Annotated in this window: 74 protein-coding genes (1 of these 74 cut by a window edge); 47 read left to right on the top strand and 27 right to left on the bottom strand. The window is 44.0% G+C overall.

What is annotated here, in order from left to right; all coding sequences use genetic code 11:
• The 28 genes from rplB to HQM15_04385 all read left to right on the top strand — a co-directional run.
• A protein-coding gene (gene rplB, locus HQM15_04520; protein MBF0492026.1) for a 50S ribosomal protein L2 crosses the window boundary here: on the top strand, positions 1–781 show its 3' portion. 50 nt of this gene lie to the left of the window's left edge; the window shows 781 of its 831 coding nt (coding positions 51–831); the start codon falls outside the window, past its left edge; its stop codon occupies positions 779–781.
• 12 nt (positions 782–793) lie between these two features.
• Positions 794–1,081, top strand: coding sequence for a 30S ribosomal protein S19 (rpsS, locus tag HQM15_04515; GenBank protein ID MBF0492025.1), 288 nt, complete (start codon positions 794–796; stop codon positions 1,079–1,081).
• 15 nt (positions 1,082–1,096) lie between these two features.
• On the top strand, positions 1,097–1,435 hold the full coding sequence (rplV, locus tag HQM15_04510) for a 50S ribosomal protein L22 (GenBank protein ID MBF0492024.1): 339 nt from the start codon (positions 1,097–1,099) through the stop codon (positions 1,433–1,435).
• 2 nt (positions 1,436–1,437) lie between these two features.
• On the top strand, positions 1,438–2,082 hold the full coding sequence (gene rpsC, locus HQM15_04505) for a 30S ribosomal protein S3 (protein ID MBF0492023.1): 645 nt from the start codon (positions 1,438–1,440) through the stop codon (positions 2,080–2,082).
• Between the two features lie 12 nt (positions 2,083–2,094).
• The gene (rplP, locus tag HQM15_04500) at positions 2,095–2,517 is read left to right on the top strand and encodes a 50S ribosomal protein L16 (protein ID MBF0492022.1); all 423 of its coding nucleotides are present in this window, start codon (positions 2,095–2,097) and stop codon (positions 2,515–2,517) included.
• Positions 2,507–2,692, top strand: a complete 186-nt coding sequence (gene rpmC / locus HQM15_04495) for a 50S ribosomal protein L29 (GenBank protein MBF0492021.1) — start codon at positions 2,507–2,509, stop codon at positions 2,690–2,692. Before rplP ends, rpmC begins: the two co-directional genes overlap by 11 nt.
• Before the next feature lie 14 nt (positions 2,693–2,706).
• Complete coding sequence (gene rpsQ, locus HQM15_04490) at positions 2,707–2,970, top strand: 30S ribosomal protein S17 (protein ID MBF0492020.1); 264 nt, start codon at positions 2,707–2,709, stop codon at positions 2,968–2,970.
• Between the two features lie 2 nt (positions 2,971–2,972).
• Entirely contained in the window at positions 2,973–3,341 is a 369-nt protein-coding gene (rplN, locus tag HQM15_04485; protein MBF0492019.1) for a 50S ribosomal protein L14, read from the top strand.
• 1 nt (position 3,342) lies between these two features.
• The gene (locus tag HQM15_04480; GenBank protein MBF0492018.1) at positions 3,343–3,675 is read left to right on the top strand and encodes a 50S ribosomal protein L24; all 333 of its coding nucleotides are present in this window, start codon (positions 3,343–3,345) and stop codon (positions 3,673–3,675) included.
• Positions 3,676–3,688: 13 nt separating this feature from the next.
• Entirely contained in the window at positions 3,689–4,234 is a 546-nt protein-coding gene (rplE, locus tag HQM15_04475) for a 50S ribosomal protein L5 (protein ID MBF0492017.1), read from the top strand.
• Between the two features lie 77 nt (positions 4,235–4,311).
• Entirely contained in the window at positions 4,312–4,497 is a 186-nt protein-coding gene (locus tag HQM15_04470; protein ID MBF0492016.1) for a type Z 30S ribosomal protein S14, read from the top strand.
• A gap of 16 nt (positions 4,498–4,513) precedes the next feature.
• Positions 4,514–4,909, top strand: coding sequence for a 30S ribosomal protein S8 (gene rpsH, locus HQM15_04465; GenBank protein ID MBF0492015.1), 396 nt, complete (start codon positions 4,514–4,516; stop codon positions 4,907–4,909).
• Between the two features lie 5 nt (positions 4,910–4,914).
• Positions 4,915–5,469, top strand: a complete 555-nt coding sequence (gene rplF / locus HQM15_04460; GenBank protein ID MBF0492014.1) for a 50S ribosomal protein L6 — start codon at positions 4,915–4,917, stop codon at positions 5,467–5,469.
• A 3-nt stretch (positions 5,470–5,472) separates the two neighbouring features.
• Positions 5,473–5,826 (top strand): 50S ribosomal protein L18, encoded by a 354-nt coding sequence (locus tag HQM15_04455; GenBank protein MBF0492013.1) that lies wholly within the window; start codon positions 5,473–5,475, stop codon positions 5,824–5,826.
• A gap of 5 nt (positions 5,827–5,831) precedes the next feature.
• The gene (rpsE, locus tag HQM15_04450) at positions 5,832–6,317 is read left to right on the top strand and encodes a 30S ribosomal protein S5 (protein MBF0492012.1); all 486 of its coding nucleotides are present in this window, start codon (positions 5,832–5,834) and stop codon (positions 6,315–6,317) included.
• Position 6,318: 1 nt separating this feature from the next.
• Positions 6,319–6,612, top strand: a complete 294-nt coding sequence (rpmD, locus tag HQM15_04445) for a 50S ribosomal protein L30 (protein MBF0492011.1) — start codon at positions 6,319–6,321, stop codon at positions 6,610–6,612.
• Positions 6,609–7,067: a 50S ribosomal protein L15 gene (gene rplO, locus HQM15_04440; GenBank protein MBF0492010.1), complete on the top strand. Its 459-nt coding sequence runs from the start codon at positions 6,609–6,611 to the stop codon at positions 7,065–7,067. The genes rpmD and rplO overlap by 4 nt, the downstream gene beginning before the upstream one ends.
• A 3-nt stretch (positions 7,068–7,070) precedes the next feature.
• The gene (gene secY, locus HQM15_04435) at positions 7,071–8,363 is read left to right on the top strand and encodes a preprotein translocase subunit SecY (GenBank protein ID MBF0492009.1); all 1,293 of its coding nucleotides are present in this window, start codon (positions 7,071–7,073) and stop codon (positions 8,361–8,363) included.
• Between the two features lies 1 nt (position 8,364).
• Entirely contained in the window at positions 8,365–9,027 is a 663-nt protein-coding gene (locus HQM15_04430) for an adenylate kinase (protein MBF0492008.1), read from the top strand.
• 2 nt (positions 9,028–9,029) lie between these two features.
• Positions 9,030–9,779 carry a type I methionyl aminopeptidase gene (map, locus tag HQM15_04425; GenBank protein ID MBF0492007.1) on the top strand — a complete coding sequence of 250 codons (750 nt, stop codon included), beginning with the start codon at positions 9,030–9,032 and terminating at the stop codon, positions 9,777–9,779.
• 40 nt (positions 9,780–9,819) lie between these two features.
• A complete protein-coding gene (gene infA, locus HQM15_04420) occupies positions 9,820–10,038 on the top strand; it encodes a translation initiation factor IF-1 (protein ID MBF0492006.1) in 219 nt (72 codons plus the stop codon).
• A 30-nt stretch (positions 10,039–10,068) separates the two neighbouring features.
• Positions 10,069–10,182 (top strand): 50S ribosomal protein L36, encoded by a 114-nt coding sequence (gene rpmJ / locus HQM15_04415; protein ID MBF0492005.1) that lies wholly within the window; start codon positions 10,069–10,071, stop codon positions 10,180–10,182.
• 32 nt (positions 10,183–10,214) lie between these two features.
• Positions 10,215–10,598 carry a 30S ribosomal protein S13 gene (gene rpsM / locus HQM15_04410; protein MBF0492004.1) on the top strand — a complete coding sequence of 128 codons (384 nt, stop codon included), beginning with the start codon at positions 10,215–10,217 and terminating at the stop codon, positions 10,596–10,598.
• A 28-nt stretch (positions 10,599–10,626) separates the two neighbouring features.
• On the top strand, positions 10,627–11,067 hold the full coding sequence (gene rpsK, locus HQM15_04405; GenBank protein MBF0492003.1) for a 30S ribosomal protein S11: 441 nt from the start codon (positions 10,627–10,629) through the stop codon (positions 11,065–11,067).
• Positions 11,067–11,693 carry a 30S ribosomal protein S4 gene (gene rpsD, locus HQM15_04400; GenBank protein ID MBF0492002.1) on the top strand — a complete coding sequence of 209 codons (627 nt, stop codon included), beginning with the start codon at positions 11,067–11,069 and terminating at the stop codon, positions 11,691–11,693. The genes rpsK and rpsD overlap by 1 nt, the downstream gene beginning before the upstream one ends.
• 30 nt (positions 11,694–11,723) lie before the next feature.
• Entirely contained in the window at positions 11,724–12,740 is a 1,017-nt protein-coding gene (locus HQM15_04395) for a DNA-directed RNA polymerase subunit alpha (protein MBF0492001.1), read from the top strand.
• 3 nt (positions 12,741–12,743) lie between these two features.
• Positions 12,744–13,316, top strand: a complete 573-nt coding sequence (gene rplQ, locus HQM15_04390; protein ID MBF0492000.1) for a 50S ribosomal protein L17 — start codon at positions 12,744–12,746, stop codon at positions 13,314–13,316.
• Between the two features lie 81 nt (positions 13,317–13,397).
• On the top strand, positions 13,398–13,931 hold the full coding sequence (locus HQM15_04385; GenBank protein ID MBF0491999.1) for a TlpA family protein disulfide reductase: 534 nt from the start codon (positions 13,398–13,400) through the stop codon (positions 13,929–13,931).
• A gap of 6 nt (positions 13,932–13,937) precedes the next feature.
• Here HQM15_04385 and apbC read toward each other — a convergent pair whose 3' ends face one another.
• From apbC to HQM15_04330, 11 genes are all read right to left on the bottom strand, one after another.
• Positions 13,938–15,008: an iron-sulfur cluster carrier protein ApbC gene (gene apbC / locus HQM15_04380; protein MBF0491998.1), complete on the bottom strand. Its 1,071-nt coding sequence runs from the start codon at positions 15,006–15,008 to the stop codon at positions 13,938–13,940.
• Positions 15,005–15,235, bottom strand: a complete 231-nt coding sequence (locus HQM15_04375; protein MBF0491997.1) for a hypothetical protein — start codon at positions 15,233–15,235, stop codon at positions 15,005–15,007. The genes apbC and HQM15_04375 overlap by 4 nt, the downstream gene beginning before the upstream one ends.
• Positions 15,222–15,500 carry a BrnT family toxin gene (locus HQM15_04370; protein MBF0491996.1) on the bottom strand — a complete coding sequence of 93 codons (279 nt, stop codon included), beginning with the start codon at positions 15,498–15,500 and terminating at the stop codon, positions 15,222–15,224. Before HQM15_04370 ends, HQM15_04375 begins: the two co-directional genes overlap by 14 nt.
• A 12-nt stretch (positions 15,501–15,512) precedes the next feature.
• Complete coding sequence (locus HQM15_04365; protein MBF0491995.1) at positions 15,513–15,839, bottom strand: DUF59 domain-containing protein; 327 nt, start codon at positions 15,837–15,839, stop codon at positions 15,513–15,515.
• A gap of 22 nt (positions 15,840–15,861) precedes the next feature.
• Positions 15,862–16,332 carry an SUF system NifU family Fe-S cluster assembly protein gene (locus HQM15_04360; protein ID MBF0491994.1) on the bottom strand — a complete coding sequence of 157 codons (471 nt, stop codon included), beginning with the start codon at positions 16,330–16,332 and terminating at the stop codon, positions 15,862–15,864.
• A 99-nt stretch (positions 16,333–16,431) separates the two neighbouring features.
• A complete protein-coding gene (locus HQM15_04355) occupies positions 16,432–17,652 on the bottom strand; it encodes a cysteine desulfurase (GenBank protein MBF0491993.1) in 1,221 nt (406 codons plus the stop codon).
• 37 nt (positions 17,653–17,689) lie between these two features.
• Positions 17,690–18,958, bottom strand: coding sequence for a Fe-S cluster assembly protein SufD (sufD, locus tag HQM15_04350; protein MBF0491992.1), 1,269 nt, complete (start codon positions 18,956–18,958; stop codon positions 17,690–17,692).
• Between the two features lie 21 nt (positions 18,959–18,979).
• Positions 18,980–19,738 (bottom strand): Fe-S cluster assembly ATPase SufC, encoded by a 759-nt coding sequence (gene sufC, locus HQM15_04345; protein ID MBF0491991.1) that lies wholly within the window; start codon positions 19,736–19,738, stop codon positions 18,980–18,982.
• 128 nt (positions 19,739–19,866) lie between these two features.
• On the bottom strand, positions 19,867–21,303 hold the full coding sequence (sufB, locus tag HQM15_04340) for a Fe-S cluster assembly protein SufB (protein MBF0491990.1): 1,437 nt from the start codon (positions 21,301–21,303) through the stop codon (positions 19,867–19,869).
• Entirely contained in the window at positions 21,300–21,740 is a 441-nt protein-coding gene (locus tag HQM15_04335) for an Rrf2 family transcriptional regulator (GenBank protein MBF0491989.1), read from the bottom strand. Before HQM15_04335 ends, sufB begins: the two co-directional genes overlap by 4 nt.
• A gap of 111 nt (positions 21,741–21,851) precedes the next feature.
• On the bottom strand, positions 21,852–22,325 hold the full coding sequence (locus HQM15_04330) for a hypothetical protein (protein ID MBF0491988.1): 474 nt from the start codon (positions 22,323–22,325) through the stop codon (positions 21,852–21,854).
• A 91-nt stretch (positions 22,326–22,416) separates the two neighbouring features.
• Here HQM15_04330 and HQM15_04325 point away from each other — a divergent pair, with 91 nt between their 5' ends.
• From HQM15_04325 to HQM15_04315, 3 genes are all read left to right on the top strand, one after another.
• Positions 22,417–23,607, top strand: a complete 1,191-nt coding sequence (locus tag HQM15_04325) for an aminotransferase class V-fold PLP-dependent enzyme (protein MBF0491987.1) — start codon at positions 22,417–22,419, stop codon at positions 23,605–23,607.
• Entirely contained in the window at positions 23,604–23,927 is a 324-nt protein-coding gene (gene erpA, locus HQM15_04320; protein ID MBF0491986.1) for an iron-sulfur cluster insertion protein ErpA, read from the top strand. Before HQM15_04325 ends, erpA begins: the two co-directional genes overlap by 4 nt.
• Before the next feature lie 150 nt (positions 23,928–24,077).
• Entirely contained in the window at positions 24,078–24,251 is a 174-nt protein-coding gene (locus tag HQM15_04315; protein ID MBF0491985.1) for a hypothetical protein, read from the top strand.
• Here the strand turns inward: HQM15_04315 and HQM15_04310 are convergent.
• Both HQM15_04310 and HQM15_04305 read right to left on the bottom strand, forming a co-directional pair.
• Positions 24,248–25,162 (bottom strand): MBL fold metallo-hydrolase, encoded by a 915-nt coding sequence (locus tag HQM15_04310; GenBank protein MBF0491984.1) that lies wholly within the window; start codon positions 25,160–25,162, stop codon positions 24,248–24,250. The two genes, HQM15_04315 and HQM15_04310, sit on opposite strands and share 4 nt — an antisense overlap.
• Positions 25,163–25,233: 71 nt before the next feature.
• Positions 25,234–25,749 carry a methylated-DNA--[protein]-cysteine S-methyltransferase gene (locus HQM15_04305; GenBank protein ID MBF0491983.1) on the bottom strand — a complete coding sequence of 172 codons (516 nt, stop codon included), beginning with the start codon at positions 25,747–25,749 and terminating at the stop codon, positions 25,234–25,236.
• Positions 25,750–25,761: 12 nt separating this feature from the next.
• Between HQM15_04305 and HQM15_04300 the strand changes: the two genes are divergently transcribed.
• Positions 25,762–26,409, top strand: a complete 648-nt coding sequence (locus tag HQM15_04300) for a hypothetical protein (protein MBF0491982.1) — start codon at positions 25,762–25,764, stop codon at positions 26,407–26,409.
• 65 nt (positions 26,410–26,474) lie between these two features.
• Positions 26,475–29,090 carry a DNA internalization-related competence protein ComEC/Rec2 gene (locus HQM15_04295; protein ID MBF0491981.1) on the top strand — a complete coding sequence of 872 codons (2,616 nt, stop codon included), beginning with the start codon at positions 26,475–26,477 and terminating at the stop codon, positions 29,088–29,090.
• Here the strand turns inward: HQM15_04295 and HQM15_04290 are convergent.
• Positions 28,990–29,340 (bottom strand): hypothetical protein, encoded by a 351-nt coding sequence (locus tag HQM15_04290; GenBank protein MBF0491980.1) that lies wholly within the window; start codon positions 29,338–29,340, stop codon positions 28,990–28,992. The genes HQM15_04295 and HQM15_04290 overlap by 101 nt on opposite strands.
• A 24-nt stretch (positions 29,341–29,364) precedes the next feature.
• Positions 29,365–29,943 (bottom strand): CoA pyrophosphatase, encoded by a 579-nt coding sequence (locus HQM15_04285; GenBank protein ID MBF0491979.1) that lies wholly within the window; start codon positions 29,941–29,943, stop codon positions 29,365–29,367.
• Between the two features lie 46 nt (positions 29,944–29,989).
• Between HQM15_04285 and HQM15_04280 the strand changes: the two genes are divergently transcribed.
• Positions 29,990–31,078, top strand: a complete 1,089-nt coding sequence (locus HQM15_04280; GenBank protein MBF0491978.1) for a glycoside hydrolase family 3 protein — start codon at positions 29,990–29,992, stop codon at positions 31,076–31,078.
• Positions 31,079–31,157: 79 nt separating this feature from the next.
• Positions 31,158–32,705, top strand: coding sequence for a hypothetical protein (locus tag HQM15_04275; GenBank protein MBF0491977.1), 1,548 nt, complete (start codon positions 31,158–31,160; stop codon positions 32,703–32,705).
• Here HQM15_04275 and HQM15_04270 read toward each other — a convergent pair.
• A complete protein-coding gene (locus HQM15_04270) occupies positions 32,702–33,304 on the bottom strand; it encodes an RlmE family RNA methyltransferase (GenBank protein ID MBF0491976.1) in 603 nt (200 codons plus the stop codon). The genes HQM15_04275 and HQM15_04270 overlap by 4 nt on opposite strands.
• Before the next feature lie 221 nt (positions 33,305–33,525).
• Here HQM15_04270 and HQM15_04265 point away from each other — a divergent pair, with 221 nt between their 5' ends.
• The 3 genes from HQM15_04265 (at position 33,526) to HQM15_04255 (ending at position 34,625) form a co-directional block, all read left to right on the top strand.
• Positions 33,526–33,846, top strand: a complete 321-nt coding sequence (locus tag HQM15_04265) for a hypothetical protein (GenBank protein MBF0491975.1) — start codon at positions 33,526–33,528, stop codon at positions 33,844–33,846.
• Positions 33,843–34,118, top strand: a complete 276-nt coding sequence (locus tag HQM15_04260; protein MBF0491974.1) for a hypothetical protein — start codon at positions 33,843–33,845, stop codon at positions 34,116–34,118. The genes HQM15_04265 and HQM15_04260 overlap by 4 nt, the downstream gene beginning before the upstream one ends.
• 93 nt (positions 34,119–34,211) lie before the next feature.
• The gene (locus tag HQM15_04255) at positions 34,212–34,625 is read left to right on the top strand and encodes a hypothetical protein (GenBank protein MBF0491973.1); all 414 of its coding nucleotides are present in this window, start codon (positions 34,212–34,214) and stop codon (positions 34,623–34,625) included.
• Positions 34,626–34,652: 27 nt separating this feature from the next.
• On the opposite strand, the gene HQM15_04250 is transcribed toward HQM15_04255, so the two are convergent.
• The 5 genes from HQM15_04250 to HQM15_04230 form a co-directional block, all read right to left on the bottom strand.
• Entirely contained in the window at positions 34,653–36,209 is a 1,557-nt protein-coding gene (locus HQM15_04250) for a glycerol-3-phosphate dehydrogenase/oxidase (protein MBF0491972.1), read from the bottom strand.
• On the bottom strand, positions 36,209–36,592 hold the full coding sequence (locus HQM15_04245; GenBank protein ID MBF0491971.1) for an acetyl-CoA carboxylase biotin carboxyl carrier protein subunit: 384 nt from the start codon (positions 36,590–36,592) through the stop codon (positions 36,209–36,211). Before HQM15_04245 ends, HQM15_04250 begins: the two co-directional genes overlap by 1 nt.
• Positions 36,592–38,079: an ATP-grasp domain-containing protein gene (locus tag HQM15_04240; protein ID MBF0491970.1), complete on the bottom strand. Its 1,488-nt coding sequence runs from the start codon at positions 38,077–38,079 to the stop codon at positions 36,592–36,594. Before HQM15_04240 ends, HQM15_04245 begins: the two co-directional genes overlap by 1 nt.
• Positions 38,080–38,167: 88 nt before the next feature.
• The gene (locus HQM15_04235; GenBank protein MBF0491969.1) at positions 38,168–38,953 is read right to left on the bottom strand and encodes an enoyl-CoA hydratase/isomerase family protein; all 786 of its coding nucleotides are present in this window, start codon (positions 38,951–38,953) and stop codon (positions 38,168–38,170) included.
• A gap of 4 nt (positions 38,954–38,957) precedes the next feature.
• Positions 38,958–40,571 (bottom strand): methylcrotonoyl-CoA carboxylase, encoded by a 1,614-nt coding sequence (locus HQM15_04230; GenBank protein ID MBF0491968.1) that lies wholly within the window; start codon positions 40,569–40,571, stop codon positions 38,958–38,960.
• 112 nt (positions 40,572–40,683) lie between these two features.
• Between HQM15_04230 and HQM15_04225 the strand changes: the two genes are divergently transcribed.
• The 3 genes from HQM15_04225 (at position 40,684) to HQM15_04215 (ending at position 42,529) form a co-directional block, all read left to right on the top strand.
• Positions 40,684–41,259 carry a DsbA family protein gene (locus HQM15_04225; protein ID MBF0491967.1) on the top strand — a complete coding sequence of 192 codons (576 nt, stop codon included), beginning with the start codon at positions 40,684–40,686 and terminating at the stop codon, positions 41,257–41,259.
• 68 nt (positions 41,260–41,327) lie between these two features.
• A complete protein-coding gene (locus HQM15_04220) occupies positions 41,328–41,657 on the top strand; it encodes a hypothetical protein (protein MBF0491966.1) in 330 nt (109 codons plus the stop codon).
• Positions 41,654–42,529 carry an alpha/beta hydrolase gene (locus HQM15_04215; GenBank protein ID MBF0491965.1) on the top strand — a complete coding sequence of 292 codons (876 nt, stop codon included), beginning with the start codon at positions 41,654–41,656 and terminating at the stop codon, positions 42,527–42,529. The genes HQM15_04220 and HQM15_04215 overlap by 4 nt, the downstream gene beginning before the upstream one ends.
• 63 nt (positions 42,530–42,592) lie before the next feature.
• Here the strand turns inward: HQM15_04215 and HQM15_04210 are convergent, their stop codons facing one another.
• From HQM15_04210 to HQM15_04190, 5 genes are all read right to left on the bottom strand, one after another.
• The gene (locus tag HQM15_04210) at positions 42,593–42,979 is read right to left on the bottom strand and encodes an RNA-binding protein (GenBank protein ID MBF0491964.1); all 387 of its coding nucleotides are present in this window, start codon (positions 42,977–42,979) and stop codon (positions 42,593–42,595) included.
• Positions 42,980–43,123: 144 nt separating this feature from the next.
• Positions 43,124–45,574, bottom strand: coding sequence for an ATP-dependent helicase HrpB (hrpB, locus tag HQM15_04205; protein MBF0491963.1), 2,451 nt, complete (start codon positions 45,572–45,574; stop codon positions 43,124–43,126).
• Between the two features lie 100 nt (positions 45,575–45,674).
• Positions 45,675–46,268 (bottom strand): DUF4442 domain-containing protein, encoded by a 594-nt coding sequence (locus HQM15_04200; GenBank protein ID MBF0491962.1) that lies wholly within the window; start codon positions 46,266–46,268, stop codon positions 45,675–45,677.
• Between the two features lie 38 nt (positions 46,269–46,306).
• Positions 46,307–47,455, bottom strand: coding sequence for an ATP-binding protein (locus HQM15_04195; protein ID MBF0491961.1), 1,149 nt, complete (start codon positions 47,453–47,455; stop codon positions 46,307–46,309).
• Positions 47,456–47,508: 53 nt separating this feature from the next.
• A complete protein-coding gene (locus tag HQM15_04190) occupies positions 47,509–48,324 on the bottom strand; it encodes a serine/threonine protein kinase (protein MBF0491960.1) in 816 nt (271 codons plus the stop codon).
• Here HQM15_04190 and HQM15_04185 point away from each other — a divergent pair.
• The gene (locus tag HQM15_04185) at positions 48,323–49,378 is read left to right on the top strand and encodes a hypothetical protein (GenBank protein ID MBF0491959.1); all 1,056 of its coding nucleotides are present in this window, start codon (positions 48,323–48,325) and stop codon (positions 49,376–49,378) included. The genes HQM15_04190 and HQM15_04185 overlap by 2 nt on opposite strands.
• Here HQM15_04185 and HQM15_04180 read toward each other — a convergent pair.
• Positions 49,368–50,597, bottom strand: a complete 1,230-nt coding sequence (locus HQM15_04180) for a hypothetical protein (protein MBF0491958.1) — start codon at positions 50,595–50,597, stop codon at positions 49,368–49,370. The genes HQM15_04185 and HQM15_04180 overlap by 11 nt on opposite strands.
• Before the next feature lie 326 nt (positions 50,598–50,923).
• Here HQM15_04180 and HQM15_04175 point away from each other — a divergent pair, with 326 nt between their 5' ends.
• The 5 genes from HQM15_04175 to HQM15_04155 form a co-directional block, all read left to right on the top strand.
• Entirely contained in the window at positions 50,924–51,121 is a 198-nt protein-coding gene (locus HQM15_04175) for a helix-turn-helix domain-containing protein (GenBank protein MBF0491957.1), read from the top strand.
• Between the two features lie 94 nt (positions 51,122–51,215).
• On the top strand, positions 51,216–51,587 hold the full coding sequence (locus HQM15_04170; protein ID MBF0491956.1) for a type II toxin-antitoxin system RelE/ParE family toxin: 372 nt from the start codon (positions 51,216–51,218) through the stop codon (positions 51,585–51,587).
• A 4-nt stretch (positions 51,588–51,591) separates the two neighbouring features.
• The gene (locus tag HQM15_04165) at positions 51,592–51,936 is read left to right on the top strand and encodes a helix-turn-helix transcriptional regulator (protein MBF0491955.1); all 345 of its coding nucleotides are present in this window, start codon (positions 51,592–51,594) and stop codon (positions 51,934–51,936) included.
• Between the two features lie 156 nt (positions 51,937–52,092).
• Entirely contained in the window at positions 52,093–52,392 is a 300-nt protein-coding gene (locus HQM15_04160; protein ID MBF0491954.1) for a TrbC/VirB2 family protein, read from the top strand.
• Between the two features lie 3 nt (positions 52,393–52,395).
• Positions 52,396–52,627: VirB3 family type IV secretion system protein (locus tag HQM15_04155; GenBank protein MBF0491953.1), on the top strand; the 232-nt coding region annotated here is incomplete at its 3' end.

Genomic DNA, 52,627 nt, shown 5'->3' with positions numbered 1-52,627 from the left:
TGGGGCAGATTATTCGGGCTTAAGCAAGGTGAAGGCCTCTAAGGCTTTACTCGAAAGCCTCTCTAAAACCGGTGGCCGAAATAATATGGGTCATATCACCACTCGTCATATTGGTGGTGGGCATAAAAGAAAATATCGCTTGATTGATTTTAAGCGGGAGAAGATCGACATTCCGGCAAAGGTAGCGAGTTTGCAGTATGATCCAAATCGAAGTGCTCATATTGCTTTATTGAATTATTCAGATGGTGAGAAGAGTTATGTTTTAGCCGTCAATAATATTAGAGTGGGTTCTCAAATTGTGTCTTCCGAAAAAGCGGATATTCTGCCGGGCAATTCTCTTAAGATCAAAAACATCCCTGTAGGGACGAATATCTGTAATATCGAACTTAAAGTGGGTAAAGGCGGCCAAATGGCCCGTAGTGCGGGGACTTATGCACAGTTGATGGCTAAAGAGGGTGCTTATGCGATGGTGAAGCTTCCTTCGGGACAGGTGAGGAAGGTTCTTTTAGAATGCAGGGCGACTATTGGTGAAATCGGTAATGCGGAGCATGAAAATATAGCGGCGGGCAAGGCCGGTCGTACACGTTGGAAAGGTGTGCGTCCTACTGTAAGAGGTGTGGCGATGAACCCCGTGGATCATCCTCATGGTGGGGGTGAAGGTAAAAGTAAGGGAGGGAATCACCCTCAGAGTCCCTGGGGGCAACCTTCTAAGGGATTTAAAACTCGTAATAACAAACGAACTGACAAATTTATTGTGAAAGACCGTTGGGCAAAATTATAAGCAGGTTTAACTATGGCACGTTCATTAAAAAAAGGTCCTTTTGTAGATGATAGTTTAGCGAAGAAGGTCAATCGAATGGTGGAGGCGAATACCAAGAAGGTGGTAAAAACCTGGTCCAGACGTTCTACCATTGTTCCAGAATTTGTTGGTTTTACCTTTGCTGTGAGCAATGGGAAAAAATTTATTCCGGTTTTTGTAACTGAGAATATGGTGGGGCACAAGTTTGGTGAATTTTCCCCGACACGGACCTTTGTTCAGCATTCAGGAGATCGAAAAGTGAAGGCTGAAGGGGCAAAATAATTTTGGGTTTTCATTATGGCAAATCAAATTAAAGCAAAAATAAGTCATCTGAGGGTATCTCCACGGAAGGTTCGTTTGGTTTGCGATTTAGTTCGTGGAAAAAAAGTTCAGGAAGCAATAGACCTTTTGCGTTTTACCAAACGAGGCTGTTCCAGGGACTTGATGAAATTGATACAGTCTGCTCTCTCTAATGCAAACCACAAGGGAGGCGTGGATGTAGATAAATTGCACGTCAACACTCTTTATGTGGATCAGGGCCCTACTTTAAAAAGGTCACTTCCCCGGGCAAGAGGGTCAGCATCACCAATTCTTAAACGTACTAGTCATATTACTGTCGTTTTAGCGGAGAAATAAAAATGGGACAGAAAGTTCATCCTTACGGATTTCGTGTCGGTATAAGCAAGCCTTGGTTGTCCAAATGGTATAGCCAAAAAAACTACGCGGACCTGGTTCACGAAGATATTAAGTTTAGGAAGATTATTAAGGAAAAGCTTTACACTACTGGTGTTGCGAAGATTGAGATTGAAAGGGCCGCAAGCAAGGTAAAAATTATTATTCATACGGCCAGACCTGGTCTCGTTATCGGGAAAAAAGGGGCTGGAATTGATGCGCTCCGTGCTGATTTGCAAAAATTGACCAAGAATGAAGTTTTTTTGGACATCCAGGAAGTTCGCAAAGTGGAGCTGGATGCTCAATTGGTGTCTGAAAATGTCTCATTACAATTGGAACGACGTGTTGCTTTTCGACGCGCTATGAAAAGAGTGGTCCAATCTGCACTAAAGATGGGTGCGGCTGGTATTAAAGTTCAGGTGGGGGGACGCTTGGGTGGCTCTGAAATTGCTCGCGTAGAATGGTATCGAGAGGGGCGTGTGCCCCTGCATACCTTAAGGGCAGACATCGATTTCGGTTTTGCTGAAGCTCATACCACTTACGGGATTATCGGCGTAAAGGTTTGGATTTTTAAAGGTGAAATTTTTAGTAAAGATAAGGTTGCCGCTTAGGGAGATTTGAATATGTTAATGCCCGCTCGTGTTAAATATAGAAAGCAACAAAAGGGGAAGATGAGAGGTAAGGCTTATCGCGGTTGTAATTTAAGCTTTGGTGACTTTGCTTTACAATCTGTGGAATGTGGAAGGATTACCAGTCGTCAGATTGAAGCTGCCCGTATTGCAATTGCTCGTTTTGTTAAAAGGGGTGGAAAGATTTGGATTCGGATTTTCCCCGACAAACCTGTTACCAAGAAACCTGCAGAAACCCGCATGGGTAAGGGAAAAGGGAATCCTGAAGAGTGGGTGGCCGTCATAAAGCCTGGAAGAATCCTTTATGAGATGGAAGGGGTGACGACTGAGATGGCTAAAGAGGCCCTGACGCTTGCAGCTCATAAATTACCCTTAAAAACCAAATTTGTGGCAAGGGAGAACTACCGTGACGCCTGATGAATTGAGAAATAAATCTGAAAGTGATCTTAAAATATGGGTGGGAGAATCGAAAGAAGAGCTTTTTAAGTTGAAGCTCCAGCATTCGACGGGGCAATTGGAAAAAACCCACCGTTTATCGGAGCTTAAAAAAAATGTTGCGAGAGCAATGACCGTTTTGCGCTCTAAACAATAATGAAGGTGTGGGTAATGGAAAAGAAGAAAGAAAACAAGAAAATCAGAGTGGGTGTAGTGGTTTCAGACAAAATGGATAAGACTCGTGTGGTAGCAGTCGATCGAGTTGTGTTACATCCCGTTTTTAAGAAATACTACAAGAGAACCAAAAATTACAAAATTCACGATCCGCAAAATACTTCTAAAACTGGGGATCAGGTTGAGATTATTGAGAGTCGTCCTTTGTCGAAAACAAAGCGATGGAGATTGAAGGGTGTTCTTAGAAAGGCAGCGGCATAATTATGATCCAGATGTTATCTGTCTTAAATTCAGCAGACAATACCGGTGCAAAGAAATTGATGTGCATCAAGGTTCTGGGTGGTTCGCGTCGTCGATACGCCAGCGTGGGTGATATCATCGTGGTTTCTGTAAAAGAGGCCTTGCCCGAAGGTAAGGTGAAAAAAGGGGATGTGAAAAAAGGTGTGATCGTTCGCACAAAAAAAGAAATTAGGCGCACAGATGGTTCTTATATTTCCTTCGATGAAAATTCCATTGTCTTGGTAGACGCAAACGGAGAGCCATTGGGGACTCGTATTTTTGGTCCCGTGGCACGAGAGCTGAGAGCTAGGAAATTTATGAAGATTATCTCACTTGCTCCGGAGGTCTTATAAAATGCTGGCTGAAAAAACCAATATCCGAAGAAATGACCAGGTTTCCGTTTTGACTGGAAAAGAAAAGGGTAAAACCGGTAAGGTTTTAAAGGTTCTTGTGAGTCAGCAACGGGCGGTAGTGGAAAAATTGAATGTGGTTAAAGTTCATAAAAAACCCAATGCAGCAAATCGCCAGGGGGGGATTGTCCAAAAGGAATTGGGTATTCATTTAACCAATCTACTTTTGGTTTGCCCCAAGTGTAATAGAGGTGTGCGTGTGGGGAGTAAAATTGTGGATGGTAAAAAACAAAGAGTTTGTAAAAAGTGCAGTGGGGTTATTCCCTCAATTAATTAGTTTGGATCTCATTATGTCTACAAGTGTTTTTGAAGAATATTATAAAAAGCAGGTAGTGCCACAGTTGATGAAGGATTTGGGATACAAGAATGTCATGCAGATCCCAAAGCTACTGAAGATTGTAGTGAACACCTCGATTTCCGAAGCGACACAAAATGCAAAGGTTTTAGATTCTGCTGCCGCGGAAATTGCCCAAATAACGGGACAGAAACCCGTTATTACCCGTGCCAAGAAATCAATCGCCGCCTTTAAATTGCGTGAGGGGCAAGCCATAGGGGCTTGTGTCACTTTGAGAAAAAAGAAGATGTTTGAGTTTTTTAATCGTCTCGTCAATGTGGCACTTCCTCGTGTGCGCGATTTCAAGGGCGTGTCTGCAAAGTCTTTTGATGGACGCGGAAATTATACGATGGGCATTACCGAGCAAATCATATTTGCGGAAATTAACTATGATCGAGTTGAAAAAATTCGAGGCTTGAATATTACCTTTTGTACGAATGCAAAAACGGATGATGAGGCCCGTGCTTTGCTCAGGGCTTTAGGAATGCCTTTTCGTAATTAGAACTTTCTGATTGGGCGATCTGCTTCGTTTTGCATCTCATCCCAATCAGAAAGTTCCTGAAAAAGAAAGTAAGAGTTATGGCTAAGACGTCTTTAATGGTGAAAGCAAAACGTAGTCCCAAGTTTTCTGTTCGGGGATATAATCGTTGTCCGCTGTGTGGAAGGCCTCGCGCTTTTCTTAGAAAGTTCAAAATGTGTCGTTTGTGTTTCAGGTTGCTGGCTAGACGAGGAGAAATCCCTGGAGTGATGAAAGCCAGCTGGTAATAAGGGAGTTTATTTTATGATGACAGATCCAGTAGCGGATATGCTAACCCGAATTCGAAATGCGGTAGGTTCAAAACATGAGCGGGTTGAATTGCCTCATTCACTCTTTAAATTGGGTGTTCTGAAAGTTCTAGAAGAAGAGGGGTATGTGAGGTCCGTGAGTGTTATTTCAGAGGCGAATAAATCTCGTATTGTCGTGACGTTGAAATATGGGTCTCAAAAAGAACCGATGATATCTTTTCTGAAGAGGGTGTCTAAGCCTGGGAGAAGAGTTTATGCCCATTGCGATGCTTTAAAGCCGGTTTTGGGAGGCTTAGGCCTCTCCATTATTTCTACCTCAAAGGGTGTAATGAGCGATAAAAAAGCGAAGGAATCTAAATTAGGTGGCGAAATTGTTTGCACAATTTGGTGATTATTATGTCAAGAATCGGAAAACAACCTATAGTTCTACCCGCGAAAGTTAAGGTGCAGGTCAACCAAGGAGATGTTTGGGTTGAAGGGCCTTTGGGAAAGTTATCTTTGCATTTGCCCACGGAAGTTCAATTGGACATTTCTGAAAAAGAAATTTTGGTGAAGCGTGCCAATGATGGCCGTGTAGCGCGAGCCAATCATGGCCTAACACGGGCTATTATTCAGGGCTTGGTGAAAGGGGTCTCCGAGGGTTTTAAAAAAGAACTGGATATCAGTGGGGTGGGTTACAGGGCTGAAATTAAAGGTTCGGATCTTTCTTTAACCTTAGGTTTTTCCCATATTGTTAATTATCCAATTCCTCAGGGGATTAAAATTATTGTTGAAAAGCAAACCCACATTACTATCACAGGGGCCGATAAAAGATTAGTGGGACAGGTTGCTTCAGAAGTAAGAGGGGTAAAGCCCCCCGAACCTTACAAGGGCAAGGGAGTTCGTTACTCGGATGAAACTGTAAGACGTAAGGCCGGTAAATCTGCAGCGGGTGGTTCAAAAGGGAAATAGCATATGTCACTTCAAAAGCTTAAATCACGATTAAAGAGAAAACAGCGTATTCGAAAGAAGGTGTTGGGCTCCACCGAAAGGCCTCGGCTTTCGGTGTTCCGCAGTCTGAACCATATCTATGCGCAAATTATTGATGATGCCAAGCAACAAACCTTGGTGTCCTTCTCTTCCGCTTCCAAGGCTTTTGGAACTAGTGGGGGAAATGTAAGTGCTGCAAAAAAAGTGGGAGAGTTCCTGGCGAACTTGGCTTTGGAAAAAGGAATTAAAAAAGTTGTGTTTGATCGTAACGGATACATTTACCATGGCCGCGTTAAAGCCTTGGCTGACGCAGCACGAGAAAAAGGACTCGAATTCTAATTGTCATGAAAGAAAAAAACAACTTCTCAGAATTGGAACTTACGGAACGTGTGGTTAACATTAGCCGTACCGCAAAAGTAGTAAAGGGTGGACGGCGATTTAGTTTCAGTGCCTTGGTAGTGGTAGGTGATGCGAATGGCCATGTGGGGGCTGGCTTGGGAAAAGCAAAAGAAGTTCCCGAAGCCATTCGTAAGGCGGGAGAGCAGGCGCGTAAAAACGTAATTAAGGTCCCTTTAAAAGAGGCGACGTTGCCCCATGAAATCATAGGTCGTTTTGGTTCAGCACGAGTGCTTTTAAAGCCCGCATCGGCTGGTACCGGGGTGATTGCCGGGGGGGCTGTTCGTGCAGTGTTAGAAGCGGTGGGCGTTCACGATATCCTGACCAAGTGTATTGGTACAAACAATCCGCACAACGTGGTCAAAGCAACCTTTGATGGTCTTGTCCGAATGAAAATTCCTGAAAAGTATTTAGCATTAAAGAAGGCGGTTTAACATGTCTGGTTTAATTCGTATTACCCTCGAAAAAGGAGTGATTGCCACTCCTGAAAACCACAAGAGAACCGTAAAGGCCTTGGGCCTGGGGCATCGGCATCAATCCCGTATTTTGAAAGATACACCTGCTGTACGGGGGATGATTCAAAATGTAATTTATCTTTTAAAAGTAGAACCTGTGACTTCGTTAGAGGAAAAAGAGCCTGTCACGGCGTTTCATTCAAATCCCGAATATGTTTTGGGTGAAGTAAAAGCGAAAACAAAAAAGAAAAAAACAGCCAAGGTGAAGAAATGAACTGGTTATCTTGTTTAGAAAGTCCTCCGGGCGCGAATAAAAAGAAAAAAAGACTAGGAAGAGGAGATTCCAGCGGTCATGGGGGGACTTCGACCAAAGGCCATAAAGGGCAGCATGCAAGGTCGGGTGGATTTCATAAAGCAGGCTTCGAAGGGGGGCAAATGCCCTTGTCGAGGCGTGTTCCCAAGCGAGGCTTTCATAATCCTTTTCGAGTGGAATTTAATATAGTTAATGTGGGGGAGTTGGCCCAGTTTTCTTCTGGGGCTGTAGTCGATCTAGATGCTTTATTGAAAAAAGGTCTAGTGCGGAAGAAACAATTGCCTCTTAAAATTTTGGGCGAAGGGGAACTCCCGCATTCTCTAGTAGTTAAGGCCCACCAGTTTTCAAAAAGCGCCGCTGAGAAGATTCAAAAAAGTGGCGGAACCGTAGAACTTCTCCAGGTAAAAGGCCAATAATCTGTGTCGACCAGTCTTGGAAATATTACAAAAATCCCGGAGTTAAAGAAGCGTATTCTGTTTACGTTGATGATGTTGGCTGTCTATCGTTTGGGCTGCTTTATACCTACCCCAGGGATAGATCCAGTGGCATTAAAAAAGTTTTTGTCTCAAGGGACGATCTTTGAAATTATCAATTTATTTTCAGGGGGTGCTTTCGAAAAATTTTCGGTTTTTGCACTTTCCATTATGCCCTACATCAGTGCCTCCATTATTATGCAGCTTTTGACTGTCGTGATTCCCAGTCTTGAAAAGTTGCAAAAAGAGGGCGAGCAAGGGCGTAAAAAAATTACCCAGTACACACGCTATGGCACTGTGGTCTTGGCCTTGGTTCAAGGTTTTGGCTTTAGTTATGGACTGGAACGGCAAGGGGTTTTGTTGCCGGGCGAGGGAGGCATCCTTTTCTGTTTTACAAGCATGTTCACCTTGGCAGCGGGGACGAGTTTTGTGATGTGGTTGGGAGAGCAAATTACGGAACGCGGTATAGGCAATGGAATTTCTTTGGTTATTTTTTCTGGAATTGTTGCACGAATCCCCTCTGCATTCCGAGATGCTTTAAAAACTCAAACTGGATTTACTTGTTTGCTGCTTCTTGGTTTTATTGCTGTGGTCATTGCACTCATTGCTTTTTGTGAACGCGGTCAAAGAAGGATTCCTATTAGTTTTGCCAAGCGAGTAGTAGGTAGAAAAATGTTTGGAGGACAGACCACGCATTTGCCTCTAAAAATAAATACGGCTGGAGTTATTCCGCCCATTTTTGCGTCTTCTCTTATTTTATTTCCTGCGACGATTGCGCAATTTTTTCATGTGGAGTTTTTTCAGAGGATTGCGACTTCTCTGACCAGTGGTTGGTTGCATACTTTTCTTTATGTGTTTTTGATTATCTTCTTCGCTTTTTTTTATACAGCTGTGGCCTTTAACCCCGTAGATGTGGCAGACAATGTGCGTAAAAATGGGGGTTTTATTCCCGGTGTAAGGCCCGGAAAACCTACTTCGGATTTCATTGATAGAGTGTTAACTCGCATTACTTTAGGGGGTGCAGTTTATGTAGCAGCGATTTGTGTGTTACCCGAACTATTGATGAATCATTTTGGAATACCTCGTACCTTGGCTTCTGTTTTTGGAGGGACTTCCATTCTTATCATTGTAGGGGTGGCCATGGATACCGTAGCCCAAATGGAGTCTCATCTTCTGAGTCATCATTATGATGGATTTTTAGGTCAGAAGGCAGGAAAGTTTAAAGGGAGGAGAGGTTAAGTTGAATCTGATTTTTTTTGGGCCTCCGGGTGCTGGTAAGGGGACCCAGTCACAACAAGTTCAGCAGATTTACGGTATTCCTCAAATTTCTACGGGGGACATGCTGAGAGAGGCAAGAACAGCAAAGAGCCCTTTGGGGCTGGAAGCTGAAAAGTTCATGTCTGAAGGTAAACTGGTTCCAGATTCGGTGATAGTGAGTTTGATGGACGAACGTTTGAAGCAGAAGGATTGTAATAAGGGTTTTATTTTAGATGGTTTCCCAAGGACCTTGGAACAGGCATCCGCCTTGAAGGAAATGTTGAAAGCCCAGGGTAAAAAAATAGATTGTGTGGTTAATATTGAAGTGAATGAAGAAGAATTGGTGGCTCGTCTGACTGGAAGAAGGCAGTGTGAAAAGTGCAAGAAGGCCTATCACGTATTGTATAGCCCTCCAAAGCAAGAGGGAGTTTGTGATGTCTGTGCTTCAAAACTTTTTCAGCGTGATGATGATCAGGAGCGCACCATCCGACAGCGATTAAAAGTTTATGTAGACAAAACTCAGCCAGTAATTAATTTTTATAAACAGGAAAAAATACTGGAATCTATCAATGGGAGTGGTGAAGTGGCCTTGATCTTAAAAAAGATTGAAAAGATTTTAGAAAGCAGATCACAAGGCCATTCTTAGCTATGGTTGTTATTCGATCAGCGGCGGAGATTGAGAAGATTAAAAAGGCCTCCAAAGTAGTGGCCCAGGTTCTTTTAAAAATAAAGGAGTATGTTCGGCCCGGTGTCTCTACCTTAGAACTTGATCAGGTGGCTGAGCGGTGTATCCGTGAAGCAGGCGCGAGTCCAGCCTTCAAGGGCTACATGGGTTATCAGGCTACTTTGTGCACTTCCATAAATCATGAGGTTGTGCATGGAATTCCTTCTTCCAAACGTATTTTGAAGGAGGGAGATGTGATTGGAGTGGATTGCGGAGCTATGATCGAGGGTTATTATGGAGATGCCGCTTATACTTATGCAGTAGGAGAGGTATCCGAAAGAGCTGCCAGAATTTTGAAAGTTGGGCAGGAAAGCCTTTTTAAGGGCATTGAGCAAATGCTTCCTAAAAAAAGGTTGTTTGATATTGGAGCCTCTATACAGACTTATGTGGAAGCTCATGGTTATTCGGTTGTTCGAGATTATGTGGGGCATGGCATAGGGACAAAGTTGCATGAGGAACCTCAGGTGCCCAATTATGGCGAGGCAGGAACTGGGTTTCGTTTGAAGGCGGGGATGGTATTTGCCATCGAGCCCATGATCAATGAAGGGACGCATGAGGTTAAAACTTTAGAGGATGGTTGGACGGTCATTACAAAAGACAAAGGTTTATCGGTGCATTTTGAACATACCGTTGTCGTTACCGAAAATGGCCCCGAGATTTTAAGTATGTTTTAGTTTCAAACCTGGGGTTTGAAACGAAAGGAATTTAACAACAGTGTCAAAAGAAGATTGTATTGAAGTTGAAGGAGTGGTAACAGAGCCGCTCCCAAATGCCATGTTTAGGGTGCAACTCGAAAATGGCCACAAGATATTGGCTCATATATCGGGGAAGATGCGGATGCATTTCATCAAGATTCTTCCTGGTGATCGAGTGAAAGTAGAGCTGTCTCCCTATGATCTAACGCGGGGAAGAATTATTTATCGTGCTAAATAAATTTGAACCTAGATTTAAAAGAGACCCACTATGAAAGTCAGAAGCTCTGTCAAAAAAATATGTCCTAAATGTAAGGTGATTCGACGGTCAGGTACCGTTCGGGTTATTTGTGAAAATCCAAGACACAAACAGAAACAAGGGTAATGTGTAGGATACGACCTACACATCGATAATTTATGCCACGTATAGCCGGTGTTGATATTCCTTCGAAGAAAAGAATGGAGATTGCTTTAACCTATATTTTTGGGGTAGGGCGGTCCCGTTGTAAAGAAATCTTAGAAGCAACAGGTATTGATCCAAACCTTCGTGCAGAGAAATTGACGGATGCCGATATCGCGAAGATTCGCGAATATATGGATTCCAATTTTAAAGTGGAAGGGGATTTGCGCCGTGAAGTCGGGTTGAGTATTAAACGGCTTCAAGATTTGGGCGCCTATCGTGGAACGAGGCACCGTAAGGGTCTTCCTGTAAGAGGTCAAAGGACGAAGACCAACTCAAGGACCCGAAAAGGTCCCCGCAAGACGGTAGCAGGTCGAAAGAAGGCTCCAAGCGGTAAATAATTCACTCGTTATTTTTTAGGGAAAAACTATGGGTTCTACAAAATCTACTGAAGTCAGTGCTGCCCCGGAAGAAAAAAAGGAAGCCGCAGCCAAAGCTCCAAAAAGAAAGAAAAATAAAAAACAATTGTCGGTTGGTCTTGTTCATATTCAAGCCAGTTTTAATAATACCATTATTACGGTGACGGATGTTTCGGGCAATGTTGTGTCTTGGTCCTCTGCGGGTTCAAAAGGTTTCAAGGGCTCTAGAAAGAGCACTCCTTTTGCGGCCCAGATTGCTTCTGAAGATGCAGTGAAAAAGGCTATGGAACATGGTCTAAGGACGGTGACCGTTTATGTCAATGGCCCAGGTGGTGGCAGAGAATCTGCGTTAAGGGCAGTGGCTCAGGCAGGTTTAAAGGTAACAATGATTCGGGATGTAACCCCTATTCCTCACAATGGTTGCAGACCCCCTAAGAGGAGAAGAGTGTAATGGCTAGGTATACAGATTCAGTTTGTAAGCTTTGTCGTCGGGAAGGCATGAAGTTGTTTTTGAAAGGCGATCGTTGTTATACTGAAAAGTGTGCGATAGATCGTCGTGCTTATCCGCCCGGACAGCATGGGCAAGGGCGTACCAAGAAGTCCGAGTATGGGACTCAGCTTCGTGAAAAGCAAAAGGTGAAAAGAATTTATGGTATACTCGAGCGTCCTTTCCGACTTGCCTTTCAAAGAGCTGATCGCAAAAAAGGTGTGACGGGTGAGAATTTGTTACTCGATTTGGAATCGCGTCTGGATAACATGGTGTACCGATTTGGTTTTGCAAACTCGAGAGCGGAGGCCAGGCATCTGGTGAGGCATGGGCATTTTACGGTAAACACCAAAAAAGTGAATATTCCTTCTTACATCTGTCGTCCTAGCGATTTGGTGGAAGTGAAAGAAAATAGCCGTAAGGTGGCTCGTATCGTTCAGGCCATCGAATCGGTTGACCGTAGAGGAATTCCTTCCTGGTTGGAATTGGATAAGCAAAATTTTAAGGGTGTTGTAAAAACGCTTCCACAGCGTTCTGATCTTACTTTGCCTATTCAAGAGCAGCTCATCGTTGAATTATATTCTAAATAAGATTTCAAGAGATCAAATGGAGGTCGTAAGATGGATACTCTAGTGGCTAAAAATTGGAGAGGTTTGATTAAGCCTAAAAAGCTGGATGTCGAAAGAGATGGCGAGGGAAATAACTTCGGTAAGTTTGTTGTTAAACCTTTAGAGAGGGGTTTTGGTCTTACGCTGGGGAATGCCCTAAGAAGGGTATTGTTGTCTTCCATTCAAGGTGCCGCAGTCACAAATATTAAAATTGAGGGTGTGCAGCATGAGTTTTCGTCCGTTCCTGGAGTTACAGAGGATGTCACGGATATTATTTTAAACCTCAAGCAGCTCCGCTTAAGGTTGAGTGGTGTCGAACGTGAAGTAGTGCGCATTGATGCGGTGGGCCCTAAAGAAGTGAAGGCCTCCGATATCGTTGCTTCGGCTAATATTGAAGTGCTGAATCCGGATTTACATATTGCTACTTTATCCGCCGATGCAAAGCTCAATATGGAATTAGTGGTGCGTTTGGGAAAAGGATATTCCCCTGCAGATCGTAACAAAAGCGAAAAAGATCCTATCGGAATGATTCCCATCGATGCAATTTTTACTCCTATTACCAAGGTGAATTATACGATAGCCAATGCACGCGTAGGGCAAGATACTGACTACGATAGGCTCACTTTGGAAGTGTGGACTGATGGTTCGGTTACCCCGGAAGACTCTGTTTCTTATTCGGCGAAGATCTTAAAAGATCAACTCAGTATGTTTGTGAACTTCGAAGAAGAAGATGAGCCCGTGGAAGAAATTATTTCGGATGGCCCCCGTATCAACGAAAATCTGAACAAGCGGGTAGAGGAGTTGGAACTTTCCGTGAGGTCTGCCAATTGTCTTCAAAATGCCAATATCAGACACATTGGAGAGTTGGTTCAAAAGACTGAATCCGAAATGTTGAAAACTAAAAATTTTGGTCGTAAGTCGCTCAATGAGATTAAGGAAATTTTGTCAGAAATGAATCTTTCTTTGGGTATGAAGCTCGATTCATGGGTTTACCCTGCGGAAGATGAAACCAAAAAGGAAGAGCTGTAAGCCATGAGACATCGCGTAGCAAAAAAAAGATTTTCGCGTTCCACTTCGCACCGAATTGCCATGATGAGAAATATGGTCACCTCACTGATTGAGCATGAGAGGATTGAAACCACTGTTATCAAGGCGAAGGAATTGCGTAAGCTCGCCGAAAAGATGATTAGTCTGGGGAAAGAGGGCAGTCTCAATGCCAGACGTCGTGCGGTCGCTATTGTTCGCACTAAAGCAGCGGTAGCCAAGCTTTTCTCAGATCTTGCGGAAAGGTTTAAAGACCGTAAAGGCGGCTATACTCGGGTGCTTAAATTGGGCTTTCGCTTGGGCGATGCGGCTCCCATGGCACTCATTGAATATGTAGATTACGACCCTTCCGAAAAAATAAATGCCGAGCTGAACAAGTCAGCAGATAAAGAGGCCGAGAAGAAAAAGCCCGCTGCTAAAAAAAAGGTGGTGGCTGCTGAGGAGACAAAAGAAAAAAAAGTAAAAAAGGTTGCGAAGCCCAAGAAGGAAGCGGCGGAGAAAAAGGTGAAAAAAGTAACGAAAAAAACTAGCGAGAAGAAAATAAAAAAAGAAGAAAAGTAGTAGTTTGAGTATGATTTTAAGTTTTTAAAAAGAAGGCGTCTCCTTTTGGGGGGGATGCCTTTTTTTACGTTGTCAGAAAATATGAAAGTTAGAATATTTTTACAGATACTTCTGCTAAGTGTGTTAGGCGCTGGACTCTGGTGGCTATTTCAGCAGGGGCCCCAGGGGAGTTCTTCTGCTATTCAAGAGGGGAAAACGGCTCCGGATTTCGACTTAAAAGATCATGAGGGGCATGCCGTACAGCTGTCCCAATTTAGACCAAAAGTAGTTCTCTTGAATTTTTGGGCAACGACTTGCCCTCCTTGTGTGAGTGAAATGGCTAGTTTGGAAAAACTTTATCAAAGTTTTCCTCGAGATGAGTTTGAAATATTAGGTGTGAGCATGGATGAAGAGGGATGGACGCCCATTGAGGAATTCAAAAAATTGCATCTGGTCTCTTTTAAGATCGTCCTGGACGCAGAATTCAAAGTTGCCGATTTATACAGCGTTGATCACATTCCACAAACTTATTTGATTGACCAAAAAGGGACAGTTGTTGAAGAAACCCTTGGAGCCCAAGACTGGTCTGAAGCGGCAGTAATCCAGAAAATTAAAAATCTGATTCAGAAAAGGTAAGAAGCCCTACAATGAAATTTTTATTGGTTCTGTACTCTGAATCACTGAAAGTTGCCCTGCTATTTTTTGCGCTATTTCCTTAAATCTAATGGATTGAGTATAGTGGGTTGATTTCATCGTAATCGGTTCACCGCTGTCTGATCCTTCGCGGGTAGGGATATCCAGAGGGAGTTCTCCCAAAAAATTAACCTTCATTTCTTCGGCCTTCTTTTTTCCGCCGCCTTTTGAAAAAATTTCGCTGTGATGATGACAGTTGGGACATTCGAAGAAACTCATGTTTTCAATGACGCCCAATACAGGGACATGCACTTGTTGAAACATCGCGATGCCTCTCACCACATCGGCTAAGGCCACATCCTGCGGCGTAGTCACAATGACTGCCCCGGAAATGGGAATGAGTTGAGAAAGCGAAAGTTGGGCATCTCCGGTTCCCGGAGGCAAATCCAAAACCAGATAATCGAGTTCACCCCAAAGCACATCATCCAAAAACTGTTGCAGCATTTTATGGATCATGGGCCCACGCCACATCACGGCATCGTTTTCGCGCATCATAAAACCAATCGACATAATCTTGAGGCCATATTTTTCCAGAGGGATAATCTTTTGTTTTTCCTGATCCACCGCAGGCTTTTTATCTTTTAATCCAAAAAGGGTAGGGATGCTGGGGCCATAAATATCGGTATCGAGCACGCCCACCCTTGCACCACTCAGAGAAAGGGCAATGGCAAGATTGACCGCCACCGTTGATTTTCCCACGCCACCTTTTCCGCTGGCCACGGCGATGATATTCTTTACTCCCGCCAATCTTTCGGAAGAACTCAGCGTCGCGGATTTCTTCACCTGCGCATCCATGAGTATTTCCACTTCGGATACTCCAGGGACTGCCAGTACGGCTTGACGAATATCGTCTTCAATTTTCTTTTTCAAAGGGCAGGCAGGTGTCGTCAAAACAGCGCGCAGACTGACTTTACTGCCTGTGATTTTTATATCCTTAATCATGTCGAGCGTGACTAAGTCTTTGCCAATTTCAGGGTCTTTTACGTTTTTGAGGGCGTTGAGGATGAGTTCTGTATTCATGATGTGATTTGTTTCGTTTTTTTAGTGAGTTGATTTTGTACGTCTAAAAAGAGTCTGAGAACATTATTAACGACTTGAGAGCTTTTGAATTTTTTTGCAATATCAGGTTCTAGAATAACATAATTTTGGCTGCGTTTAATGAGATTGGCATACTTTCCTCGAACACCCTTAGAAAAATCATATTCAGGAAGCATTTCATCGTAGGCCAATTTTTTATTTTTTTTCATAATTTTTTTTCTCCTTCAAAGATGCAAATCTTGCATTAATAATACGAATTTTATCCCTCCTGTAGACATGACTTATAACTAATAATTTCCCTTTGCAAGATTCTCCAATTATTAAATATCGATCTTCTTCCTCTGAATGAGATTCGTCATGAACAACAAGAGAAAGTGGATCATCAAATACTGTTTCTGCTTCTTCTAAACTAATTCCATGTTTTTTTAAATTAAGGATATATTTTTCCCAATCCCATTCAAACTCTGCATCCATTTTATTTTCTCCCTACATCATATTCAATTCCAGTTTTGCGGCCTCCGACATTTTTTCAGGGGTCCAGGGAGGATCCCAAATCACTTCTACATTGACGTCTATTACTCCGGGGATTCCACGAAGTTTCATTTCTATTTCCGGAGGCAGGGTTTCAGCCACCGGACAAGAGGGAGAAGTGAGGGTCATTTTTACATACACTGTCGCGTCGTCTCTTACCCCATGTTCGTAGATGAGTCCCAGATCATAAATATTGACCGGAATTTCCGGGTCGTAACAGGTCTTCAAGGTGTCGAGGACATGTTCTTCGATTTTTTGAATTTGTTCTGAAGATATTTGCATAAATGCTTTAAGAGGGGAGATTTTAAGCTCCTTCTCTCATATCGGCTTCTTCAGTGGTCACGCATTCGCCTTTTCCTTCAAGGGCCGATTTCACGGCATGCCAGGCGAGAGAAGCACATTTCACGCGGGCCGGAAACTCCCACACCCCGGAAAAAACTGCAAGTTTCCCCAGATTTTCGGGGAGAGTTTCTGCCGAATTGCTCATCAGCATGGCATGGAAGGACTCAAAGAGTTTGAGGGCTTCTTCCTTGCTTTTTCCGATTAGTGCTTCAGTCATCATGGAGCTGGAGGCCTTGGAAATGGCGCAGCCCGATCCTTCAAAACTGATGTCGCAAATTTTGTTGTTTTTTATTTGCAGCAGTACCGTGATGTGGTCTCCACACAAAGGATTAAAGCCTTCCGCTTTTAAATTGGCGGGGATGGCCTTATTAAAATTACGAGGATGCTTGTTGTGATCTAAAATCACTTCCTGATAGAGATCTCGGAGTTCCATGGGTAGAGGGATAAGGTTTAAGGTATAAGGTTTATGGTATAAGGGAAAGACACACCCTTAAACCTTAAACCTTAAACCTTAAACCTTAAACCTGCCTCTTTAACTAAAAACTTTCCTAACTTTTTCCAAACCCTTCACCAGGATATCCACTTCTTTGCGCGTGTTGTAGAACGCAAAAGAGGCCCTGGCTGTGGCCGGCACTTTAAAGAAAGTCATCACGGGCATGGCGCAATGATGACCGGTGCGAATGGCAATTCCTTCGCTATCCAGCACGGTGCCTATATCGTGAGGGTGTATGTCCTCAAAAATAAAAGACAGGACGCTCGCTTTTTCTTTGGCCTGTCCTATGAATCTCAATTGGTCAATTTTTGAAACTTCCTGAATGGCATAAGATAAAAGCCCTGCCTCATGATTGGCAATCTGGTCCAAACCCAAATTCTCAAGATATTCCAAGGCAGGTTGCAGGGCAATTGCTCCGGCAATATTGGGGGTGCCTGCCTCAAATTTATAGGGAAGAACATTGTAAGTGGTTTTTTCAAAACTCACCGAGGCAATCATATCCCCTCCGCCTTGATAAGGAGGGATTTCTTCCAGCCATTTTTCTTTTCCGTAGAGCACCCCAATTCCAGTGGGGCCAAAGGTTTTATGACCCGAAAACGCGTAGAAATCGCAATCCAAGGCCTGAACATCCACTTTCAAATGCGCTGTAGACTGCGCACCGTCTATTAATACGGGGATGTTTTTTTCATGGGCCTTTTTAATCATTTTTTTGACGGGGTTTACAGTCCCCAAGGCATTGGAGATATAAAGCAGCGAAAGCAGCTTCACTTTGTGAGTGAGTAATTTTTCGAATTCCTCAAAAATAATTTCGCCCTGCAGGTTGATGGGGATTACTTTCAGCTTCGCGCCTTTTTCTTCACAAAGTATTTGCCAGGGGACGATGTTGGAATGATGCTCCAGGGCCGAGATGAGGATTTCATCCCCCTCACGGATAAATTTTTTTCCAAAACTCGAAGCGATTAAATTGATTCCTTCTGTGGTGCCTCGGGTGAAAATAATTTCATGAGGAAATTTTGCGTTTAAAAATTTCTGGATGAAACGCCGGGCTTTTTCATATTCCTCGGTGGCGCGTTCACTTAAAAAATGTACCCCGCGGTGGATGTTGGCATTTTCTTTTTCATAGTATTGAGTGAGGCGATCCAAAACCACTTGGGGTTTTTGAGTAGTCGCGGCATTGTCCAGATACACCAAGGGTTTGCCACGAATGATTTGGGAAAGAATAGGGAAGTCTTTTCGGATTTTTTGAATGTTAAGAGTCATGGTGGTACCTAAGTGCACTCGAGATCACCCTCTCCCCTCAAGGGAGAGGGGAGAGGACAGTCTTCGGGAAAAAATGCGTCAATATCCTGCAGCGAAATTCCTTGAAGAGTAAATCCTGCTTTATTTCTGAAAGCCAGTCGCTGGCAAAGGCAAGGGTGAGCAACGATTTAGCCTCCTGGGCATCCAGCCCGCGAGAGCGCAGATAAAAAAGCTGCTTTTCATCCAGCTTTCCGATGGTGGCTCCGTGGTTGCATTTCACATCATTATTATAAATTTCCAAAAGGGGTTTGGTGTTAACGCTCGCTTTGGGAGAAAGCAGCAGATTTTTATTGAGCTGCCTCGATTCTGTTTTCACTGCATGAGGCTGCACTAAAATGTGCCCCTGAAAGCTGGCCGAGGCCTCTTCTTCCAGAATGCCCTTGTAGAGCTCGTTGGAACGACAATGAGGAGTGGCATGATCGATCAAGGTGTAATTGTCCAAATGCTGAGTTTCCCCGCCAAGATAGAGCCCCAGCAGATTGCACTCGGCACCTTCTTCTTTGAGGCTGCTTTGCAGATGATTGTGGTTGAGGCCGGAACCTAAAAATAATCCATAAGAATAAAAGCGGGAGTTGCGTTTTTGCGACACGCGTACCGAAGAAAGATGAAAGGCCTTTTTGTCTTCTTCCTGGCTGCGATAATAATGAAGTTCGGCGTTGTCGCCCAATTTGATTTCGGTGCTGGCATTCATCAAATAGCATTCGTGATGGAGAGAAATGTAACGTTCCTGCACATGAGCGTACGCAGCACTTTCCAGCTCAATCACATTTTTAGGATAGAAGGCCTGCAAGTGCGAGGCATCCTGGATGCATAAGATTTCGAGCACTTCCTCTACCTGGGTATTTGCGGAGATTCGCAAGTACGCCCCATCCAAGAAGAAGGCGGTATTCAGATTATTCAAGGCATTTTCGGGCGTTGTAGCAAGGGCTTCAAGCTGTAGTCCATTTTTAAGAGCCTCGCTCAAGGGCTTGAACTCTACTCCTGCGGGTAAATGGAGTGAAGAATGTTCGCGCGAAAATTGCCCATTGATTAATGTGATTCTGCAACGCTTTTCCAAACTCGGAAGCTCGGCTTGATGCACAGACGATTTCGATTCAAAGGGAAGCTCCGCCATTTTTTGCAGAGAAGTGTAGCGCCAACTTTCCAGTTTAGTACTGGGGAGCCCCTGATTCAAAAAGGCCGCGTAGGCCTTTTGACGCAGCTCCGGATTCCAGAGTTGCATCAAACTTTGGGAATCTTTTTCGAGTTGTTGAAGGAATGTAGACATAAATAAAGCGCCCTCTCATCGCTAACTCGCAACCTTCTCTAACTTCTCCAACCACGCATAGCCTTCTTTTTCCAATTTCAGGGCGAGAGATCTGTCTCCTGAAAGCACAATCTTTCCACCTGACAGCACGTGGATGAAATCCGGAACGATGTAATCGAGTAATCGTTGGTAATGCGTGACCAGCAAAATGGCCCGTTTTGGGCTACGCAGGGCAGTCACTCCTTCTGCCACGATTTTCAAAGAATCAATATCCAGGCCGGAATCGGTTTCATCCAGAATTGCCAGTTTGGGTTCCAGCAAGGCCATTTGCAGAATTTCGTTCCGCTTTTTTTCACCCCCCGAAAAACCCTCATTCACATTTCGGGAGAGAAATTTTGGGTCCATCTGCAGTAGCTTCATTTTTTCTTTAATCAAGGCCAGAAAATCCAGGGCATCCACTTCTGCTTCGCCGCGGTGTTTGCGGATGGCATTAAGCGCTGCCTTTAAAAAATAGGAATTGGAGACACCAGGAATTTCAATGGGATATTGAAATCCTAAAAAAATTCCTTCGCGGGCGCGTTCTTCTGCAGGCAGATCCAAAAGATTTTTGCCTTCGTATAAAATTTTGCCCTGTGTGACGACATAGTTCTCTCGTCCCGCCAACACCTGAGCCAATGTGCTTTTTCCAGAGCCGTTCGGCCCCATGATGGCATGCACTTCACCGGCATTGATATTGAGGTTAATGCCATTCAGAATTTTTTTACCTTCCACTTCGACGTGGAGCTGATGAATAGTTAACATAACCTTAGCTTCCTCCTCTTAAGCTAAGAGGAGGTTAGGAGGAGTTATGTCAATAAGATCAAATTGAATCCAATTGTTCATAACGCCCCCTGGCCCCCTCTTATCTTAAGAGGGGGAATATAATGGTATTATCCCACTGAGCCTTCCAAACTCACTCCCAACAGCTTTTGCGCTTCTACCGCAAATTCCATGGGAAGTTCCTTGAAGACCTGTTTACAGAATCCGTTCACGATTAAATTGACGGCATCTTCGTTTGAGAGTCCGCGTTGACGACAATAAAAAAGCTGATCTTCACTGATCTTGCTGGTGCTGGCTTCGTGTTCGATTTGGGCACGGTTGTTTTTTATCTCCATGTACGGATAGGTATGCGCGCCGCATTCATCGCCCATCAGCAGTGAATCGCATTGCGAATAATTGCGCGCGCCTTCCGCGCTTTTCATGATTTTGACCAGCCCGCGATAAGAATTTTGTCCATGTCCTGCAGAGATGCCTTTGGAAACAATGGTGCTCTTCGTATTTTTACCGATGTGAATCATCTTGGTGCCGGTATCGGCCTGCTGATAATTGTTGGTAACGGCAACTGAATAAAATTCGCCAATCGAATGGTCTCCCTGCAGGATGCAGCTCGGATATTTCCAGGTGATGGCAGAGCCGGTTTCCACCTGGGTCCAGGAAATTTTTGCATGGGTCATGCATTTGCCGCGTTTGGTGACGAAATTGTAAATGCCACCTTTACCGTTCTTGTCACCGGGATACCAGTTTTGCACGGTAGAATATTTGATGGTCGCGTGGTCCAGCGCAATCAGTTCGACCACGGCGGCATGCAGCTGATTTTCATCTCGCATTGGAGCCGTGCAACCCTCCAGATAGCTGACGCTGCTGCCTTCGTCGGCAATAATTAAAGTGCGTTCAAACTGCCCGGTTTCGGAGGCGTTAATCCTGAAATAGGTAGAGAGCTCCATCGGACATTTGACGCCCTTGGGAATATAGACGAAGGATCCATCGCTAAAAACAGCGGTGTTCAAAGTGGCGTAAAAATTATCGGTGTAAGGAACGACTGTCCCCAGATATTTTTGAATCAGCTCGGGATGTTCTTGTACGGCCTCCGAAAAGGAACAAAAAATAATTCCCAGATCATTCAACTTGTTTTTGAAGCTGGTCCCCACCGAGACACTATCAAAGACGGCATCGACCGCAATGCCGCTTAGCCGCTCCTGTTCCTTGAGAGAGATCCCCAATTTATTGAAGGTCTCCAAAACTTCAGGATCCACTTCCTCCAAACTATTCAACTGCTTTTTAGGCTTGGGAGCCGAGTAGTAACAAATGTCCTGATAATCGATTTTTGGAAAATGCAGATGTGCCCAAGTGGGTTCCCGCATTTTTTGCCAATGTCTAAAGGCCTTGAGCCGCCATTCCAGCATAAAAGCCGGTTCATTTTTTTTGCTCGAAATGAGTCGGATGACTTCTTCGCTTAGGCCTTTGGGGATGCGATCTGCTGCAACCGAGGTCACAAAACCATATTTATATTCCTGTTGGGTGAGGGCCCGTAGGGCAGAGTTATTCATGCGCTCCTCCTTTCAATTTTTTCAGGAGGACTCAGAAGATCACTCAATTTTGTTTGAGCAATGAGACGGTAAATCTTGTGGTTGAGCTCGGAAAGAGGATCTTTAATATGACAGCCTTTCCATTGAGGGCAATCACAGCGGCCTTCTTTGAAGCATCCAACCACGGCAAATTTTCCGTCAAAAATCTGAATAATATCCATCACGCTCAAGTCTTCCGGCTTGCGGGCTAACACATAGCCCCCGTTGATACCTTGAACAGACTTGATCAGGCCCTTGCTGGCCATCTTTTGCAAGACCTTCCCCAGGATAGGATAAGGGATGTGATGGGCCTCTGAGATTTCACGGGTGTTTGAAACCCGCTCAGAATCCCCTCCCTTTCGAGCGATGTGCTCGAGCGACAACAAGGCATATTCCGTTTTTCGGTTGAGTTGAAGCATAGCGTTGGTTATAAGCTTATACCTTCTTTATAAGACCATCAAGGTCGTATATTGGAGAGTGGCGCGGGGTGTCAAGCGGTGATTGAGGGGGCGCTGTTTATCGCGCGCCCTCTACTGGCATTGGAATCCGTTACTTTGGGCAGAACACTGCAAACCCGCAGGGACTCGTTTCATCAGAGGGATGTTTGTTCCATAAGCCCAGTAAAGGCATTGAAGGGTAGGAATCCCGCCAATATTGGTCACTTGGGTGTTTTGCAGATTGCCTACTTGAGGGGTATCCCACCAATCCGAGGGAACACTGGAGGTGATTTTGGCCTCGATTTGTGTAACCGGGCAGGGAATGAATTGGGCAGATTTTGATCCTGGGGTGTTTTGGTAAACGGGAGGGCTTGGCTCTTGTTTATTATATTGAGGAGCTTGGGTGGGTTGGTTATATTGCTGCTGAGCTTGTCCTCTTTTGACGATTTCTTCTTTGTCCCGGGCTGCTTTTTCTTGAGCCGCCTTGTCATAGCCCTGTGAAAAAGCTAGAGAGACGAAACCAAAGGCCACCAGACTGAAAGATAAGGCAAAGGTTTTAATTTTCATAAGAACTCCTGTAGAAAAAAATGTTGAAGAGAGACCAGAATAGTCTAAAAGAGATTTTTATTTTAAGTAAAGCGGTATTTTAATTTCTATTATGCCAATCCAAACTCCTATCTATCTCGATTATCATGCTACCACTCCTGTAGACTCACGGGTCTTAGAGGCTATGCTTCCTTATTTTTTTAAAAAATTTGGAAATGCCTCCAGTAAAACCCATGCCTTTGGCTGGGAAGCGGAAGCCGCTGTAGAAAATGCCAGATTGCAAGTTGCTTCTCTTTTGGGGGCTCAAAAAGAGGAAATCTATTTTACTTCGGGTGCGACTGAATCCAATAACTTGGCGATTTTGGGGTATGCGCGTGCGAATCGTGAGAGAAGAAATCATCTCCTCAGTTGTGTGAGTGAACATTCTGCGGTGTTAGATCCTCTTCGTCATTTGACAGAGGAAGGTTTTGAAGTGAGTTTCTTGAGCATAGATTCCCAGGGGAAAATAAATCTGGAGGAGCTACAAAAGAATCTTCGTCCCGAAACCCTTTTGATCAGCCTCATGGGAGCAAATAATGAAATTGGCAGCTTGCATCCTCTCGAGGATCTTGGAAAGATTGCCAGGCAGCATGGGCTTGCTTTTCATTGTGATGCCACACAGGCCCTTGGAAAAATTAAAATTGATGTTGAAAAAATGGGCATCGACCTTTTGTCTCTTTCGGGCCACAAAATTTATGGACCTAAGGGCATTGGTGCTTTGTATGTTCGATCGAAAAATCCAAAAATTAATATGAGCCCCGTTATTTTTGGAGGGGGGCATGAAGGCGGCTTGCGTTCAGGCACCCTCAATGTCCCTGGAATTGTTGGTTTGGGGGAGGCCTGTGAAATTGCGCAACGGGAAATGGATTCTGAAAATATCAGGCTAAAAAGTTTGCGAGACATGTTCTGGCAGCAGCTACAAGATAAAATAGAAGATGTTCATTTGAATGGGGTCTTGGAAAATCGTCTGACCAATAATTTGAATGTTCGTTTCGATTATGTGCCTGTGCAGCAATTGATGATGGAAGTGCGCGACCTGGCTTTTTCTGCGGGGGCGACTTGCACCTCTGTAAAAGCAAAGCCTTCTCACGTTTTGCAAGCCTTGGGATTGAGTAAGGCAGAAGTTGAATGGAGTGCCCGTTTTAGTTTGGGCCGCCTTACAAATGAAGAAGAAATAGCTTATGCCACCCAGAGAATTAAAGAGGGGGTTGATAAAATTCGAACTTCGTCTATAGAGTACGAAATGGCAAAGGAGGAATTGTGATTACACTCACCGAAAAAGCTGTCAATCATGTCAAAAAAATGCTGACTGAGCAGAACACCCCCGATTCTGCCGTCCGTGTGGGAGTTGTGGGAGGGGGGTGCGCGGGCCTTTCCTATAAGTTTACTTTTGAAGAAAAGGCCACTGAGGAGGATCAAGTGGTGGAGCAAAATGGAGTGAAGATCCTTCTCGATCCTAAAAGTTATTTATTTTTAAATGGCGTGACCATTGATTATCATTCCGACTTGATGAGTTCAGGATTTACCTTTCATAATCCCAATGCGAAAAGTTCGTGCGGGTGTGGCACTAGTTTTTCGGTTTAATGATTGTTATCTATGAAAAAAACTCTCCTTTTCTTTTCTCTTTTCTCTTTTTTAATATTTTCAAATACCCCTGCTTTCGCTCGAGGGACTGATCACCCCCTTCCCTCCCTCCAAAAGACTGGCGGGCAAGCAAGGGAGAGGGGGGCTTCAATGGAGCTGACTTATCAAGATCTGCCTGAAGGAAATTTTTCAGGTAAGGCGCAAGAGTTGGATACAGGTTCTTATGAAACCAAAGGAGAGAGGCATACTGTGATGATCATTGGTATCCTCGCTGGTATTTTGGCTTTGGGTGGGGTGATTGTGCCTTTGGTGGTTCTTCATTAGAGCATAAACAAGCTCTTTTCCTGTCTAATCTTTCCTTGCTTCTCCAAACGCTCTAGATGTTTCTCTATCATCTGCCGTTCGAAACAACTGCGTAGTGGATCTGTGAGCTGAGAGCTTTTATAAATAATTCCCACCTTTGAAAGTGTTTCTAAATCTTTGGGTGCTTCTTTTAGGCTCTCCAAAATTCGTTGGTCTCTCTTTTCAAAAGCCACTTCAAAACGTGAAAGTTTTTCCAAAAACTTTTCAGGTTCATATACGCGTTCCCCATGAGAACTAATGTAATAGTCGGCTGGAATAGCCTTGATGCGTGCTATAGAGGCAATGAATTGATCAATGTTGGAGGAAATATTGGCATACCAAGGGCCAGTGGGGGTGAGATCGATGTCCGAAACATAGAGAATTTTCAAAGCCTCAAAATAAAAACCCATGTGGCCGGGGGTGTGTCCGGGTAAATGCACTACTTCAATTTTAAGCCCTTTCACCGGCAGATATTGTTTGTCTTTCAGCGTTTCGTGAATCACTTCTCGATCAATTTCCAGAGAAGAAAAAATGCCTTTCAGCCACATCACATAAGACGAATCCTGATTTTGATCGGCATATTTAAGATAATTATCAAACGATAGTATCGCCTCCCGGTCTTTTTCGTGACACAAAAACTGGGCGTTGCTGAAGAGATGATTCAGCGAGCGATGGTCGATGTGATAATGAGAATTGACTACGGTGCGCACCTTGTTTTGAGAAGCGAGGTGCTCAAAAAAACTGAAGTTGGCGGAGGGGTCCACCACCAAAGCATCGGGGGTGTGAACCACAATGGAGTTGGAAAAGAAAAACTCCTTGGCGTTGCGTGCCCAAACGAATTCTACGTCTCCGATGAGTACCCCTTGAGGGGTTTCTTTGAGGGGAAGTGGCATTTCATGTAAGGTTTAAGGTATAAGGTTTAAGGCACAGGGTAAGGAAATCTTCTTCCCTTATACCTTACGCCTTAAACCTTAAACCTTATACCTGATTCCAATTGCAGAAGTTGTTTTTTAATATCCAATCCCTCCGAGTACCCACCGAGGGACTTAGATGCTACAACACGGTGACAGGGAACGACAATCGGAATTTGATTAGAGCCATTGGCTGAGCCTACTGCTCGTGCTGCCTTGGGGGATTTTACCGCTTTGGCGACCTCTCCATAGGTTTTGGTGCGGCCATAAGGAATTTTTGTTAGGACTTGCCAAACCTTTTGTTGAAAAGCAGTGCCTGTTAAAAAGCAAATGGGATATTGGAATTTTTTTAATTTGCCCTTAAAATAATCCGTCAGCTCTCTTTCCAGCACTGAGGGAAGTTTGACAATTGCCTTCAAGGTATATTTGTGTTTGTGCTGGAAATAGTAAAGATCGCTGGAATGAAAATAGATTCCGCAGAGTTTTTTTTTGTGTAACGTGATCCAGAGTTTTCCTAAGGTGGAATCAAAAAAGGTGTAGTGGAGGAGTTTAGAGTGATTTTTTGTCATTGAGATTTAACCATGGTTGATTTTAATAACAATATAAAACTGCCTCCAGTCTTACCTCAAGTCTCTGTCCCTCAGCCCTCCATTGAGGAACACGCGCTTCCCCCGCAGAGTTGGCTGTTCAGCATGGACGGAAGCACTCTAGATTTCATGGCTGGGCGTATCTTGATGAACAAGCAGGATTTGGTCAAGATGATCGCGGAAAATCTTTCGCATTTATCCCCCTCTTATTGGAGTGATGTCTCCCGAAAATTAGAAGCCTATCGCCGTTGGGCGATGGATAATATCAAAGATCCGGAACAGCTGGCCCTCTTTGCGGCTATGTTGCATGGCATCCTCACCAAAATTAGTGGGCGGCTTAAACGCAAATTTGATGAAACCGTCGATGGCATTGCCTTTTATATTGAAGAAGGTCAGCTTTTGCTCAACGGTATTAACGTGCACGCCTTCATTGAAATGGCGAAGCGCCATCCGACGCAGAAGGCCAGAATTTTTTTAAAGGGATTACGTACTCGCCTAGGTCTGGTCCTGGGAAATCGGGGCGGCAACACCCGCTATGATCGTATTCGCAATTTGGTTCTGGACTTGAGTCAGCAGATTGACGAGGAACTTGCCAAGCCTTTGCAGGAGGCACTTTTGAGTTCTCCAAAGTTGCCGGGGTGATGTTTTTCTTGCCAATTTCTTCCCTCCATGTTTTTTAGCCTCAGCCTTCCCCATCCTTCTATTTCATGAAGCGACCTTTATTGCCGCCCTTGTTGGGCTTTTGTTTTGGCATTTGTAGTTTTCTTTATTGTGAAATCCCTCTGAGAATTTCCCTCAGCCTTTCCATCTTTTTTCTGGTTTTATTATTTCCCTCCCGCAATTTGCATCCTCACCTCAACCGCCCTACGGGCATCTTCTCCTCAAGGAGAAGGGAATTTAGTATTTTTTTTCTTTTCTTCTTCGCCGGAAATTTCTCGGCTCATTTCAATCAAAAAAGTTTTGTACAAAGTTCTAACCTGTCTTCTTATTTAAACACACCCAAAATTTATCTTATTGCTCGAGTTCAACAAAGGCCCGAAGGGATTGCACCAGGGCCCTTTCGAATTTTACTTTCTGCGCTTGCCATCAAAAGAGAAAATGAGGTGAGCGAGGTGCGGGGGAATGTATGGCTGACTGTGCAAAATGGGGAACCTGCAGTGGAAGAAGGAGATGTGGTGCAGCTGGTCAGTCGTTTCGGTGAAGTCACTTCCTTCAAAAATTTTGGACTGCCCAATTACCAGGAAACCCTTAAACGACAAGGCGTATTGGTACAGGCCTGGGTGGAACAAGCCGAATTTGTTGTAAAAATTGGGGAAGAAAAAAACTTCTTTTTAAAAGCAAAAAATAAAATTCTGAAAAAATTGAAACAAGAGCTGCAGACTGTTTCGGACACCAATCAAAGAGAATGGATAGAGGCCCTGTTGCTGGGCGAGAGAAAAATTCCGGATTCTGTCGAGGAGTTGTTTCGAAAAACGGGAACCAGTCATCTCATTGTTGTTTCAGGCTTGCATATGGCCATGGTGAGCGGATTTTTTTATGCCCTGTTTCGAATCTTTTTTTCTCTTTTTCCTCGCTTGTTACTCCATGTGTCAGTTAAAAAACTTTCTCTCATCTTCAGCTTTATCCCAGTCTTATTTTATGCTTATCTGGTGGGATTTTCCTCCTCGGTCTTACGCTCTATCCTGAGTTTTTTTGTATTGAGTTTGCTAGTACTTTTGCGAAAAAATTCAGATGCGCTTTCTATATTGGTTAATGCCGCTCTCTGGATTTTAGTATTTTATCCCCTTCAGCTTTTTGAGCTTTCATTTCAGCTTTCTTTTCTGTCTATATTTTTTATTCTGGCAGCTTTGCCAAGAGTTGAATTTTGCTTGAGTGCACAGTCTCCCCTCCCTCGAGGGGAGGGGATTCAGGGGAGGGTGAAGCTCAAGTGCACGCGGGATCACCCTCTCCCTGGCCCTCTCCCCTCGGAGGGAGAGGGGAGAACAATCGTAGATAGGAGTTCAAAAAAACATAAAATAGTGAGTCTTTTTCTCTCCTCTCTAGTCGTGCAAATAGGCCTGCTGCCTCTACTTGCCCATGCATTTCATCAGCTGAGTTGGATCGCACCGGGGGTGAATTTAATTTTAGTTCCTTACTACAGCGTTATCCTCATGCCTTTGGGAATCAGCTGGATGTTGTTTAAGTGTCTGGGTCTGCCCAGTTTGTTTCTGCTGAAAGCCCTGGTTTTTTTTGGTCGTATTTCTCTTCAGATTCTCAAACTTTTTGCGTCTTTTCCCTGGGCCTCGTCTTCGGTGTCTGGTTTTAATGCCAGCCAATGTATTGCGGCTTATGTGTTTTTACTTCTTCTGATTTTTCCTCCGCTCAAGCATTTCAAAAAAATCCTGTTTTTTGTTTTTTTGGGGAATCTGTTCCTTTGGGTTCAGCCCTATTTTACAAGGCATTATTCTCATCAAATCAAGATTCATTTTTTGGATGTGGGGCAGGGAGATGCCATGCTGCTTGAACTTCCGGGTGCCAAAACAATCCTGTTGGATGGCGGAGGAATAGTGGGCTCGAAGACCGATGTGGGAGAACACGTGCTTTTCCCTTATCTATTACAAAATCAATTTCCTCAAATCGACGTGGCGGTCATCAGTCATCCGCATCCCGATCATTATTTGGGGATTCTGAGTTTGTTGAAGCATTATCCCATCAAAGAGCTGTGGTACAACGGGGAAACGGCACTGACAGAGAGTTTTCAGGAGATTTTAAAAGAGTTGGCCTTGCAAAAAATTGCACTCAAAAAAATTAAAGAAGGGGATATCCCCTGGAATTTGGAAGGAGTAAAAATGGAGGCCTTCTTTCCTCCCGATCAGTTAAATCTGCTGGAAAAATCCAGCAACACCGCCGTGAACAATCGTTCGATGGTTTTAAAATTAACGTCACAAAATTTTTCGATGCTGTTGCCGGGGGATATTGAAGAGGAGAGTGAAGACTTTTTGGCGAATCGCACAGAACTTTTTTCGACAATACTCAAAGTGCCTCACCACGGCAGCAACAGTTCCTCCAGCGAGGTGTTTTTAAACCGGGTTCATCCCCGCATTGCCTTGATGGGAGTAGGACAGAACAATCGTTTTGGTTTTCCACGGCAGGTGGTTTTGGAGCGTTATGCTGCGCGAAACATTGAATTGCTGCGAACAGATCTTGAGGGTGAAATTGTGTTGGAATGGAAAAGTCCAAGGCTTACTTGGCAGAGCTATTCGCAGCGGTCTGGAGTTTTGGACTTAGCTTCTCCCAACCCTGAGCTCTCCAGCCCAGAGGTGCCTTGTAGAGAAAACCCATGAGAATGGGAACTTGTTCCCCATTACTCAAAATGAGCTTTGCCTGGGCATGGGCCACATTTTTCTGGTTTTCTTGGACACTACTGATCTCGATTTTCTCTACAGCAGTTCTTCCAAATTCGGAATTGGGATATTTTTTGGCGTATTTTTTAAAGTAGTGTTTGATGATCTTCTCGGCCGTATGATTGTTCGGAGTGCGACCTGCGCAAGAGGCGAAGGCGATTAGAATAAGGAGGAGAATTGTTTTTTTCATAAGTTTTTTAATTCAATGACAAAGTTAGGCGCTCTGCTTCTCTTGCTCCACTTTTAAAATCAAATCCACTATTTGTTTTACAATAAGCCCAGTCGCGCCCCAGATGGTGTGTCCCTGCCATTGGTAAAAAGGCATCTGGATGGTTTTACCCGAATAAGTTCTTTCTTGATAACTAACCTTTTTAGAATCCAAAAAAATCTCAAAGGGGATTTCGAGCAATAAATCAATTTCATCTTTGTTGACCTGGAACGAATAAGGATAAGGAAAAATTCCCAAAAAGGGAGTGATGTGAAAGCCGGTGGGAGTGACGATTTCATCCAGGCTTCCCAATATTTCTACCGCTTCGGGTTGGATGCCCACTTCTTCATAGACCTCTCGCAAAGCAGTGTGTATTAAGTCTTTGTCGGTGTCATCCATCATGCCACCCGGGAAACAGATTTCCCCTTTGTGATGCGCGACATTTTGATTGCGCTTGGTAAAAAGGAGGGTATCTTGATTGTCTTTTTTGAACAAGGGCACTAAAACTGCCGAAGGCCTTAAGCCCTCAGCGGGGAGTGCGTTTTTTTCATAGGCAGAGAGGATTTTTTTAAATTTTGTTTTCATTTTTTATTTTGAATTCTAATTATTACCCATTTTCTCCGAGGTCAATATGCATTCCCACAAAATATCTGCAGCTTCATTATGCGTGTTTGGTTTTGAGGGTCTGACCGCTCCCGACTGGATCAAGACCCTTGTTTCAAAACACGATTTGGCCGGCGTCATTTTATTCAAGCGCAACATCGAATCCAAGGCCCAGTTGAAAGAGCTGAACCTGGAACTACAATCTTTTAAAAAAGGTTTACCCTTAATTATTTCGGTCGATCATGAAGGTGGGCGTGTTTTTCGTTTGCCGGAGCCCTTTACAAAAATTCCGACGGCGAGGGAGATTGGGCATTTTTCACCCTCTCCCCAACCCTCCCCCGTCGAGGGGGAGGGAGGAAAGAAAATCCACTCTCCCCTTGAGGGAGAGGGTCAGGGTGAGGGGATAAATCCCTATTCCATCGGTAAACTCATGGCCCGTGAACTCTGCGAAGTGGGCTTCAACCTCAACTATGCCCCTGTGTTGGATGTGGATACGAATCCCATCAATCCTATTATCGGCGACAGGGCTTTTAGTTCGGATCCTCGAACGGTGGCGGATTGTGCCTTGAAAATGATTCGCGGATTGCGCGAAGGGGGAATCATCCCCTGTGGCAAACACTTTCCAGGACATGGAGATACTTCCAAAGATTCTCACTTCGAATTGCCGCAAGTGGATCAAGCTCTCAAGCGCCTGCAAACCCTTGAATTGCTGCCCTTTGCAGCGGCCATTCAAAATAAAATTGAAATGTTGATGACCGCCCATGTGATGTATCCGGCCTTGGACAGTGAATGGCCGGCGACGCTTTCCAAAAAAATAATTGGCGATTTGTTGCGAAAACAAATGGGCTACGAAGGGGTGCTAATCTCTGACGATTTTAATATGAAGGCCATTGCGGATAGATGGGGAATTTCTGAGGCCTCTGTACGTTTTTTGGAAGTGGGGGGAGATATTGTCTTAGTATGTCGTTATGAAGAAGTGTGCTTAGAGGTGTTAAATCGAGTTCAAGCCTGGATAGATTTGTCAGTTAAAAATTCACAGCAGGGGCAGCTTTCTCTACAGCGAATTCAAAAAATTCAGAAAAAAATAGCAGATTTTTCACAACAGTTCTCGGGGTGATGTGCGATAATGGGCAGTGATATTCAGTGATAAGCTCCGTGTAGGGGCAATTCATGAATTGCCCCTGCGGGAATAAATTATGATTCTCTCTTTTCTCAAACTTCAGTTGGGGGGTGGGGGTAATATTTCAGGCCCCCCCCGTGATGCCCCTCGTCCTACAAGCGATACCGCTGCCCGTCCGCAAGGTTCTTTGCCTCAAATTGCGAGGGATTCAAGCCCTCAAACTACTAACAGGCCCACTTCTTCGTCCGATCAGGCTCCCCCGCCTCCTCCGCCGAGTAACAGTCCTTCCACCTCTCAAAGCCAATCCTTGCTTCAGAGTTCCCTTTCTCAAACCGAGCTCTTCAGCGACATGAATAGCAATATGGTCATGCAGGGAGCAGAAACTCTTCAGCAGGATAATATTCAAGAGAATAAGAGCTCTCAAGAATCTCAAGACAATCGCGACATGAGCGAGGCCCGTCAGAAGATGGTTGAAAAGGGCTTCTTGATGCAAAGTGATGATATTAATCGCAGTCGTCAAAATCAATTTAGGCAATTAACGGGCAGTCAGAAGGATGTTTCACAGTGGATGGCCAAGCATGAGGAAACTTTAAAAAGTCAGGATGCCTCTCGTGGACAGAATGCCGAAAGGGCGCGGGGAAACCAGGTTCAGGAAAATCCCCTTTTAAAGTTAAGGTCCCAGGCTCAAGGTCTCACCAAAGACAATCCCGATGCCCCCTGGAAAAAGAGCGATTCAAAAATGCCGTTGCCCAAGGGCTATTCTGCCTTTATGGATGTGGGGCCCCGTGGAAAACAGCTGATGATTATGACCCAAAAACTTCTTAAGGGTCAGGAAGGGATGCCGGGTGAAAATGCTCTGGCAGAAGAAATGCCGGCGGAGACTGCGCTGGAGCAGGAAAATAACCAGACCGCTAAGGCAGGACAGACTGCACAGGGGATGAGTGCTCAACAGAAAAAGTTGGCCAAACAAATGGGCGCGAAAGACGGAGTCGAAGACATGCTGGAGGCCGAAGAAGCCCTGGTGGAAGAGGGGGAGACGGAAGAAGGGAGTGGGGTAGAAGAGGGGGATGCGCTCAGTAGTTTGCGGCGGGCGATGTCTGCGCGCATGGCCCGTGCGAAATCAAAGGGCGGTGAAGGAGAGAGTGAAGTGGGCGGTGCTCCTTGGGAAAGTTTCAGTGAGGCCATCGAGGCACATACGGTTTTGTTTAATGATGCTGGCCACGCCGAATCCTCCAACCTGGTAGCCCAGGCGGCTTTTGCCTCTGCCGTCATCTATGGTGCAGGCATGCACATCCGCGTAAAAGGGGATCGCCTCAATTACTCCGGTACCTCGCATCATGGATTACCCATTCCCAGTGGTGACGAGGCCCTGGAAATGGGGGCCCACGAATTAGTAGCCGGCCTGGAGCGCGATGTGGGTCAGTTGGGGGTAGAGTCGGTATTTGTGAATGGTCAACGCTTTGAATTGGCCAACCCCGATGATGAGAGAAAGCTCAAAGAGCTCATCAAAGAAAATCCAGATTTATACGTGGCCATTCAGGGAATTCGAGAGGCTATAAAAGAAGGTCGCTTTTACCGAACCTGCATGGGCCTTCGTGAAGAAGGACCTGGGGGGAGGGCTTAAAGTTGCTTGAAAAATTTCCCCACCAAATAAAGTTCATTTGAACTTTTTCGTGTTGCTTCCGGAATAAAAGGTTTCATTTCACCAAAATAGCCTTTGAGCTTCTTTTTGAAGTTTTCTAAGTCCTGTCCAGGAAAAATTTTGACTACCAGGGCTCCATTGGGCTTTAGAGTTTTTTGAGCCACTTCCAGGGCTTTTTCACAGAGTTCGACAGATTTGATGTGATCGCTAAAATGAACTCCGCTCAGGTTGGGGGATAGATCCGAAAGCACCACATCGGCTTTCTCACCCAGTAAGCGGATCATTTGATCTTGAATCTTTAAGTCGAGGATATCTCCAACAAGCAGCTGAATATGCTTTGGAAAATTTAATTTTAAGGGAAGCAAATCTACACCTATGGCTTTACCCGTAGTTCCAATTTTTTTTACAATATATTGTAACCAGCCTCCTGGGGCACAACCCAACTCCAGAACCCGTGAGCCGAGCCTCAGCAGACGAAAGCGTTTGTCCATTTCTTCGAGTTTATAAACGGCACGGGAAGCCAAGCCTTCGCCCTTGGCCTTTTGATAGAAATGATCTTTGCGTTTGTAGACCGGGGACATGAGACCTCGAAAAAAATGGGGGTTTCGTCATTTTGTTAGCAATTAGTGTATCTGTTTGCCCGATAATCGCATTGGGAGAGAGACGCAAACAAAAAGGCTTCAAACCTTAAAAGCTTAGGGAAGTTAAATCTTGTTAAAAATGCCAGTCCACAATCTTATTAAATGATAAAAGAGTGTTTTAATTATTACTGAAATACCGTTAGAATGCTAAGAAGGAGAGAATGATGCCCCCTATTCAAAGAGCCTCTATCCCCGCTTTGGTCCCTGCAACAGGAGATCCTCACCTGTCCACTCCTGGGGCTCCAACAGTTCCTACCACTCCCTCCGATTCACGCTTTGATGCTGCGCGTTTTGGAAAACTAACTTCGACCCCTCCGGGTGTTCGTACAATTAGTGTCTTTGGGCCCAATCCCATGGCTCCTGTTCTTGATGCTTCTGCCGCCACGCTCTTCGAAAGGGGAACCGAATATCTTCCTCCAAATATGTCCCCCGAACAAACTCGGAATTTATGCAATGCTGCCCTTGGAAGGGAGATTGTATGAACAATGAAGTGGCCAACGAAGCCATCTTGAATAAATTCAAGCTGGAAGTCGCCAAACTGCCCAAAGAACAGCAAGTCAAAGTGATGCAGCGCTTTTACAATTTAATTTACTCGGGTCTTGATGATAAGGTTTTTCGGCTCATGGCTACCTCCATTAAATACGCCAAAGAGAGTGAAAGTGAAGGGCATGAAAACTTTCAAATTTCTCATCAGGATTTGAAAAACCTCTCTCACATTCAAGATCACAACCGTCTACTTCAACAAAAAAAATGATTTTAGTTTGCAAAGCTGTTTATTTTGGTTAATTCCCAATCTGCTCGGTCTTTTTTTTATTTAATACCTCGATGATAGAAATGAGTATCTTATATGGTCGATCGAATTAAAGGAACAGCGCAACCGCCTCTTCCGCCCTCGATTAATCCCAACGAAGCCGCCCCTCAGAAGGCAATAAGCCTTGCACCCAATGCCGCAAGTTCTCGAATTCAACAAGAACTGAAAAAATCGATTGATGATATTTTTAATTATAAAAATGCACCCTTTTCGGGCATGAAGCTTTTTTCTGATGGCATCGTATTTCCTGGGAATATTTTAGATACGAAAGATGAAAAGAATGATCCGAAGTACATGCGTCTTTTGGCTGCAATGTACGGTTTGGCAGAATACGAACGCTACTTTAATGAAGGCCAGGAGGACGATGAGTGGAAATTAGGAAAAATAAAGGCACAGGAAGAACGGAAAAAGGAAGAAGACAAGAACGAAAAAAAACAGAGGCGCGATTGAGAGCTTTGTGATTTCGTTGCTTCGCAGTTAATTGACCCATCGCATTTTTTTCTTCCGCAACTTAACGTACTCTTCCAAGGCCAGCTGGGTTTCACTTTCTGACCATCCCAATTCTTCTCCAATCACTCTGGCTCCCGCTTGTAAGCAAAGCTGTCCTTGGCAAGGGCCAAGACTCCATCGGGTTCTGCGGGCCACATCCTCGAAATTTTTAGCCCATTCTTCTCGAATAGCATAACGGATTTCAGCTTCTAAAACAGGGTCGCATTCGCAGATTATTTTTTGAGAGGGGAAAAGTTTTGAGACTTGCTCTGCGCGGTTTCCGTGTCGGTAATAAAGACGGGCAGCCGCAAGCAAAGGAATATTTTTTTCTTTTGCAAGATCTTCCACATCCAACTCAGTCTCTGCGCCGGGTAGCGGTTTTAGGTGACTACTGCATTTTGTTTGCAAATTTAATTTTTTACAAACCGCATCTATTGCTTCTTCGCTCATGATCCGATAGCTGGCAAGTTTACCACCGGCTATAGTTAAAAATCCTTTCAGCCCATCCCGTTTTTCGTGATCAAAAATTTCATATTCGCGCGTGAGATCATCTTCATATTTTCCACGCTCATACAAGGTAGGTCTAAGTGCGGCCCAAGTATCAATGATTTTATGCTGGCGGATGCTAGGGTAGATGCTTTCTATCCCTTCGAGCAAATATTCCACTTCGTCTTGAGTGGCTTCTAGTAAGTCTGGATCCCCAAAATAATCATCATCGGTCGTTCCGAGGATAGTACTGTTTTGGTAAGGCATCATGAAGATGGATCGCCCATCAATGGCCTTAGACATGACAGCACTGTGGATGATTTGTCTATCCAATAAAAGATGAATGCCTTTTGCAGGACGAAGCTTCACTTCTACCCCAGCACTCTTTGCAATGCTGGGAATCCAGGGGCCAGCCACGTTGAAAACAATTTTACTAAACAGTTCCTGGGTTTTTCCTGTACTCTGTTCTTTAACTTTTACGCCGAGGATTTGATTCTCTTTTTTGAGAAGATCTACCACTTTGGTGTGAGTGAAAATCTGAGCTCCATGTTCTTGGGCATCCTTCGCATTCAGTACGGTGAGGCGAGGGGCATCAATCCCCCACTCGTCAAAACTGATGCCTCCCACTAGGCCTGGATTTAAGCCCGGTTCCAGTTGAAGCAATTCTTGTGCGCTGAAGCGACAATGCTTTTTGCCATTTTTTAAGGGGGCATAATGGTCGTAGGCCTCAAAAAAAGTTTCCAGGAGTTCTAAATATAATTTTTTGGAGAGGGATTTTGGATTTCCCAAAACCGGAAATAAAAAGGGGATCCGAAAGAGTAAAAAAGGAGCAATTTTTTGGATGTAGCCCGAGTCTAAGCAAGCCAGTCTCGTGGTCTTCATATCCCCCAAGAGGTAGCGTACGCCGCCATGAATCATCTGGCTATTGTAGCCCGAAGCGGCACAGGCCAAGTCATTCTTTTCGACTACAGCGACCTTTAAACCCCGCAAACTTGCATCTCTGGCCATTCCGCAAGCATTAATTCCACCGCCGATAATAATGAGGTCGAAGTTAATCATTATTCTAGCTCACACAAAATGTCCCCTTGAGTGACACGTTCTCCTTCGTTGAAATAAATTTTTTTGACCAAGCCTTCTTTGGGGCTACAAATCTTGTGCTCCATTTTCATGGCCTCTAAAATCAGCAAAGTTTCTCCCGATTTTACTGCATCTCCTGGCTGAGCCAACACTTTCAGTATTTTGCCAGGCATCGGCGCATTTAGGCTTCCGGATTGGGCCATCCCTGCGCGTTGGCGCGATCTGGTGTTTGAAAGGGGAAGTCGATAAGTTCCAGAAGGGAGATGCACGTCGACGAAATCTTTGGAAATGAAATATTTTCCTTCAAGAGTTTCTTGATCGGATTGAGCAGTGAAAGAATTATTTTGTGTTTTGAGAAGTTTCATTAAACATTCCTAAAATTCTCAAGCTCTTTGAGAGTGAAATTATTTCCAGCAAAACTTTTAGTCGGCTGTTGTGCAGTATTCGTTTTTGTCTTTGCCAATAAATCTGCCAGGCCTTCCAGTCTTTGAGCTTCTTCTTTTCGTAAGCTTAAATAGGGATCTATCCACTTGGCTACACTGTGCGTGTGATAAGTCCCATCGATGAAATCGGGATGAGCAAGGGTATAGCCTAGAAAATCCAAATTGTGCCGGGTGCCTAGCAATATAAAGTCCGCCAGCATCTTGCTGGTTTTGATCAAGGCTTCAGGGCGATCTGCCCCCCAGGTAATCAACTTGGCCAACATGGGATCATAATAGGGGAGTATGTCTTGTCCCTGCTCCAGCGCAGAATCGATGCGTATTCCCGGGCGTGACGGTTCAAAGAGGAGGCCCACTTTTCCATCCGAGGGTAAAAAATTATTTTCGGGATCTTCCGCGTACAAGCGACATTCAATGGCATGACCCCGTTGAACAATATCTTTTTGTTTCAGCCAAAGCTTTTCGCCTGCTGCAATTCGAATTTGAGCTTTTACCAAATCGATTCCGGTCACCGCTTCGGTGATGGGATGTTCCACCTGCAGGCGTGTGTTGACTTCTAAAAAATAAAAGTTTCCTTGGTGATCCAGCAAAAACTCGGCCGTTCCCGCAGAAGAGTAGTGGGCGGCCTTGGCAATTTTGATGGCCGCTTCACAAATTTTCTGACGAAGTTTCGGGTTGAGGGAAGGGGAGGGCGATTCTTCGATCATCTTTTGATGACGGCGCTGCACGGAACATTCGCGTTCGAATAAATGAATGAGATTACCGTGTTCATCGCCCAAGAGTTGGACTTCGATGTGTTTTGGATTTTCGATGTAACGCTCAATAAAAACCGTATCGTCTTTAAAAAATGCCAAGCCTTCGCGTTTAGCGGCTTGGAGGGCTTCCGTGAATTCTTCACCTTTTGTAACGATACGCATTCCTTTGCCACCGCCCCCAGCGGCCGCTTTGATGAGCAGAGGAAAACCCACTTTACTTTCGATTTCCTTAATATTCTTTTCATCAAAAGTCTGCATCCCTGGCACAGAGGGGACCTTTGCTATTTTTGCAATTTCTTTTGAGGCAGTTTTGGAACCCAGTTTTTTGATGACTTCCGGGGAAGGCCCAATAAATTTGATCTGAGCCTGAGCGCAAGAGCTAGCAAAGTCGGCATTCTCCGATAAAAAACCATAACCCGGATGAATAGCATCCACTCCTGCTGTTTTGGCGATGGCCAAAACTTTTTCTACATCCAAATAGGTTTCTTTCGCTTCAATGCCATTGAGAGGATAAGCCTCATCGGCTTCCCGCACAAAAATTGCTTGGGCATCAGGGTCTGAATAAATCGCCACCGTTTGTATGTCCATTTCTTTTGCGGCAGCAATAATTCGGCGGGCAATTTCAGAGCGGTTGGCGATAAGGATTTTTTTGAACATATATATTCGTAACTCACCCCGACCCTCTCTTACCCTAAGAGAGGGAGTGTAAGTTCCCCCTCTTAAGATAAGAGGGGGGTAGGGGGCGTTATGATACCCAATTCGGTTTTCTCTTCTCCAAAAACGCAGCAATACCTTCCTGGCCTTCTTTGCTGGCCCGTCTCTCTGCGAGATAGACAGGGGTGATTTCCTGAGCTTGGTCCAAAGATAAAAATTGTACTTCATCAATCAATTTTTTTGTGGCGGCCAAGGCTTCAGGGCCACCCGCTTTAATGGCGGCGATTTTTACTTCAATGAGTTCATCGATTTGTTCAGGGTCACCAGATTGTTGTACAAGGCCTATTTCACGGGCTTGCCCGGCAGAAAAGCGTTCCGCTGTGAGCGCCAACTCTCTAAATTTTGCAGCACCTATTTTACGAATGACAAAAGGAGAAATTACTGCAGCGGCAAGTCCAAGTCTTACTTCGCTTAGAGCAAAGAGTGCATTTTTATAGGCGAAGGCGATATCGACTGCTGACGTCAATCCAACGCCCCCGCCCATTGCAGTGCCATTCACTTTTGCCAACACCGGTTTGGGGCATTGGGCAATGCTGGTAAGCATGCGATGCAATTTTTTTGCTTCTTGAATATTTTCTTCGCGCGTTGCGGCGGCAGAGCGCTTCATCCAGTTTAAATCCCCCCCTGCCGAGAAGGAAGCCCCTGCCCCCGTGAGGAGTGCCACACGCACTTCGGAATTCTGGGCAATATCTTGAAAGGCTTGGGTCAGTTCCAAAATAAGTTCTTCGTTGAAGGCATTGTGTAATTCGGGTCGATTGAGGGTGACTGTGGCGACTTGATTTTTAATTTCGAAGAGTAGGGTTTTGTAGGGAGTCATAATTTTACATCCTAAATATTCCAAAATTTTGCTTTGCAAAAGGTGCATTCAGGGCGGATGAAATCCCCATCGCAATGACCTTTCGCGTGTCTACCGGATCAATAATTCCATCATCCCAAATTCGCGCCGTAGAAAAATAGGCCGAGGCTTCTGTTTCGTATTTTTCCAAAGTAGGGGCTTTAAATTTTTGGGCCTCTTCTTCGCTCATTTGAGCTTTGCCTTCGGCTTTCAACTGATCTTGCTTCACCGTCAAAAGCACATTGGAGGCCTGTTCGCCGCCCATTACACTAATTTTTGCATTGGGCCACATCCACAATTGTCTTGGCCCGTAAGCGCGTCCGCACATGCCGTAGTTTCCTGCTCCGTAAGAACCACCAATAATCACCGTAAATTTGGGAACTCTTGCGTTGGAGACGGCCATTACCATCTTGGCCCCATCCTTCGCGATGCCCCCGTTTTCGTATTGTCTGCCTACCATGAATCCGGTGATGTTTTGTAGAAAGAGGAGGGGAATTTTTCGTTTGTCGCACAACTCGATAAAATGGGCGGCCTTTTGAGCCGACTCCGAAAAAAGCACGCCGTTGTTGGCGATGATGCCGACAGGGAATCCCAGAATATGCGCAAATCCACACACCAGAGTGGTTCCATAATTCTTTTTAAATTCGTGAAGACGAGAACCGTCCACTAACCTCGCGATAATTTCTCGCACATCATAAGGCTTGCGGATGTCGCGCTGCAGGATTCCATAGATTTCTTCTGCAGGATACAAAGGCTCTTCCGGTGTTTTCCAGTCCAGTTCTGTTTTAGCAGGGCGGTTGAGATGAAATAAAATCTCACGGGTAATTTCCAGGGCATGTTCTTCATCTTCTGCAAAATGATCGGTGACGCCCGATTTGGTACAATGCACCTGAGCGCCGCCTAAGTCTTCCGCGCTCACTTCTTCACCGGTGGCGGCTTTTACTAAAGGGGGCCCTCCTAAAAAGATGCTGCCATTGCCTTTCACGATGATGGTCTCATCGCTCATCGCGGGGACATACGCGCCCCCTGCAGTGCAAGAACCTAGCACCACGGCAATTTGAGGAATGCCCGCCGCAGACATGCGTGCCTGATTATAAAAGATGCGACCAAAATGTTCTTTATCGGGAAAGACCTCGGACTGAAGAGGTAAAAAGGCTCCGCCGGAATCTACCAAATAAACGCAGGGGAGATGATTTTCCAGGGCAATCTCCTGGGCACGCAGATGCTTTTTGACGGTGAGAGGATAATAGGTTCCTCCTTTAACCGTGGCATCGTTGGCGACAAATAAAATCTCACGCCCTTGAACAAGGCCGATGCCGGTGACCATTCCCGCAGCCGGGGCATCGTCGTTGTAAAGGCCATTAGCCGCCAGGCTAGAAAACTCCAGGAAAGGAGAGGCCTTATCCAGCACTTTTTCAATGCGTTCACGAGGAAGTAATTTTCCTCGTTTGTGGTGGCGTTCGACAGAGCTTGCACCGCCTCCCAACTTTATTTGAGACACTTTTTGCTTAAATTCCTGAACTAGCTGTTTCAAATATTGTGCATTTGCTTTAAACTCGTTATCTTGGACACTGATTTTGGATTCAAAGATTTCTGACATAGACGTTTTATGACAAAGCTTGTGCAGGCCATCAAGTTTTAATTAAAGTTTTACTCTTTTAGACCGTACAGCATTTTGTAACCAAAAAAATGAAAGGTTTTTCATGCAGGGAATGCAGTTTTATTTTGATCCGCTCTCTCCTTGGGTTTACTTGGCCTTTAAGCGAATCCAGCTTCTTAAAAAGCTGGGTCTCAGTGTCCAATTTGTTCCTGTGTCCATCTTTATTCTACATAGCTTTTCTCCCGAAGGTACAGGATGTGTCTCTTATGAACATCTGATGCAAGAAATCGATGAGATGAAAAAAGAGCCTTATCCTTTTGTGGTTCCCACCAAATTTCCTTTTAATACTGTACTTGCCCAGAGACTTTGTGTGGCCTTGGAAAACGAGAGTGAACGACAGATTCTGGAAGATACCCTCATCGAATCCGCCTGGGGCAAGGGACTTAACCTGGAAAATGAAGATCATCTGAAGATGATAGTGCTTTCTTTGGGCATTAACGCAGAAGAGCTTTGGGAAAAGGCCTTTATGCTGGAAGCCAAAGAACTGTTGAAGCACCACTCTCTGCGGGCCTTGCAGTTGGGTATCCATGAATTGCCGGCATTACGAGTGGGCGACCAAATCATTCAGGGGAAAGAATGTCTTGTTTTTTTAGACAAAACCTTACTCGAATATTCAGAGTTTTCCTAAACCAAGTTCCTTTAACAGGGGCCATCTCCTGCTTGTAGATTCTGGTTTTAGGGTCTAGAATAGAGCTCATGTTAATCGATGCCCTCTCTTCTTCTCTTTCTGGAATAAATGCCGCTTCAAAGCGTTTGGAGGTTTCCGCGGATAATATTGCCCGTGCGTCTGTAGAAGACTCCGTGCAAAAAAGAGTGTTTCAGCAAGCTCTGGAAACAGGCGGAGTAGAAAGCAAGGTGTATACAGTGTCCGCCCCCATCGATTATGCCAAGGAGTTTTCCGAGCAGACCATTGCGATGGTGTCCAGTAAAGCTAGTGCCAGGGTTTATCAGGTTGTTCAGGATATGATGGATGTGGTGAATAGAGAGATCGATAAACCTAAAAAACAAGTATCTTTCCCCGCGTGACTTTTAAAACCCAAAAAATTTTGCTCAATGGTGTGCGGCAACAGGTCTATTTTTGGGGTTCTCCCCGAAAACCCAGATTATTTCTTTTTCATGGTTGGCTTGACAGTGCCGTGAGTTTTCATTTTTTGTGCGAGCACTTGAAAAAAGATTTTCACTGTATTGGTCTCGATTTCAGGGGCTACGGAAAAAGTGACTGGAGTAAGAATAAACTCGGTTATTTTTTTTATGAGTATGTGGCCGATCTTAAGGCCTTATTCGACACTTATTCCCCAAAAAAGCCGTTGAACCTGTTGGGTCATTCATTTGGAGGGGCTGTTGCTTCTATCTTTGCGGGTGCCTTTCCAAATCGGGTTAAGCGTTTTATTAATTTGGAAGGTTTTACCTTCCGAGCAAATCCACCGGAATTAGGCCCTCAAAAACTTCAGGAGTGGTTAACTTCTCTTTCTGCTCATCCCCAATTTCGAGTTTTTAAAACTCATGCCGACTTTGCTGTTCGCTTGCAAAAAAACAACCCTCGTTTAAGCAAAGAAAAATCCCTTTTTTTGGCCAGGCATTTAGTGAGGAGGGTAGCCGGGGGCTATAAAATGTCGGCGGACCCTTTGCACAAATTAGCCGAGCCTTATCTTTTTAATCGGGAAATTTTATACGCGTTCTGGAATAATATTCAGGCCAAATGTCTTTTGGTGACGGGAGATCAGACGGAGGCCAATTTATGGATGAAATCTGCTGATTTTGCAAAGGCACTCGAGGAAAGGTTGGACCAATTTCCAAAAACCTCTGAGAGAGTTACTTTAAATAATTGCAGCCACATGATGCATCATGAGCAGCCAGAGAAATTGGCAGAGCTGATACAAGAGTTTTTGAAGGAATAAAAAAAAGCCCCTCGATATGATCGAGGGGCTTTTGATTTTTAGGATTTTATTTTTAGTTTTAAACTACCAGCGATCTCTTCCACCGCCGTCACGTTTTCCACCACCACCAAATCCACCGCGGCCACCGCCACCACCACCGCCGCCAAATCCACCACGGCCACCGCCGCCGCCACCACCGAATCCACCACGGCGTTCGCCTTTGGGTGCCATGGGACGAGCTTCGTTAACCGTTAATGCACGGCCATCAACTTCTTTACCGTTCAAGGCTTCGATCGCCTGATCGGCTTGTTCATCACTGTCGATTTCTACAAAAGCAAATCCCTTGGATCTGCCGCTGAATTTATCGGTGATGAGTGAAACAGAGCTGGGTTGATAGGCTGCGAATAAATCGCGTAGCGCATCTTCACCCATTCCATAGGGGAGATTTCCCACATAGAGTTTTTTGGACATTGTCTTTCCTTATTCTAAATTAAGTGCTTGTTCGATCTCTAGGCGGGATGTCTTGTCATCCTACTGCGACATCAATAACGAACACTTCCTTACATTGTATAGACTCATCTCTTGCTTGTCCAATACTGTTTTGTCAAGGAATCATCAAGGCCAAGGATGTTTTGGGTAACGTCTGGAAAGTTGTTTTTTTAAATCGGGATAGGTCTTCTCCCAAAAACTTTTCAAATCTTGGGTGACCTGAAGGGGACGTCCGTTGGGGGCCAGTAAATGCAAGGTAAGGGCTATTTCCCCCTGCTTGATTTTGGGAGTCTCCTGAATTCCCCAAAAATCCTGCAGCCTGGCCTCTAAATAGGGTGCTTGTCCCAGGCGATAATGGATCTTGAACTTCTTTTTCCTATCTTTTTCCCAATAGAGTGGCACTTTTTGATCAAATTCGAGCTGTTTCTGAGGGCTAACCCAATGCATAAGACGTTTTGAAAACGGAAGGTCTTGGACTTGTTTTAGCTGATAAACTCCTTCTAAAATATTTTCTAACTCCTTGAAGGATATAGTACTTATTTTTTTATCAAAAAACACCTCTAAACGACCCAACAGGTTCTCCAATTGAATTTTATCCTCAAAGCGGGAGGCCTTTTCAATAAACTGGTGGATATCCAAAGATTGCTCTGGCTTGCTGAGCTGAAAAACCTTTTCGAGAAAGATTTTTTGGGCCTCCTGGATTGAGCTGGGGGTTCCCCATTGTTCATTGAGGATCAGATCCCCATAATAAAAGCCAGATTTTTGAGATACGCCTAAGCTTTTCGTATCCCAAGTCAAAATCGTTTTTTCGTGCAGCCATGTTTCCTGGCTGAGCAGATCTTCTTCTTCCAAAACACATAGGCTTTTTACCTGTACCCGATCACGATTTTCCTGAGCCTCGAGTACAATAAAAAAATCATGGGATTGGGTCAGTAGATGCCGTGGAGCCAAGGCCGAACCTCCATTGCAGAAATTAAGGGCGATGTTTTGACCCGGTTCGGAATTTGTTTTTCGCTTTTGAGCGACATGATCTGGAAAAGCGGAGAGCAGGCAGTGGCGAAGTTTGGCAATGTCCTGTGGAGTGTTCTGGAAGGCTCTACCCCGACCTGGATTTTTTTCGGGCTTTATTTTTACGTTTTCGATAATCCTCGTTTTCACCTTTTCGACATTTTCAGGCAGACGCCTTTCAAAAATGGAAAAGATATCCAGGTCTGTTAAAAAACCTTCACTCAAGCTGGCCGCAATAAGGGCGGCTTTTTCTGTGATTCCTTCTTCTTGCGCAGTGAGCATCAGCCGGCTGAGGCGCGGAGAGAGTGGAATTCTGGCCATCTGACGTCCTGTGCTTGTTAAGGCACTGGAAATATTATTTTCACTCAGGGCTCCCAGATAAAAAAGAAGTTCTGTCGCATGCTGAAGGGCCACGGCTGGAGGGGATTTAAACCAGAAATGTTCATGCAAATTTTGGAGGCCCAAATTTTTAAGTTCTAAAATACTTTGCGAAAGATCTGTCTTTTCTATTTCAGCCGTATCGTAGGCAGGCCAGGCTTGAAATTGCCCTAAGGTATAGAGCCTGAAACAATAACCCGCTGAGGTCCTACTCGAGCGGCCGCAGCGTTGAATGGCGGAGGCCTGACTGATATTTTTAGTTTGAAGTTGCGCTAGTCCTGTCCACCAGGAAAAAGAGGCCTCACGCCTGAGGCCACTGTCGATCACGATATTCACATTTTCTAAAGTGAGAGAACTTTCAGCGATGTTGGTAGATAAAATGATTTTACGTCTTTTACCCGGTTCAAAAATAAGCGCCTGCGTTTCTTTGGCAAGATCGCCGTGCAGGGGAAGAATATCGAGAGGCTCTGATTTTACTTCGCGCTCTAAAATTTCCTGGCATTTTCGAATTTCACTCATACCGGGCAAGAAAACTAAAAGGTCTTTTCCTTGTTCAATCTTCAGGGCTTCTAACACGGCTTTTTTAATTAATTTATCTAAAGGCTCGTCTGAAGTTTTACTGAGATAAGTCAGCCGAGTCTCATAGAGCGCGGTTTCTAGCCTGAGAGAGTATGAGTTTGGAAGAAAAGAAAGGAGTGGTTTTTCGTCGAGTGTTGCCGACAGGATTAATAATTTCAGATCGGGTCTTTTTGTTTTTTGGAGATGCACCAAATAAGAAAGCGCCAAATCGGTGTGGAGATGACGCTCGTGAAATTCGTCTAAAATAATGATTCCTGCCTTGAAGGCCAGGGGATCTTCTGCCAGCAAACGCAGCAGCATGCCTTCGGTAAAAAACTTGAGCCGTGTTTTGGGGCCTATTCTTTTTTCGAAACGAAAATGATAGCCCACCTGTTCTCCGACTTCTTCTCCCAATTCCTGGGCCACACGCAGCGCTGCAAATTTTGCAGCCAGTCGGCGCGGAACCAAGACCCACACTTCTTGATTTTCCTGGAGGATCTTAGAGTGCAGGAGTGCTGGAGGGATGCGGGTTGTTTTTCCGGAACCGGGAGAAGCTTGGATAACAAGGCTTTGGTGGTGCTGTATTTTTTTTAAGATTTCCGGGAGGAGATTGTCGATAGGGAGAGTGTTCACTGACTAATTTATCAATTCAAACCCAGCTTCTAAAAAATCATTATCCAATGCGATTGCTTTTTGAACTTTCATTTTTTTCATGAAGGCGAAGCTGGAACAGTTAGCCTTTCTTAGATTTTCCAAGATATTGGTCGTGTTTTTTTGCAACGTCTGGAACGTCAGAAATAGAACCGACGAAGCTCGGAAGCATTTTTTTGTCTTTAGATTTTAATTTGAGGGAAAGTGTTAGCGCAAACTTGGCAATAATTTCTTTTCCGGTTTTTTTAGGAGTAAGTGCCAAAACTTCAAAAGTCTGATTTTGTCTTTCACCCGTGGCAATAGCTTTTTTCACCAAGGTATTTACCCGTTTGCCTTGCTTGCAAACGAAATGAACATCCGATTCTGCGCGCTTTAAAAAAGTAGCTTTGAAATCTTTGAAAATCAAAACCACATTCTTTCCGCTTTTTCGAATAGCTTCGGTGGCCATTAAACCGCAACCTAAATCAGCTCCCATGGCCAGCACGCCAAAGTACATGCTCCCTACGTGGTTCTTGGTGAGGTAATTGAGGGGGATGGAGACTTCGCATTCTTTATCATTGAGTTTTATCACACTGGGATTTGCGATAAAAAGCATGGGGATATTGAGCAGGCTGAAGCCCCGGATTTTTAGTGTGTCGATGATATTTTGGGTGTTGAACATAAAGTTTTCTGACATTGAAAGTGTAAGGGATGCAATGATTTTCTGATTTAAATTCAGGAAGTGAAAATATCCCCTTTCCAAAGAGATTTTAAAAAATGTTCCCAGGGATAAATACTGATTCCATCCGAAGTCTTTCTGGGTTCTGAGTCCAAAGAAACAATCGCGTATTTTTTAAGGAGACCTTCTTCTTTTAAAGCCCTTAAGCCTTTGAGATGTTTATCCTGAATTTGATCGCTGGATTTGATTTCCAGAGCAAGTTCGTTTCCTACAATAAGATCTACTTCAAACTGGGAGAGAGATCTCCAATAACAGAGAGGAAGTTTGAGGCGACTGTAACTCAAAAAGGCCCTTATTTCCTGTGTAATAAATTGTTCAAAAGCTTTACCAAACAACTCCGATTTATTTTCTATTTTACCTCGTCGACAGAGTGTATGGACTACACCTGTATCAAATAGATAATGTTTGATACGTGAAGTGGCTTTGCGTTTTTTTGTTTTTGTATACCCAGGCAGAGAAAATCCAATCAGGGTGTCTTCTAAAATCTGAATGTAATTTCGAACGGTTATTGGGGACACGCCGCAGTCACGCCCAAAGGATTCCAAATTGATTTCTTCACCATTCGACAAGGCAATGGCATCTAAAAATGAAACGAAGGCGGGCAGATTGCGAGTGAGAGATTCGGATTGAATCTCTTCTTTAATGTAGAGGGAAACATAATTTTCTAATTCTTCTGAAGGATATTTTGAATAATAGACATTGGGCAAGCCACCGCAATTTAAATATTTTAAAAGATTAAAATCGGGAATTTCATGAGAGGTGAGAGAAAATAGCTCGGCCTGCCAGGCTCTTCCCGCCAATAAATTTGCAGCTCCTCGCTTAAGCTTTCGGGCACTGCTTCCGGTGAGTAAAAAGGTTTTATTTTGTTCTTCAATTAAACGATGGACTTCATCCAAAAGAGAAGGAAGTTTTTGGATTTCGTCGATGACGATGAGTTTGTTTTGATTTCGATTTTCTTCTTCCAAAAGTCCAGGATCTTTTAATAGTCGTGAAAAAAGACGAGTGTCTAACAAATTATAAATACGGGCATCGGGGAGGTCTTTTTTTATTAAGGTGGTTTTTCCTGTGGCTCTGGGCCCAAAGAGAAAAAACGATTTTTTTTGCAGGAGTTTTTTTAAATTCAGAGTTCTTTTGAGGTATTCCATCCTATAACTGTATTATTGATTTTCATGAAAATCAATAAGAGAGATGTGCTTTTTTATAATAGCTTTAATATCTCTGTAATATCTTGAAAGCGTTTGTCGGGTTCTTTTTGAAGACAGCCGATCAAGATTTTAGATAAAACGGGGTCGGTATTTTTTGGAAGTTGTTTTTCGGTAATTTCAATTGTTTCCAAAACGATTAAAAGTTCTGTGTAATTTCTCGCAGGGTAGGGAAGTTGGCCTGTTAAAAGTTCATAAAAAATAACTCCCAAACTAAAGAGATCGGCACGCGAATCAAATTGTTCCTGTTTTACCAGTTCGGGTGCTGTGTAGATGGGAATAAAATGAAAGGTGCCATCGACAGCTCCGTGCAAGTTTTGCATCATTTGTACTCGAGAAAAATCGATGATTTTAATTTCGTTATTGTTTGAAAGAAGAATATTTCCAGGATTCAGATCACTGTGAATTAAGTTTAAATAGGAGTTGTGATGCAGGGCATGAATTGCAGAACTTACTTGTTGGAGCAGTGTTTTTAATTGTTTTGCTTTAAAAGCGGCTCGTTGTTTTAGTTTTATTTCATCCAATATTTCTCGAAGACTTCTCCCCTGAATGTATTCTAATACCAAAAATTTATCTTCGTCTTTTTCTATCCATTCGTAGGCTTGAATAAAAAATGGGTATTCCTTTAAGGTGCTGAGCGTCTCAAATTCGGATTTGAAAAGATCTAAAACATCCTGATCGTAAACGAAGGGAGTTTTGATTTTTTTGATAAGAACTTTCCTGGAGTTTTGATCTTCAGCCAAATAAAGAATGCTGAATTTTGTTTCTTTTATTTCTTTTAATAGGGAAAATTGCTGCAGGAGTTTATTCATGAAAACACTCAATGAGATCTTATCACAATTAGCTGTTCCCATTGTTGCAGTCACGGGTACCAATGGCAAGAGCTCAGTCTGTAAAATGATCGAAGAGATGTTGCTAGCAGCAGGGCAAAGAGTGTTTTTAGCCGGAGCAGAATTTGGGCCTATTGAAAAAATAGAAGGGAATGAAAGTAACTTTGATGTGGCAGTTTTGGAATTAAAAAGCTCTGTGCTTCAGAAGCTACCTAATCTGAAGCCTAAAGTCGCAGTACTGACCAGCTTGGTGCCTGCCCATTTCGAGCGACATGCTACGGTTTCAGAATATTTTGAGGCGAAAAAAAATAGTTTTCGAAATCAGGATTCAAATGACATTTTAATTTATAATGCCGAAGGCCAGCCAGCACGAGATTTAGTAGATAAAGCCTGGTCTAACAAAATTCCCTATACTTTAAACCAAGATTTACCACCTATCTTTCTCAGAAAAATTAATCATGAAATTAATTATGTTCAGAATGAAGTGATAGAAAAATTTTCTCTGGATCACTTTAAGTTGTTAGGGGAACATCAAAAGTTGAATGCGATGGCTGCTATTGCAGTGGTTAAATGTTTTCGTGTATCGCAACCATTAATCCAAAAATGTGTAGCGGGTTTTGAGTCACTTCCTGATCGCTTGAAGAAAGTGGGGGTGTGGCAGGAAAGGGCTTTTTTCAGTGATTTAAAGGCTGCTAATCCTTTAGCGACCGCTTGGGCAGTAAGTTCATTTAGGAATCCATTAATATTAATTATGGGAGGAGATGAGATAAGCGACGGGTATACAGATTTATGGGGAGTGGTTCAGCAAAAAGTGAAAAAAATAATATTTTTTGGCAAAGCCCGCTTTAGAATTTTTAATTTGTTTAAATCAAACAATCAAAACAATGTGAGGTGTTATACGGTGAGGTGTTTGCAAGACGCGATAAGACTCTCAAAGAAAAAAAGCGGAGAAGGAGAATGTGTGCTTATTTCCCCAAGTCACCCCTTAAATACAGACCTAATTTTAATAAAAGAACTGGAAAAAATTAATAATTGATACTCCCATCACCGTGTAGACTTGTGGGATAACCAGGCGAGTCTTTGACAAGATCCAAGTAATTTCCGTTTCTGACTTTAACGCCATCTGGATCATGTCTAGTATCGGTCCAACCATCTTCACCGCCTTGACCGAGGGTAAATATGGATCCTAGTATAGATCCAACGCCTCCCCCTTGCATATCGCGATTGCAAGGCATGGCAGAGAAGTCAGCAGGGTTTTGAGTAAGATCCGTATGATTTGTGCTGAGTTTAAAAGTGGCATCATTATAATTGAAAAAGTCTTGGAGCTTTCCTCCAATAGAAATTTGATTTTTTGGGCCTTCTTTTGGAGTTTCTACCTGATATCCTAATGCAGACAAGGCACCAGAAACTTTATCTCTCATTGTCGAAACTACTCCATCCATGGCTTTAAAGTCATCGTCTTCTCTTTTAAAATAAGAGACTGATTTTTGGGCATCCGCAAGCTTTGGTGGCGTCTCTGAATTACTGTACCAATCCGAGGTTTGCTGGTCCAGGGTTTGCTTTAATGTCTTCATGTTGTTGGTACGAAGATCCTGCTTGGCTTTGTAAGCATCAATATCTGTATCTGCCTTGGTTAAAGAGGTTACAAAACTCAGTACGTTATCGTCCGGGGTTTTAGGCAAGTTTTGTAAATCTATCCCTGCGTCTCCAGCTTTAGCCACTAAATCGGAAAGGCTAGTTTTTGTAGTTTCTGCGAGCTTAAAAACACTTTCTGGCAAATCTTTGATTTTGTTAAAAGAATCAGTGGCATCAGACAATAGGGTGTTTGCCTGATCATTTTGTTTCAAATCGAGTGAGGCTTTAGCTTTTTGCAGTTTATTAAGTAGATCGGTCTTTTCAGTGGCTGGTAACTTACTAGCCGTTACTTGTTTTTTGAGATCAGCGATTTGGGTTTGAGTGTCGGTGGTGGCGGCTTGGCCCGGATCATTGCTGAAGTCGACGACACCAGAAGAATCGGGAGCAAAGTCATTAGCGATGCTTAAAAGCTCAGAGTCCGAGGTGCCAGATCCTTGTGTCCCTTGTCCCATGGCGTTGAGTCGGCTTTGAAAATCGGTTCCTATGCTATCCGGGGAGGAAGGGTCCACTCCATTCGATGGAGTTGTGCCGGGTCCGACTGTTTGCGGATCAATAGACAAGTCCTGATTATTATTAACTGGCGTTGTTGAAGGGGGCCTGGTGTTGATTGTAGTGGGCATGGCTAAAATCCTTTTAAGACGGTTTTTGAAACACTAGAGATATTATCGCCCCATTATAAGGTAAAGTTGTGGGAAAAACAGGGAAAATAGGCAGTTCTTCGCTTTTTTTAGGAGGGCTTTTTAACTTTGAGCAAAAAAAAGAGGAGACCCTATTGAATGGTCTCCTCGATATTGGTGATTGGTGGAGCAATGGGTGCGAGCCATTGCTCCAGAGCGTCCCCAAAAGTTCAATGGTCGAACTTAAACCAAGGCATTATCCATCGCCCCGTATCTATCTTTGTTTTTTTAAACAAATCAACCGCTTATAAGCACAAAAGGTGAACTCTATGGAGAGTCATGACAACAGAGTTTTATCCGGTTACAAAGAGATTGCCTCTTTTTTGAGAGTATCTACTAAAACAGTCCAAAGATATTTAAGGGTCATTCCAGTTACGAGACTTGGCAGGAAGGTTATTATTTTAGAAGCTGATTTGATGGGGTGGGTTCAGGACAGAAAGCACAACAAGAGAAAAACCAGTAAATAGGAGGCAATAGGAGTATGCAATTGTTAAAGAAAGCTTAGGAAATAAACCCTAAAACTTGACTTTACAAGCATATCGCAATATTGCTATAATCATTATGCCGAACGTTGAAGTGATATTTTATCAGGAGCAAGATGGCTCTTCTCCTGTAAGAAAATGGGTTAATGAACTGCCGAATAAAATTCGCGCTAAAGCTAGAGTGCGAATTGAACGCTTGGCAGAACTAGGACACGAATTGAGAAGACCAGAGGCTGATTATCTCCGAGATGATATTTATGAACTCAGGTGGAGAGTTCAATCAGTCAATTATCGGATTTTGTATTTTTTTCATGGTCGTGAAGTTGTTGTTCTAGCGCAAGGTTTGACCAAGGAACGTGAAGTTCCTCCTGGAGATATTGATTTGGCAATTAAAAGGAAAAAGGAGTTTTCGAAAAATCCGAAACTCCATACGTATATTATCGGAGATTAAATTTATGGCTAAAATAAAAAGTGCTGTAGAAATTTTAAAAAGAGATTTCGCCAAAGATCCTGAATTAGAAAAACTCTATGAAGAGGAGAAAATCAATTTCTCTATCGCCCTCATCATTCGTCAATCCAGAGAAGCGGAAGGAATTACTCAAGCTGAACTTGCCGAACGTGTTGGCACGACTCAATCTGTTATTTCAAGACTCGAAGATTCTGATTATGAGGGACATTCTTTAACGATGCTGGATAAAATTGCACGGGCTCTCCACAGAAGACTCAGTATTGAAATGGAATCTGAAGATCATCATCGTTCCCGCTTTCTTGAATCTGATGGGAATCCATCTCATCTCTAATGAGTAGAGATCCTCTCTATTTATACAGTATGCCGATGTTCATTGGGTAAAATGGCCCAAAAAGTCCCTTTAAGTCCTACCTTGTCCGTTGAGTAAAAAGCTCCTTTAAGCGATTCTGTTTGAAATTCATTAATCAAATTTCAAACAGGAGCCTGCGTGAATATTCAGAAAAAGAACAATCATATTTATTTCGCTTTTCTGCTTTTTCTTCTCTGTTCAGTCCCCAGCTTTGCCTTCGCAGCCCCTGCTTGGGAAGGCGCTCTCAAAACCATTGTTGATTATGTCACCGGCAGTACCGCGCGCTACATCGCCATTTTGGCCGTTGTAGGGTTTGGTTTTGCAGCTTTCCTGGGACGAATCGCTTGGAGGCGGGCTTTAGAGATTGTTGTCGCAATTGCGGTGGTCTTTGGAGCCGCCAAGATCGTCGACATGTTTGCGGGTTCAGGTGGGCCCTAAATCATGAAGACTGAATCGGCTGATCTTCTTTTTCTGGGGCTGACAAGGCCGACGATGTTCCTAGGAGTTACGCAGTCTTTTTTCGTGATTAACGGTTTGATCAACACAATTTTATTTTTGGCTCTGAACTCGTTTTTACCGCTGATCCTCTTGCTGCCTCTGCTTCACGGGCTTGGATATATCGCATGTTTAACGGACGCACGAATTTTTGACCTTTGGTTTACTTATGCAAAAC

The organism is Deltaproteobacteria bacterium (genome assembly GCA_015233135.1).
GTDB lineage: Bacteria > UBA10199 > UBA10199 > JADFYH01 > JADFYH01 > JADFYH01.
This window is presented reverse-complemented; position numbering and strand designations above follow the sequence as displayed.

Excerpts from the sequence above, each read along its gene's own strand:
- rpsS (MBF0492025.1), top strand. The coding sequence starts at position 794 with ATGGCACGTTCATTAAAAAAAGGTCCTTTTGTAGATGATAGTTTAGCG.
- rplV (MBF0492024.1), top strand. The coding sequence starts at position 1,097 with ATGGCAAATCAAATTAAAGCAAAAATAAGTCATCTGAGGGTATCTCCA.
- rpsC (MBF0492023.1), top strand. The coding sequence starts at position 1,438 with ATGGGACAGAAAGTTCATCCTTACGGATTTCGTGTCGGTATAAGCAAG.
- rplP (MBF0492022.1), top strand. The coding sequence starts at position 2,095 with ATGTTAATGCCCGCTCGTGTTAAATATAGAAAGCAACAAAAGGGGAAG.
- rpsQ (MBF0492020.1), top strand. The coding sequence starts at position 2,707 with ATGGAAAAGAAGAAAGAAAACAAGAAAATCAGAGTGGGTGTAGTGGTT.
- rplN (MBF0492019.1), top strand. The coding sequence starts at position 2,973 with ATGATCCAGATGTTATCTGTCTTAAATTCAGCAGACAATACCGGTGCA.
- HQM15_04480 (MBF0492018.1), top strand. The coding sequence starts at position 3,343 with ATGCTGGCTGAAAAAACCAATATCCGAAGAAATGACCAGGTTTCCGTT.
- rplE (MBF0492017.1), top strand. The coding sequence starts at position 3,689 with ATGTCTACAAGTGTTTTTGAAGAATATTATAAAAAGCAGGTAGTGCCA.
- HQM15_04470 (MBF0492016.1), top strand. The coding sequence starts at position 4,312 with ATGGCTAAGACGTCTTTAATGGTGAAAGCAAAACGTAGTCCCAAGTTT.
- rpsH (MBF0492015.1), top strand. The coding sequence starts at position 4,514 with ATGATGACAGATCCAGTAGCGGATATGCTAACCCGAATTCGAAATGCG.
- rplF (MBF0492014.1), top strand. The coding sequence starts at position 4,915 with ATGTCAAGAATCGGAAAACAACCTATAGTTCTACCCGCGAAAGTTAAG.
- HQM15_04455 (MBF0492013.1), top strand. The coding sequence starts at position 5,473 with ATGTCACTTCAAAAGCTTAAATCACGATTAAAGAGAAAACAGCGTATT.
- rpsE (MBF0492012.1), top strand. The coding sequence starts at position 5,832 with ATGAAAGAAAAAAACAACTTCTCAGAATTGGAACTTACGGAACGTGTG.
- rpmD (MBF0492011.1), top strand. The coding sequence starts at position 6,319 with ATGTCTGGTTTAATTCGTATTACCCTCGAAAAAGGAGTGATTGCCACT.
- rplO (MBF0492010.1), top strand. The coding sequence starts at position 6,609 with ATGAACTGGTTATCTTGTTTAGAAAGTCCTCCGGGCGCGAATAAAAAG.
- map (MBF0492007.1), top strand. The coding sequence starts at position 9,030 with ATGGTTGTTATTCGATCAGCGGCGGAGATTGAGAAGATTAAAAAGGCC.
- rpmJ (MBF0492005.1), top strand. The coding sequence starts at position 10,069 with ATGAAAGTCAGAAGCTCTGTCAAAAAAATATGTCCTAAATGTAAGGTG.
- rpsM (MBF0492004.1), top strand. The coding sequence starts at position 10,215 with ATGCCACGTATAGCCGGTGTTGATATTCCTTCGAAGAAAAGAATGGAG.
- rpsK (MBF0492003.1), top strand. The coding sequence starts at position 10,627 with ATGGGTTCTACAAAATCTACTGAAGTCAGTGCTGCCCCGGAAGAAAAA.
- rpsD (MBF0492002.1), top strand. The coding sequence starts at position 11,067 with ATGGCTAGGTATACAGATTCAGTTTGTAAGCTTTGTCGTCGGGAAGGC.
- HQM15_04395 (MBF0492001.1), top strand. The coding sequence starts at position 11,724 with ATGGATACTCTAGTGGCTAAAAATTGGAGAGGTTTGATTAAGCCTAAA.
- rplQ (MBF0492000.1), top strand. The coding sequence starts at position 12,744 with ATGAGACATCGCGTAGCAAAAAAAAGATTTTCGCGTTCCACTTCGCAC.
- HQM15_04385 (MBF0491999.1), top strand. The coding sequence starts at position 13,398 with ATGAAAGTTAGAATATTTTTACAGATACTTCTGCTAAGTGTGTTAGGC.
- apbC (MBF0491998.1), bottom strand. The coding sequence starts at position 15,008 with ATGAATACAGAACTCATCCTCAACGCCCTCAAAAACGTAAAAGACCCT.
- HQM15_04375 (MBF0491997.1), bottom strand. The coding sequence starts at position 15,235 with ATGAAAAAAAATAAAAAATTGGCCTACGATGAAATGCTTCCTGAATAT.
- HQM15_04370 (MBF0491996.1), bottom strand. The coding sequence starts at position 15,500 with ATGGATGCAGAGTTTGAATGGGATTGGGAAAAATATATCCTTAATTTA.
- HQM15_04365 (MBF0491995.1), bottom strand. The coding sequence starts at position 15,839 with ATGCAAATATCTTCAGAACAAATTCAAAAAATCGAAGAACATGTCCTC.
- HQM15_04360 (MBF0491994.1), bottom strand. The coding sequence starts at position 16,332 with ATGGAACTCCGAGATCTCTATCAGGAAGTGATTTTAGATCACAACAAG.
- HQM15_04355 (MBF0491993.1), bottom strand. The coding sequence starts at position 17,652 with ATGACTCTTAACATTCAAAAAATCCGAAAAGACTTCCCTATTCTTTCC.
- sufD (MBF0491992.1), bottom strand. The coding sequence starts at position 18,958 with ATGTCTACATTCCTTCAACAACTCGAAAAAGATTCCCAAAGTTTGATG.
- sufC (MBF0491991.1), bottom strand. The coding sequence starts at position 19,738 with ATGTTAACTATTCATCAGCTCCACGTCGAAGTGGAAGGTAAAAAAATT.
- sufB (MBF0491990.1), bottom strand. The coding sequence starts at position 21,303 with ATGAATAACTCTGCCCTACGGGCCCTCACCCAACAGGAATATAAATAT.
- HQM15_04335 (MBF0491989.1), bottom strand. The coding sequence starts at position 21,740 with ATGCTTCAACTCAACCGAAAAACGGAATATGCCTTGTTGTCGCTCGAG.
- HQM15_04330 (MBF0491988.1), bottom strand. The coding sequence starts at position 22,325 with ATGAAAATTAAAACCTTTGCCTTATCTTTCAGTCTGGTGGCCTTTGGT.
- HQM15_04325 (MBF0491987.1), top strand. The coding sequence starts at position 22,417 with ATGCCAATCCAAACTCCTATCTATCTCGATTATCATGCTACCACTCCT.
- HQM15_04315 (MBF0491985.1), top strand. The coding sequence starts at position 24,078 with ATGGAGCTGACTTATCAAGATCTGCCTGAAGGAAATTTTTCAGGTAAG.
- HQM15_04310 (MBF0491984.1), bottom strand. The coding sequence starts at position 25,162 with ATGCCACTTCCCCTCAAAGAAACCCCTCAAGGGGTACTCATCGGAGAC.
- HQM15_04305 (MBF0491983.1), bottom strand. The coding sequence starts at position 25,749 with ATGACAAAAAATCACTCTAAACTCCTCCACTACACCTTTTTTGATTCC.
- HQM15_04300 (MBF0491982.1), top strand. The coding sequence starts at position 25,762 with ATGGTTGATTTTAATAACAATATAAAACTGCCTCCAGTCTTACCTCAA.
- HQM15_04295 (MBF0491981.1), top strand. The coding sequence starts at position 26,475 with ATGAAGCGACCTTTATTGCCGCCCTTGTTGGGCTTTTGTTTTGGCATT.
- HQM15_04290 (MBF0491980.1), bottom strand. The coding sequence starts at position 29,340 with ATGAAAAAAACAATTCTCCTCCTTATTCTAATCGCCTTCGCCTCTTGC.
- HQM15_04285 (MBF0491979.1), bottom strand. The coding sequence starts at position 29,943 with ATGAAAACAAAATTTAAAAAAATCCTCTCTGCCTATGAAAAAAACGCA.
- HQM15_04280 (MBF0491978.1), top strand. The coding sequence starts at position 29,990 with ATGCATTCCCACAAAATATCTGCAGCTTCATTATGCGTGTTTGGTTTT.
- HQM15_04275 (MBF0491977.1), top strand. The coding sequence starts at position 31,158 with ATGATTCTCTCTTTTCTCAAACTTCAGTTGGGGGGTGGGGGTAATATT.
- HQM15_04270 (MBF0491976.1), bottom strand. The coding sequence starts at position 33,304 with ATGTCCCCGGTCTACAAACGCAAAGATCATTTCTATCAAAAGGCCAAG.
- HQM15_04265 (MBF0491975.1), top strand. The coding sequence starts at position 33,526 with ATGATGCCCCCTATTCAAAGAGCCTCTATCCCCGCTTTGGTCCCTGCA.
- HQM15_04260 (MBF0491974.1), top strand. The coding sequence starts at position 33,843 with ATGAACAATGAAGTGGCCAACGAAGCCATCTTGAATAAATTCAAGCTG.
- HQM15_04255 (MBF0491973.1), top strand. The coding sequence starts at position 34,212 with ATGGTCGATCGAATTAAAGGAACAGCGCAACCGCCTCTTCCGCCCTCG.
- HQM15_04250 (MBF0491972.1), bottom strand. The coding sequence starts at position 36,209 with ATGATTAACTTCGACCTCATTATTATCGGCGGTGGAATTAATGCTTGC.
- HQM15_04245 (MBF0491971.1), bottom strand. The coding sequence starts at position 36,592 with ATGAAACTTCTCAAAACACAAAATAATTCTTTCACTGCTCAATCCGAT.
- HQM15_04240 (MBF0491970.1), bottom strand. The coding sequence starts at position 38,079 with ATGTTCAAAAAAATCCTTATCGCCAACCGCTCTGAAATTGCCCGCCGA.
- HQM15_04235 (MBF0491969.1), bottom strand. The coding sequence starts at position 38,953 with ATGACTCCCTACAAAACCCTACTCTTCGAAATTAAAAATCAAGTCGCC.
- HQM15_04230 (MBF0491968.1), bottom strand. The coding sequence starts at position 40,571 with ATGTCAGAAATCTTTGAATCCAAAATCAGTGTCCAAGATAACGAGTTT.
- HQM15_04225 (MBF0491967.1), top strand. The coding sequence starts at position 40,684 with ATGCAGTTTTATTTTGATCCGCTCTCTCCTTGGGTTTACTTGGCCTTT.
- HQM15_04220 (MBF0491966.1), top strand. The coding sequence starts at position 41,328 with ATGTTAATCGATGCCCTCTCTTCTTCTCTTTCTGGAATAAATGCCGCT.
- HQM15_04210 (MBF0491964.1), bottom strand. The coding sequence starts at position 42,979 with ATGTCCAAAAAACTCTATGTGGGAAATCTCCCCTATGGAATGGGTGAA.
- HQM15_04200 (MBF0491962.1), bottom strand. The coding sequence starts at position 46,268 with ATGTCAGAAAACTTTATGTTCAACACCCAAAATATCATCGACACACTA.
- HQM15_04195 (MBF0491961.1), bottom strand. The coding sequence starts at position 47,455 with ATGGAATACCTCAAAAGAACTCTGAATTTAAAAAAACTCCTGCAAAAA.
- HQM15_04185 (MBF0491959.1), top strand. The coding sequence starts at position 48,323 with ATGAAAACACTCAATGAGATCTTATCACAATTAGCTGTTCCCATTGTT.
- HQM15_04190 (MBF0491960.1), bottom strand. The coding sequence starts at position 48,324 with ATGAATAAACTCCTGCAGCAATTTTCCCTATTAAAAGAAATAAAAGAA.
- HQM15_04180 (MBF0491958.1), bottom strand. The coding sequence starts at position 50,597 with ATGCCCACTACAATCAACACCAGGCCCCCTTCAACAACGCCAGTTAAT.
- HQM15_04175 (MBF0491957.1), top strand. The coding sequence starts at position 50,924 with ATGGAGAGTCATGACAACAGAGTTTTATCCGGTTACAAAGAGATTGCC.
- HQM15_04170 (MBF0491956.1), top strand. The coding sequence starts at position 51,216 with ATGCCGAACGTTGAAGTGATATTTTATCAGGAGCAAGATGGCTCTTCT.
- HQM15_04165 (MBF0491955.1), top strand. The coding sequence starts at position 51,592 with ATGGCTAAAATAAAAAGTGCTGTAGAAATTTTAAAAAGAGATTTCGCC.